A 57,671-nucleotide genomic window follows, 5' to 3' on the forward strand; every position below is an offset into this window, starting at 1 on the left:
TTGCTTTTGTTTATTTTGAGATACTTAAGCGTCGTACTATGTTCGCCAGCGCGCTACCCCACCCTGCGGATAGCTGGGTTTGCCGGTGGGGCTGGCGGGGGGGGATTTGCAGGGGGGCGATGATCGGGTTTTGCAGGCTGGTGCGGATTATTTGCACCGTCTGGGCGGTGGTGTTTTGCAGATTTTGCCAGGGGTATATACGATGCGGAACGCGCTTTATTTGCATCCAAATTTGACTGTGCGCGGGGCGGGTAACGAGACGGTGTTGAAGAAGGCTGCGGGGGTTGTGACGCCTCTGGTGCGGGATTCCGATTGGTATGAGGCGCGAGTCGAGGTGGAGGATGCACATGGGTTTGGCGTGGGATGTGGGGTGATGTTGCGGTCTTATGGCAAGTCCGGTATGACGGTGGTGAAAGATACAGTGATGGCGATAGAGGGACGGGTGATTTCACTTAGTAAGCGCGTGTACAAGAATATGTGGCTGGATGAACGGGCTACGCTGGCGACGATTTTTCCCATTTTGACAGCGGAAGAAGGGGTTTGCGATGTAAATGTTGAGAATATAGTTCTGGATGGCAACAAAGAAAAGAATGAGGAGATCAATGGGAATTATTCGGGGGTGGTGTTTTTGCAGCGCTGCCACCGCTATACTTTTCGGAATGTGACGGCGCGCAATTACAATGGTGATGGGTTCAGTTTTCAGGTTTGCGATGATTTTGTTTTTGAAAATTGTGTGTCGAAGAACAATGCCAATCTGGGGTTTCATCCGGGTAGCGGATCGCAGCGACCGCGATTTCACAACTGTCGGTCAACGGGCAATAGTCAGGGTATTTTCTTTTGCTGGGGTGTGTCGGATGGCATTGCCGAGGATTGCGCGTGTTTGGACAATCGGGATTTTGGCATTTCAATTGGGCACAGAGATACGGATAACCGGATTGTCAATTGCGAGATTGCGGGTAATCACAAGGTGGGCATTTTGTTCCGGACGCCTTTATCCGAGTTTCGAGGGGCGCACAGGAATGCGATTCATGCGTGTGTGATCCGCGATAATGGTTTTGCCGAGAATGGATATGGAATTGAGATTCGCGGTACGACGTACGATGTGGAGATTCGAGATAATCGGATTGAGGATTCGGGAGGAGAGAAGCAGAAGGTGGGGATTGCGATCGAGCGCGAAGCGCGCGGAACGGTGATCGAGGGAAATACTTTTGTCAATATGCAATCGGATGTTGTGCAAGAGTGTGCGGCAGAGTAAGAGAATATGCAGCTTAAAGATAAAATAGCGATTGTCGTTGGGGCAGGGCAGTCGGCGGGCGAGACCATTGGCAATGGGCGGGCGACGGCTATTCGCTTTGCCAGGGCAGGCGCGCATGTGCTTCTGGTGGATAAGGATGTCGCGTCTGCGGAAGAGACTGCGCGGATGATTGCACAGGAGAAGGGGAGCGCGTCGGTGCTCGGCGCAGATATTACGATTGAAGATGATTGTCGGGCTATTGGTGAGACTTGTGTCCAGCGCTATCGGCGTATCGATATTTTGCACAATAATGTCGGTACGCTGAGGGGTGACGGTGGTTCTGTTGACTTGAGTGGTGAAGGCTGGCAGCGACTTATGGATATCAATCTCAAGGGGCTGTTTCTTACCTGTAAATATGTGCTTCCCATTATGCGTGCACAGAGAAGTGGTGTTATCGTCAATATTTCTTCTACGGCGGCTGTGTGTTTTCGCCCCAGGACGCTTGCGTACAAAATTGCCAAGGCGGGGATCAATGCACTTACGCAGAATCTCGCGCTTGAAAACGCGCCTTATGGCGTGCGCGTAAATGCAATTTTGCCCGGTTTGATGGATACGCCTATGGCGATTGAATCTCGCGTTCAAGATCAGGGTGTCAACCGGGATGCGCTTCGCAAAGAACGCGCTGAACAGGTGCCTCTTGAACAAAAGATGGGGTCGGCGTGGGATGTGGCTGCTGCTGCGGTGTTTCTCGCTTCAGAGGAGGCGAGGTACATTACAGGCGTTTTACTCCCGGTTGATGGGGGATTGAGCGCGCGCGTTGGTTAAATAGGAAGGATTATGTATGTATAAGGCTATCGGAGGAGGAATCGGACATGTAGCAACTGGTCTGGTGGTTATAATCGTACTGCGGCTTATTGATATCAATATATCGCCTGCTGTTGTGGCAGGGATTATGGCTGCGATGGTGATACCCGCATCATATCACGCCTATAATATGGGTAAAAAGGACGGGATGTCCGCTGCTCAGAAGGTTGAGGAAGATCGCACAGACAGGGGAGAGGAGAGTTAGAGACAGAATTGAGACGTTTTACGATTAGACGGTCTCTCTATGAGGGACCGTTATTATTTTTTTAGATAGATACGTTCTGCGTTCTTATGGAAGAGTTTTTCCTGGTCCGCTACGTCGGCGTTGGCGACGATTTCGCGCGATATTTGGACCCAGGTTTGGATATCGGACCGCGTGTTGCAAACGGGCCAGTCGCTGCCCCAGACCACGCGATTCCAGCCAAAGCTGGCGATGCAGTGTTCGACATAAGGGCGTACGGCTTCGGTGGTGGCATTTCCTTCGGCGCAATAGGCGAGGACGCCCGAGATTTTGCATGCGACATTGGGGAGGGTGGCTATTTGTGCGATGCGGTCACGCCAGGGATCTGTCTCGCTATTTGCAATATCCGGTACGCCGCAGTGGTCGAGGATGAATTGGACGTCTGGACATTTTTGCGCGAGGTTGCGGGCGATGGGTAGTTGGTCGGCGCGGAAGCAGAGGTCGAAGGTGAGGTCGTATTTTTCGAGCAGTCGGATGTTTGCCGAGAAGTGATCCGATTGGGAGAGGTCGTCGGGCATGGTGTGCAGGATGCGGCGGAAGCCGACGAGTTTGGGGTGCTGAACAGATTCGATATAGGCTTCAAATCCAGAGGGAGATTCAGGACGGCAGTTGGCGATGACGCCTTCGATTATGGCATTGGGTTGTTCGGATAGTTCATAAACAAATTGCGTTTCGTCCAGCCAGTGGGGGTCATCGGGCGAGGCTTCCATGAAAATGGTGCGCGTGATGCCGCTGCCTTTTGTGAGGGTCAAATAGTCTTCGATGTGGAAGGCATTGCCTTTGAGTGGTGGTAGGCTATCAGTCCACGAATAGGGGTATTTGTCCGGGTAGATGAGGTGTTGATGGGTGTCTAAGATGGGGATGCTCATGGGGTTTTCCTTTGTTGTGTTTTATTTTTTGGGGAGTGGGTTTTGTCGATGGGATTCTTCTATTACGGCGATTTGTGTGCGCACTTGCGCGGGTGTGATGAGGAGTTCGCCATTGTTTTTGAGGGCGTCGTAGATGTTGTTGTAGAAGCGTTCAGGACCGCTTTCGAGTGAGACGGAGGGGGTGTTGTTTTTCTTTTCTTCTTCGAGTGTCCACGTTTCTTCGGTCCAGTCGAGTTCTTCGCGGGTGTACTGTCGGTTTACCGACCAGGTCCACATGTCGTGTTTGGGTGCTTTTTCGGGATCAAAATAACGCCATTTGAGTGCTGATGATCCCCCTGTGAGACCGCCGTAAGTGCCGTTAATGGTGTAGGTGTCGTTTTGCGGGTAATGCAGATAGTTGCTCACGACGATGTCGATTTGGGGTGCCTGTCGTTCGGGGTCGTACAATGTGACGGTGCAGTGATCGTCGGCATCGCCATCAAAGGGGTTGTTGCAGTCCATTCGGGCAAAGACGCTGGGGGTGCGGTCAAAGCCGAAGAGGCAGAGGGCTTGATCGACGGGATGGGGACCTGTGTTGAGCAGACCACCGCCCCAGTTTTCCTGACGGGTTTGCCAGTCCCAGCGCCGCGAAAAACCGCCCCAGGAGGATCGGATGTACACGATTTTGCCCAAAACGCCCGAGTTGATGATTTCCTGGATTTTGTCAAAGTAGGGCTGCAACCGGTTGTTCTGAAAGGGGGCAAAGACGCGGTTGTTATCTCTGGCTGTCTGAACGATGTCGTCGAATTGCGCCACGGTTTTGCAAGTGGGTTTTTCGCATACGACATGGCCACCCGCCTGGAGAGCGGCAATGCTGGCGACGGGGTGCAGGGGCTGGTGCAGGGCGTTGACAAAGAGATCAAATCTACCCGCTTTGATCATGTCTTGCCAGTCTTCATAAGCTTCGGCTCCAAATTGTTCGCGGGCATCGCGCCTGCGCTCGGGCAATTGATCGGCTACGGCTACAATTTTGAATTTGTCGGGCATCTGATTCAATTGTTTGGCGTGGATGTTGTATCCACTGCGACCCTGACCACCGATGGCGACGCGAATGATGTTGTCGTTGGACATGTGCGTTCCTTTGTGAGTTGAGTTTTCGGTATTTCTATTTGAGAAAATAAAAAAGGCGATTCCCAATAGGAATCGCTTCTTCTATTTTACCATTGTCATTCAAACATCTACCACACCTTTATCTGCTTCATCTTCTTGTTTAAATACTAATTCATCGAGGACCAGTACTTTCACATCCTCTACTCGTTTAAGAGCTTTATCATTGGTCAGAAAGACCTGGCAGTTCGCCGTTTTAGCAACAGCAACTTGCAGTGCATCAGGTGTACGTAACCCATACTGCGCTCGAAGAACAGCGGCTTGCTCGGCTATCTCTATATTGACAGGTAACATATAAAAGTTGGCACTATGAAGCAACAAATCGCGATATTCTTTTTGTAGATGAATATGTCCTTGTTTCAGAGGCTGAGTTAAAACTTCCGTCAAGGTAATGGCTGAAGTAAATCCTGTAATGATTCCTTGCTCAATCCTCCGAAAAATCTCCGTAACCAATACATCGTATTCGGGATGCATTTCGATTAAATAAATGATAAGCGGCGTATCGCATCCCAACATTGTCACATCTGCCAATGCGTCATCCAGTGTGATCACTGTCGATGATCCCATTCTTCTCGAAGACTGTCAACATACTTTTGAGGATCTACACCTTTCCAAATTTCTTTGCCTAATCCACGCAACTCCAGGATACTCCGTTTTTTGGTGTCCTGAGGGGCGGTAAGTGCCAAATCATGAACCGTCATCTCTAACAAGCGTAAACGCTCTGATGCAGGTAAAGGTTTAACATATTTTTTATAAACTTCTTCCAGATGATCCGCCATGCCATCTCCTTTCACTACATCTAACAGGCTACCGCTTACAGGCAATCCTCCTGATTATACTCACTTTTTATTTTTTAAGCAAGCTGAGATGTAATATTGTACGGATTGACAATCTAAGTTTGGCACTATTGTATATAATCCCCTATCAACCGATTTCTAAAAAAAGAAAGACCGCGAGATATTTCGATTCGTGGTCTTTACTTTATAGGTGATGCGCGGCTAATCCGCGTCTTTTACTATTCATACCGCAAGGCTTCAACCGGATTGGCAGTTGCGGCTTTGAAGGCGTGATAGGCTACAGTTACAGAAGAAATTGTCAAGGTGAGCAGTCCCCCAACTAGAAAAGGACTAACACCCAGATGGATTCGATATGGAAAGCTCTGGAGCCAGACCTCCGCAACATAATAAGATATAGGATAGGCAAGCAAGTTTGCATATATAACCAATTTTGAGAACTCCTTCGAGAGTAATACCACGATGTTGATACCGGAAGCACCGAGGACTTTTCGCACGCCCACTTCCTTTGTTCTTTCTTCTGTGGAAAAAGCTGCAAGGCTGAATAGCCCCAGACAAGCAATAGAAATTGCGATCACGGCAAAAGTACCTATAATGTGTGCCTGTCTTTCTTCAGCGCGATACAGTTGATCAAACCGGTCGTCTAAAAAGAAAAATTCAAATGGGCGATTGGGGTTAAATTCTTTCCATCTGCGTTTTAGGAAACTTAGTACATTCTGAACATCTGACCCTGAAATCCGTACTGACAAAAAAGCATAATAGTAAGACTTTTCAATAGTATCAATGTGAAATAAGATGGGTTCAATAGATCTATGTAAAGAATGGTAGTGAAAATCTTTTACAAGGCCGATGATGCGGCCTTTTTTCCTTACCCATTTATCTCTCCAATATCTAAGCGTTAGTTCCTTTCCAATCGGTTGTAGCCAGCCTAATTTTTCCGCCGCAGCTTCATTCACGAGAAATGCGTGAGCCGCGTCACTGATATGATGTTCAGAAAAGTCACGGCCGTTGAGAATTTCCATATTATAGGTCTCGACAAAATCTTTATCCACAGTTAAAGTAAAAATTTCCAAACTGTCGTCTCGAGCATTATTGGGAAAGATATGAAATTCATAAAGCCCCACTTGGGTCGGCACCCCTGAAGAACCTGTTACGCTTATCACGCCGGCACCTTCACTCCATTTCTGTTTGAGTACTCTGTAATTTTTTTGATCGTCAATCTCGCGTAAAGGGACAATCACCATCTGTTCTTTATCAAATCCCAGACGTGCATGTTGCAGGAAATTGAGCTGGCTATAAATAATGACCGTACCGATGATTAGAATGCTCGATATCGCGAACTGAAAGATCACCAACCCTTTGCGCAGCCAGGCAGAATGGCTATGAGGCGTAAATAAGACGCCTCTTACAGCTCTGGCAGGTGTAAATCTCGAAAGGTAAAATGCCGGATAGCTTCCGGCTATCACACCTACCCCCAATACCAACCCCACTGAGATGAGAAAAACAGTCAGATATTCTAAATCCTGCCAGCCGACTTGCTTTTGTGAAATAGAGTTGAATATTGGCAACAGACATTCTACGAGCCCAAGTGCAAGCACACAAGCCAATGTTGCGACAAGCAGGGATTCGCACAGAAATTGTCTGACAAGCTGGCTGCGATATGCACCAAATACTTTGTGCATGCCGACTTCCAATGCACGTCGAGCCGATTGGGCTGTTGTCATGTTGATGAAATTGATGCAGGCTATGAGCAAAATAAAAAAAGCAATGGTGGAAAAAATATATACATAGACAATATCACTGTTGGGGGTCAGTTCTCTTTCGAGATGAGAATATAGATGTATGCGTTTTAAAGCTTGAACCCTAAAACTCACCTGTCCGCTTATATGCGAAGGCATATTTTGCGCGATAAATTTTGGCATCTGGGTTCGAATTTCAACTATGTCATGATCCTCATGGAGTAGGATATATGTGTACATGGGAGGCCATTCCCAGTTTACAATCCACGGATCCACGGATTCAGCGGTTGCAAAAGACGCCAGAAAATCAAACTGGATATGTGAATTATAAGGTGGATCCTGAACAATGCCCGTTATTTTGCAATCAAATTTCCGGTCTATATTGAGTACTTGGCCAATCGCACTTTCATTTCCGAAGTACCGCTTAGCTGTCGATTCAGTCAGTACTACCGAGAAGGGTGCTTTCAAAACTTCGGCGGGATTACCTTCGAGAATTCGAAATGAAAAAACTTTAAAAAAAGCAGGATCAGTATAAAAGAAGCGTTCCTCTTGAAATTCTGCCTGTACACCCCGCGCAACAAGAGAGTTTTTGGGATATAGACGAACAACTTCCTCAATCTCGGGGTAGGTATCTTGGAGGGTCAGGGCAAGTCGTGCGGGCGTGGTAGCTGACCGAGTGACCCCCATTCCTTTGTGAAGCACTTCGCTGGTAATACGGTAAATCCTGTGGGCTTGCCTATGAAATCCGTCGTAGTTCAATTCGTCTTTAACATAAAGCATAATGAGCAAACAGCAGGCCATACCCAGTGCAAGCCCGATGATGTTAATAAATGTATAAGTCCTGGACTTAATCAGAATCCTCAGGGCTGTCTTAAAGTATATTTTGAACATTTTTTCTCCAGGCTTAGTCTGGCTTGAACAGACTCAAAATGACTTTCTACTTTCTGCTGACATTTTCATATCAAACGTAAAAAACAGATACTCTGTGACCTAATTCTCCTTTTTCATCTTCGGCAACAGATCGTATTTGACCCAGCCATTATCTGGATCAATTTCGAGCGCTTTTTCAAAAGCTGCTCGCGCTGAATCCTTCTCATCGCGGTCCATATACGCGATGCCCAGCCAGGCATAGGTCTCGCTGTGTCCCCAAACGGGATGGATGGGATCGGTTGGTTTTTCTCGTGCAAAGAGTTCTGCAGCGCGCTGGAGCCCTTCCTGTGCTCGTTCTTTGCTCCCACCCCACATTTTGGGTGTGTTAAAAGCACTGATGGCCGTGCTCAGGACTACGCGCGGATTGTCGGGTGCGAGTTGTTCGGCTTTTTTTAGGAGATTGCCGGATTTAGGGCCGAGGAACATGCCTTTGATTCCACTCAGGCTGATTTGCCGTCCGTACACGCTCGAGAGCAGTGCATAGACTTCGGCAGCGATCGTTTTGGCATCTTCCCGAGTGACTTCTTCCCGTGTGACTTTTTCCAGATGCTCAGCCGCTTCTTTGAGGTGTTTAGAGGCCCGGTCTTTGTCCTTTTTGCCTTGAGCTAAGAGATAGTTGGCGATGCGGTAGTCGGTGAGGGCGATGTAGTAATGGCTCCATGCGGAGAGGCTCTTATCGGTGAGGGTGCGTTCGAATGTCGCCCGGGCGGCGTACATGGCGTCGAGATTGTTCTCGTTTATACTCTGTTGAAGGATATTTCTGCCGCTGGTGAGGAGGCTGGCGGCGGATTGTGCGGGTTCGTCAGATTTGGCAGTCGGCGGACCGGAATTTTGCTCATAGGTTGATTGCCGCGCAGCCGCACATCCGAGTTTGGTGAAGATGATGAGGGAGGCGATGAATGCGAGTAAAATGTATTGCATGGCTGTTCTCCTGAATCTATGGGTTTAAAGTGACGGTGGCACCGAAGTAGATGGATCGGCGAAAGGTGGTGGTGCGAGGCTGGCGTTGGCTGTAGTCTATAGAGTAATCGTAGTCGAGCACATTGGCGCGGTTGAGCAAATTGTTGATTGCCATATAGAAGACGATCTGGTGATTTGCGCCAAAGGGTAGTAAATAGCTCAGTTGTCCATCTACTTGCCGAAAGGACGGTAGCCGTTCTGAGCCGATGGGGCCTTCGATGGGCAGGTAGTAGCCCTGGTTTGCTACGGGAATTGCGCCCACGATTGGGGTGATGGGGCGACCCGTGGCATACTTCACGGTCAGGCCGCCGCTGAGGTCGTCAATGAGCCGCATTTTTGCGACGAGTGTCAGGTTGTGTGTGATGTCATAAGGCGATGGGGCTTCTTCGTAGTGCATCTCTGATCCGATGTGGCGCACCTGCAAGCGGCGGGATCTCAGCAGGCTGTAGGCCATCCAACCGCTGAAGCGCGTGCTGAGAAAATCGCCGCGTTTGAGGAAGAGATCTAAGCCAGAGGCGCTGCCTTTGCCATCGTTGGAGAGGTTCAGGTCGGGATGATCCAGTACGAGGTTGCGGTAGGGTTTGTGGTATGCCTCCAGGCGCATCATGAACTGGTCGCGTTCGTGGTGCAGGCCGATGATTCTGTGCTGGGCGCGTTGAGGTCCTATATTGGGATTGCCGCTGGTGGCGTTGTATTTGGACGGGCCGGGAAATTGGTGGTAGATGCCCCAGGCGAGGCGTGCGTCTGTGTGTTCGGTAAACTGGTAGCGCGCAGATACGCGCGGGTCTATGGCAAACCGGTCGCTTAGATTGTGGTGGTCGGCGCGTGTGCCGAGATTGACGACGAGGCGGCGGGCAGGTTCAAAGTCGATTTCAAAGTAGGCACCCGCGCGCCGGGCACCGTAGGATGTATCGAGTTCAAATATCTCTGCCTGGGGGTCGAATATATCGCCTTGAGGAATACTGCCCACGAATTGATTATCCGTGTGTTCGATTTCGCCGCCCAGGCGCAAGAACGCAGATGTGGTGAGGGCGCGTTCTATGTCTGTGCGGAGTTTGAGGGTCAGGTCGCGGGGCGAGAAATCCAGATTGCCCAGTTGTTTCCGCGCTGTGTGGTGGTTGAGCGAGGCGCTGGTCTCCATGATCCAATTGGCGAATACCTCCATCCACTCGAGGTTGTGCAACGCGCTGTTGGAACTGCCTTTGTAAATACCGTCAAAAGAGGGTTCTGTGACGCGCACGCCCAGGCGGTCGCTCGCGTTGAAGCTGAAGAATTTGAGGCGTCCGGTCGGCGAGTACTGGTAGATCAAATTGAGGTTGCCGTCGTGTCCGCGCGGCGTGGTGGTGAACGCTCTGCTGTGGCGGTTGACGCGAAACAAAAGATCGGTAAAGCTGAGGTTGCCGGTGAAGCGTACGCCCAATTTGTCGGATACAAGGGGCAGGTTGAGGCCCAGAGAGCCAGCGGCGAGGCCCAGGTTGAGCGTGTAGCTTTTTTGCGCGGGCATGTTATGGGTTTCCATGGACAGGACTGCGGAAAGCGCGTTGCCATAGCGCGCGGGAAATCCGCCTGTGGAGAAGACGGTGCCCTGTACCATAAAGGGAGAGATGGTGCCGAAGACACCGCCGGTGGGCGACTCGTATTTGTAGGGATGTACGACTGTGGCTTGTCCGAGCAATATGACGGTTTCGCTTACGTCGCCTCCGCGTACAAAGAGGCCGGCGCCGTCATCGACGGTCGCGACGCCGGGGAAGGTTTTGAATGCGCGGAATATATCGGCAGAAGCGCCAGGTGTTGTTACGACATCCAGGGGAGAGAGGGTTACGGTTTCGTCTTCCCCAGTGGTATAGGTGCTTGCCGTGACGGTGGTCTCGTCGAGTTGGATGAGGACGAGGCGCAGGATCAGGCGAACGGTTGTGGTATCGCCGGGCGTTAGATGCAGGGTCTGCTGAGCGGGTTCATAGCCGATGAAGGATGCGTGCAGTTTGCATTTGCCCATGTGCTGTGTGGAGAAGGCGAAGCGTCCTTCGCGATCGGTGATTGCGCCGTCGAGCGTGCCAGTGATTTGCACGTTGACATAGGCTACTGGGCGATCTGTTTCGTCGATTACCTGGCCCTGAATAAAGGCGTGATTCTGTGCAAAGGCGGGCATAGCGAAAGACAGAAGGAGGAGGACTATTGCCCATTGCGTTTTGTATGTGGGGAGATGTTTCATGTTTGTACGCCTGTTAGTCAATGCCGGCACTGCGGATTACGGTTTGCAGGGCTTTTAAGTGTGTGGTTAAAGACGCGCGGCCTTTTTCCGTGAGGCTGTACCAGGTGACTGGTTTTCGGTTTTCGAATCGCTTGTCAATATCGACATAGCCCATGTCTTCCAGTTTTCGCAGGTGCGCGCCCATGTTGCCGTCGGTTTCTTTTAGCAGTTGTTTCAAACTGGTAAAGGTCATGGCGTCGGTGTCGGCGAGGAGTACACAGGCGCCGAGCCGAGACCGGTGTTCCAGTAGTTTGTCCAGTTGGGCAAGACTATCGGAGGTGTTAGACGGTGCTTTTTTCATGAGGTTTCATCCATAAGGCACTGATGATCAGGCTGGCGGCGATGGCCATGCCGGCCATGGTCCAGGGGTAGGGAGCGAGATAGTCAACAGCAGGGGCACTCACGATGCATACGACACCAGGGAGAAGAAAGCGACGGTCCAGGTGCAGACCGCCCAGGTACCAGGTGACACCAGAAATTAGAGTGATGTACTGACCCATTACCCAGCCATCCAGGCCGTGTCGCAGGGCGATGAACACAATAGCGGCAATCGTAAAAAACAAACTGCCCCAATGCAGGCTGTGTTTAGCTCCATCGCTGCGTTTTGCGATGCCTTCCGCCCGCTTTGCCCGCACGCCGATCCAGATGCTGATCAGGAATCCAATGGAGGTCGCAATGGGCCAATAGAGGTGGCTTATTTCGGGACGAAAATCGTTGACCATATAACCGGCGACGAGGATGATGGCCCAGAGCACGACTATGGCAATGGAGTTGTATTGCCTCTGATCGCGTTTTTCAACAGCTTCGCGGACGAAGGCCACGTCTTCTTCAAATTTTTGCGTGGGTTGCATTTGATTTCTCCTTTGATGAATTTTAGAGTTCTCTATTTTTTAGAGTTACTTAAGAAAATAGAGTAAATGATCTCGGATGTCAACTTTTTTTTGGAGGTTCAGCAGGGAGGGTTCGCTAAATTCATCGGGTCAAATAAATTTCTGTCTTCAATGCGCTTTTGTTGTCGCCGCCAATTCCGCCGGCATTTAAGCCACGTGTGTACATCATCCAGTGACCACCGCCAAACCGTTGATCGGGGCGCGTCCAATCCCATTGCTCCAGTGCGGGTAACCAGTTCGCTGCCGCTCTGTCGGTTTCGGTGCGTTGGTCTAAAGAGACTAACGCGCCTTTTTCGTCGAGTATTGCATAAAATAATTCCAGTTCGGGGCTGAACCATTCACACCGCTTTTTGTGCGGATGTGTCGCAAATGCAAAGTGCAATCTGCCTTTGTGATCTCGGGATAGCGATGTCGCGCGTCCGCCTTCCATGTTCAAACCATTGAGGACCGGGGATAGATCCACAGGCTCCCATCTCGCGTCGCTGCGATGCCACAATACGCCACTTTGATACCCGGGATATGAGCAGAAGAACCACGGTTGATTGTTTGCATCTACGACGTGATTGCCCACGCGCACGCTGTGCTGGCCATCTCCGCCCTGCGGATCGTGGCAAATGGCTCGCATGGTTTCCATTGTCAATGGGGCGTCAAAGCGCGCGCCTTCGTTAAACCACGTATCGCCGCCGTCTTCTGAATACACATGTACTGCTGCGCGTCCCCGGCAATCTGCTGCGTGTCCAGATTCTGCAAAGTGAAATTGAAATACCAGATGCAGGGTTCCGTCTGGTCCCGTGGTCAGAGATTGCATGAAATGATTGTATCCCGCGACCGGGCTTACTGCAATTGAACGCGGTGGTTCCCAGTTCTGGTTGGCTTTTTTTCGCCGGTACCACATAGCCCATCTGTCCCCGCTCTCGCGATATGACAGGTGAAGTGTTCCCTCCTGATCCACTGCGAAACTGGGATATGTGCTCAATGCGCCCAATGCCTCTGCTTCACTCCAGGTATTTGGATCTTCTGGGTTGTCCGACCATCGATAAAAAAATGGACCGTGGTGCGCTCCGACGAGGGCGTGCAATCGGCCGTTGTCGTCCAGTATCAGGGCGGGTCCACAGTGGTTGTCAATGCCTTCGCCAATTTGAAATGTCCGGTGCATCTCGCCGGATACTTCGTCACAAACGCCTATCATGATCCTCGCCTGTGTGCCTTTTTCTGATGGGGCATCCAACCATCCGATGAATAATTTGCCATCGCGCCGAATCAGTTTCCCGCTCATGTTATATCCGGTTCCGCGGTCTGATCCCTGCGTTGAAATCAGGTGTCGTGTGTTCAAAATAGTCTTCCTTTCTCTATGCTTTCATCCCACCGCCGGGTCATCAGATATTCCATGACGCCATCCATTGCCGAGGGCGTGCCTATCCGCCGCAATGCTTCTAGGGCAAATGCAGCGACGTGACCGTTGGGGTCGGATAATGTGTCGAGTAGGAGAGCTTCGGCAGATATGGCGTCTTTGCCCAGGCGCGTAAATACCATTGCGGCGTTGACGCGGACCTGGTCATAGGGCGTCCAGTCGCGTCGGTCGGGCATTTGCCATTCAGGGCGTCCCACTTTGAGTAATCTTTCAAGTACGGGTATAAATTCTTCGCTGTTTCGCCGAATGCTGCCCAGTGCATCTGCGGCTGTTCGCACAACGCAGTGAGACGCATCGTCCAGACAGCGCGTGAGTGCAGGTACGGCTTGTGCCGCCAGAGTATCCATTTCACCGAGCGCGAAGGCCGCGTTGATACGTGCCCATTCGCTTGAGTTTTCCAGCAGTCCAATTAGAGGATCCAGTGAAGGTGTGCCTATGGCAACGAGGGCATGGACAGCATCTTCCATCGATATGGCGCCTTCATTCCAGGATGTGGGTACGGGGTTCTCGTCTTTGTGTGTGGCAGTGTCTAAGAGTGTTTCTATCAGGGGCTGTACTGCGGGTTGGCCTATTGCGCCCAGAGTATATATAGCCGCGAGGCGCGTCCACTGGTCGTCGGTATTGAGCTTGCGAATCAGCGCTGGAATGGCATCGGTGTTTTTTGTCGCGGCTATTGAGTGCATGGCTGCGAGTCGTTTGTCCAGGTTGTTGTGATGCAGGTCTTCCAATCCATAAGTTGCGGGGTCTGATGCGCAAAAACTTTCGTATCGATCCTTTTTGCCACAGAGCCAATCCCATATATGCGACCAGATTAGGTGCAGATCATGCGGAGTTTTGTATGTTTCGGGATTTCGCCAGATGTGATCCCGACAATCCCACGAGGGGGCGGTCGGTTCTTCGGCGCGCACGTAAATGAATTTTATCATATGCCGGGGTTGGCGAAGCGCGTTGATGCCTGCGGCGTGTCCTATATCAAAGTGTGTGATTGATACTGTGCCAGCTTTACCGGCTATTGGAATGGCGTTCTGGCGGTCTTGATCGGTCAATCGCCTGTGATACTGTGTGCCGGGAATCGCGTGTGTGGGACCGATTTCAACGGGTGAGTCCTGTGGATAGTACATGATGCGCGCAAAGCGCGGGTAGTGTTGGCGCGGGCGTCCCAGAGGGGTGTAAGAATCTTGATGACAATTTTGGGCGAGTGTTCTTTGTGTTGCGTCGGGCGAGATGTAGTGACAAAACCGATGCGGGTGTTCGATATATCCTGGGCCGAGTACGCTGATGAGCGCGCCCTGTACTTCTGGGCTGTTTAAGATGCGATCCATCTCGGGGACGCGAGGCAGCACGTTGTTGCCGTAATTGAATTCTTCATCGACCATAAATTGCAGTTTTTGCCGAATTGTCTCGTGCAGGTCATCGGGGACATCTGGCTCAAAAACCACGTATCCATCTGCGATATATTGACGCATTTGTTCATCGTTAAACAATTTCGGGTCTTCTCGTCTGCCATATCCCATATCTGTGTTCTCCTGTTCTATGGCGCTAAAATGATTAGCGCGGATTGGGTACTGATATATAGTATATAATCTTATCTAAAGATACCTATAAAAAAATTTCAAATTAGGTCTTGACATCCCGCAATTTATCGGGTTATATTCCAAAATAACAGGCGATATGAATCGTCAGGCGGCATTCCGCTCGAAAAGGTTCTCGCCCGTGTGTTTTTACATCTGGTCTTTTTTTTCGTCGGACTCGTTGCCGCCATTCGGTAACCCGACCTGGATACCGTTCTTTAGGCCTTCGCGCAAACACACAGGGCACAGAGAGTTCATTGGACCGCGAGTGGGCGTGACGGGCCGCGATACTCATAAGAGGAGGTTACTATGCCACCAATCTGTATCCAGCGGTCGGGTGTTAGGACCTCTCCCCCGATCAGCTGACATAGGAGGTTCCATGACTTGTAGTACATAAATGGCCGCGATGAATGATCGCGGCCATTCTTTTTTTGTTTAGCAGTCCCTAATCTTTCACATCAAATACGCAATACCCACTTTTGCCATTCCAGCATTGTTGTGTCCCACGTTGGGTGCTGTGTCCAACTGCCAGCTAAATGGCACATTGAGTGCTTCGGCTTCTCGTTTTGCCGTTTCAAAAAATGTATGACCGCGCTCAAAGCGGTGTGCGCCCTGCATCATCGCCTGCGGCGTGCGTCTCAATTTGGGGTGGTTTACATCTACATCATCAGTTCCCAGGAGTACCACAACCCGCTGGTTCAGTGATCGTTTCAAATCCGCGACAGTCAGCCCCGATTCAGCCAATCCATAGGGATAGGTCTGTTTGAATGTGGGCATGGTGTACCATCCAGCGTTGGCCGCTACAAAGATATGTGCATATGACTGAGGCATGAAGTACAAAAATCGGTGTACAAACTGGCTTCCCGCCGAATGCCCATAAAATCCGTAGGACGATGCTTGGAGTCCCACTCGTTTTTTGACGTGGTCAAAAATGCCTTCAATTATTTGAAAAGACCAATCGGCCATGGCATTTCGCGTTCCATCTTCGGCAAATACATTGCCCAGGTTAAATGTCCTTTCATCGGGGTAATTTACCTGTGAAAACTCCGGGGCCAATAATAAAAATCCGTGCGTTTCGGCATGGCTGGCCCAGGTGTTGCGATAGGTGCTGGCATTGCGCGAGGCACCGTGCAGGGCAAATACCACTGGCAGGTCGGCAAGATGGTCTTGAGGGCAATGATACCATACTTTGACGCGATCAAAATTAAATGCTCCGGAACCCGATTCCATATTTTCCTCTTTATTATTCCACAAACCGTTCGACGGCATTTCGGATCGGCGCGACGGTTTGCAGATAGTCGTAGATGGCGCTGAGGTCTTCGTCTGTCATGCCCGCGTACATCGTCCAGGGCATTACGCTGTTCATGCCATTCTGCAATAGTATGTGTTTTGCGTTTTCCCCGGCAAATTGTCTGAAACGCCCGATGAAGTACTCTTTTTTCCAATGCCCAATTCCCGTTTCTGTGTCGGGTGTAATATTGGCCGATTGCACGGTTTTGCCACTGGGCAATCGAAATTGAAATCCTCCGGCGAATTGCATGTCTTCAACTGGCTGCCTCTGTTGATTATGAGGCGTATGGCAAGTGGCACATCCGGCAATGGTCGCCAAATACTTGCCATAAGCAACGGGATCTGAACGATCAAACGGCTTGGGGAGTTTATAGGGTTCTGGCATTGTGCGTACAAGCAGGTTCATGGGAAAATTCAATTTGGACCGCGGTGGGATATGGTCAATGGGAGATAGGGTACGCACATAAGCGACAATGGCGTCAATATCTGCTGGCATGAGATTTCGATATGCGCGATAGGGCATCAGTGGAAAAAGCGGATCGCCGTTTTTATTTACGCCGCTGGTAAAAGCCCGAATGATTTCGCCATCTGTCCAATCTCCCAGAGCTGCCGGTGTAATATTGGGGGCGATCAAGGTGCCTGGAAATCCCGCTGTTTCCGGAAATACCTCGCCGCCTTTGCCCTCGGTGCCCGGTAGCGGTGGCGCAGAATAATGCGCCCAATCCCGCGTTGAATGGCATTCGAGACATACCGTGACGTGATTGGCTAAATAACGTCCCCGTGCGATTTGTTCGGGCGTTCTCGACACGCGAATATTATAAGGCGGGTCTGCTTTGGGAAAATTGGTTTTCAGATGGTAGACAACGCCCAGCGCACCCACAATTACGAGTGCCACTATAACAGTTACAGTCACGACCACCCACTTCATTGGTATTTCTCTCCGGGTATGATATCCATACAAAGTCTATCGCAAACGATAGATTTATCTGAACAAATTGTCAAGAGTCTCGTATTTTGTCTATTGACTTAATATAAAAAATTAGTATTATTTATATAGACCATATCCGTCCGCACTACTCAAAGGGGGAAAGCCATGCAGACTTTCAACGAATTGCGCGACCGGGAAGAGGATAGAATCAGCTTACAATTCAAAGTCGCTATGGGCATTATAGGCGTAATTTTTGCGGTTACTCTGGTTTATAGTGTTCTCAGTTTCTAATGCATACAATATCACAGACAGCCTCAACGCTGAAAAGCGTTGGGGCTTTTTTTATTTGTTTTTTTCCACGGCATTTCGCATCGCTACCATTTGACCAATGGCATACGCCCAGCCAATGCGCGTATCTGGTGTATCACCCAGAATGCCCGGCGTGTGGTCGGGGTCAATCATGCCGTTGTAACCCACCTCTTGAAATGCCTGAACGCAGGCAAACATATCGCATTCGCCGTCATCGTGAAAGGTCTCGATATACTTAAATCGAGGTATTTCCACTTTCACATTTCGGAAATGCACGGTTCCAATGCGATTCCGCGATCCAAAATAGCGAATCATCTCGACGGCATCCGCGCCTTTTTCCGTCATTACGCCCGTGTCGTAAAAAATGCAATTTGATGGGCTGTCTATCACTTCGATCAACCGTTGCATGCCCGCGATGTCGCCCAGGGGTTGGGCAACGCCGCGATATTCGGGAACCGGTGGATCATTGGGATGTGCGGCCAATTGTACACCCGCTTTTTCTGCCGTTGGGATCGCGTTTTCCAAAAAATAGGTCAGATTGTCCCACATTTCATCCATTCCAATTCGCCCGATTGAATTGAGAGGTGGGAGATTGGCTATCCGCTCGTTGTCAAAGTCCCGCAAATCTGCGCCGCCGCGTCCCGCACCTCGCTGCGCCGCATATCCTTCTGATGCTCTGAGGGCTGTGAAACTGTAGTTCAATGCTCGAAGTCCCAGCCGTCCTGCGATTTCGATATTGGTTTTTATAATTTTCAGATCGTCTTCTCTACCCGGTTGGCCCATTAATATGCGCCCTGAAATACCCAATCCCGCGATTAGAGGTGTCAGATCAAATGATTCGATTCTGGCTTTGATGCGTTGCAATTCCCGTTCGTCCCATATTCCTCCTTGCGCACCTTTTGGCCCCATCTGTGTTGGCGGTACCAGTTTGCGTTCGCCCGTTCCCGGTTCTGTACGCCATCGCGTTGGCATTACTACCGCATCGACCCCAATTTGCCGATAAAAGCGCAATGTTTGCTCTGAAATATCGCCAATACCTTTGCCTATTTTGATTTGTGGCATTGCGGTTGTTCTCCTTTTTTTGTAATGTTGTTGATCGCTGACTGCTGACCACTGACTACTGACTGCTCATGATGGATCAACTCAAAACTGAAATGAATCGCCGGTTTGGTGTTGCGCCTGCCGATGTGCGCGTTGTGCGATCGCCTTATCGGATATGTCCTCTCGGCGCACATATTGATCACCAGCTTGGGCAGGTTACGGCTATGGCTATTGATCAGGCTGTGTACCTGGCTTTCGCGCCATCGGTCGATGGAAATACGCATCTTCAGAGTCTTACTTTTGAGGGCGAGGTCTCGTTTGCACTGAGCGATGTGCCCGACAAAATAGATGGGGATTGGGGCAATTTCCCGCGCGGCGCAGTGCGTGCATTGCAGCAAGAGGGCCATAAACTCACGCGCGGGATTACGGGGCTTACAGCGGGCAGGATGAACGAAGGGGGTTTGAGTTCATCGGCTGCTATTGGTGTGGCGTATTTGCTCGCTTATGAAGAGGCCAATGATTTGTCCCTGTCGCCCGCAGATAATATTCGGCTCGATCAGGCGATTGAAAATGGCTACCTCGGTCTGAAAAATGGCATTTTGGATCAATCGGCTATCCTGTTATCGCAAAAGAGATTTCTCACGGTGATCGATTGCGCGTCTGCCACGCACGAATTGATTCCCCAGTCCAATACTATGCCAGACTTTGATATTCTGATTGCCCAATCGGGCTTGCGCGAGGCGCTGGTTTCGACAGGGTATAACACGCGGGTAGATGAATGCGCCCGTGCAGCGCGAATATTGCTCGATGCCGTGGGGCGTGCCGATCGAGAACCTTTGCTCGGCAATATTGCCTTTGAAGAATACGATATGCATAAAAATCTGTTGAGCGGTGCCCCTGCCAAACGCGCCAGACACTTTTTTACGGAATCTGAGCGCGTGCGTCTGGGGATTGATGCCTGGCGCGCTGGCGACCTCGAGACTTTTGGCAGGCTGATCGCCGAATCGGGGCGCAGTTCTATTGATAATTACGAATGCGGTAGCAACCCCCTCATTGATCTCTATCATATTCTCATTGAGACCGATGGGGTTTACGGCGCCAGGTTTAGCGGCGCTGGTTTTCGGGGGTGTTGTGTTGCGCTGGTTAATCTCCAAAAATCCAGTGCAGCGATTGAACAGATTCAATCGGCTTATCGCGCCAAATATCCCGATTTGTCAAAAAATGCCCCAGTTTTTATTTGTCAACCCGACGATGGAGTCAGGATTCTGTGAAAGCTATTATTCTCGCGGCGGGATACGCCACGCGGCTGTATCCTCTTACAAAAAAATTTCCCAAGCCTCTGCTCAAAGTGGGGGGCAAGACGATTCTCGATTACCTGCTTGAACAGATTAAAGCTATTGCAGATATCGATGGTGTTTATGTGGTGACCAATCGCCGATTTTATGGGCACTTTGCCGACTGGGCGCGTGCAAATAGAGCGATACAGACTGAGATACTCGACGATGGTACGACTTCCAATGACAATCGTTTGGGTGCTGTGGGCGATATCCAGTTTGCTATTGAAGCGCGCAATATTGCCGATGATGTTCTCGTTCTCGCCGCGGATAATATTCTGCTGTTTTCTCTCTCCAAATTGGTCAATATATTTAAATCCAATCCCGTCTCCCATATTGCCGTGCGCCACAATCCCGATTACGATGATCGCAAGCGCAGGGGCAATGTCCGGTTAGACAAAGATAATCGCGTTTTGCAATTTATTGAAAAACCCGATAGACCCATTTCCGAGTGGTCGGCATCACCCGTTTATATTTACCCGGCATCGATACTGTCCCGTTTTAAGGAATATATCGCCAACGGAGGCAATCCCGACGCGCCCGGGCATTTTTTGGAGTGGTTGCATATATGCGAAACCGTTTACGCGTACGATATTGAAGGTGGTGTTCTCGATATTGGCAACCGCGAATCTCTGGCCGAAGCGCGGGCGTTTTTTCAATCCAAAGATCGCTGATCATCCTCGCGCATTGACATTGTGTATTTCAGGCTCTATCTTGTAGAAAATCGAATTTCTGGTAACCTCAATACAAAGGATTTTTCACTATGGCAAGCGTCAATATTATCCGTCATAAGCCCATTCCCATTTTTTGTAGCACAGCCGAAGTCGTTATGACATACAACGACGACCAGGTCGTGCGCCTCGTTGAACCCAGCGGCAATGTGGGTACGCAGTATCCCAATGAACTCGGATCAGAGTGGTTTGGTACCATTGAGAACCTGAGTCTGGGGCTTGCTCGCGGGGGCGCGAACTGGGGCGATGTGTACAAAACCGATGTCCTGTGGACGACGCCATCTGATAGTCGTGACGACTGTGAGGCTTACCGAGATGCGTTCAATGCCGTATATGGACCTGTGATTGATGCTGTGACGGATTGTGAACTCAAATCCAATCGCATGGCGCGTTTTACCCATGGAGAAGGATTTCCAGATCCAGTAGCGCTTTTTGAGGTGGAAATTAAAGCGGTTAAGGGCGAGGATATTTCCTTTGGCGATGGGAAGATCGAATACGGTGCATGGACCGACCACCAGCCCAGTGGCGCGTCGGTGATGCACACCGATGCTGAGGGCAATACGGTTACGACACTCGGCGATGACCTCAAACGAGAGATGGAATTTGTGCTCGTAGAACAGTACGAAAAAAAGCTCGCGGCTGACAATGTGGATTTCAAGACCCAAACCGCGCATCTCGAGGTGCTCGTGGCGATTGACGACGATCCTTCGGCGACCTGGACGCGCATTGAAACTGTGCGCGAAGTGATTGCCGATTATTTTGGTGACCACCGCCCCGCAGGTAGAATTTATGCGGTTTCGCGTATTCCCAATCTCGATGGTATCGTTGAACCCCAACCGCGCTGTGTTACCGGCGATGTCGCTATTGATCGCTCGGGGGAGATTGTAGATGGTTTCAGTACCTGGACGGCCATTCGGCACCAGGGGATATCCGAGGTTCTCGTGAGCGGTGTTGGTGGCGATGATGCAGATGCTATTCTCAATACGATTGACGGGCATATCGTGGCAGCAGGCGGCGCAGGGTTGAAAGAAAATGGGGTTTTTAACAATGCGTACATTGTGGCTGCAGAGAGTAGTGAGGCTTCGCGCGACCGTTTGACTACGTTTAATGAACGATTCTCGGGCTATTATACAGGCGTGGCACCTTCTGGCCGAACTGCCCAATTTGTGCCTGGATTCATGCGCGAAGATTGCATCTGCGGTATTTCAAATCGCTCGATATTTGCGGGGTAAAATATCACCCTTTTATCAATCGCATCACTTCTTCAAATAACGCCCCGTTTGTACTTACGGCTTCGTTGCCCCAGATGGTCGCTTCGCCGCTCCACGTTGTGAATGTGCCGCCCGCTTCTTTCAGGATGGGCGCGAGGGCAGCACAATCCCATACGCTCATAATGGGGTCGAGCATGATTTCTGCCCGGCCGGTTGCGACGAGCATGTGGCCATAACAATCGCCCCAGCCGCGCACGAGTTTGGCGCGTGAGCAAATCCGGTTTATGGCTTCACCTCGCTTATGCCCATTTACGAAATCGGTCAAGATCACGGTCGCGTCCTGAATATCCGATATGTCAGATACTTGTGTGGGGCGACCATTCCATGTGCAGCCCAATCCCCTGGCAGCACAAATCATTTCATTTAGTGCTGGAAAATGAACGACGCCAACGGCGGGTTTGTCCTCGACCTCCACGCCGACCATTACCCCGTAGAGGGGTACGCCGTGTACGAATGATTTTGTGCCGTCAATAGGGTCTAAAATCCATCGCCGCCCACTTGTGCCTTTTTTGTCTTCGTGCTCTTCTCCCACAATGCCGTCGTCGGGAAAGCGCGCTTCTATCAATTCTCTCAATTTTGTTTCGGCTCCTTTGTCTGCAGCCGTTACAGGTGATTCATCCGCCTTTTCCTCTACTTCGACTCCGGTCTGGAAATATCGCAGTGTGATGCGTCCGGCTTGCCAGGCGGCATCTGTTGCAAAATCCAATACTTCTCGCAGTGTATCTGCCATTTTTTTTCCTTGAAAGGTATTCAATATGGAACATCCCGAACACAGCGGTGCGGTTCGCACCTATCTCGACGCTCTTTATGCCGATGAACTGCGCTATGTCGCGTGTCGGGCAACTGATCGCGAATCTTTTTTTTACTGGCAAGAGGAGGCGCGTCCTGTGCTTCAGCATCTGCTGGGTCTTGAAAGTATTGGCGCGTCTCTGGGCGATCACACGATTCAGGTGCAACTCGGTGTAGCGCAAGATATGGGCGATTATACGTTGCAACCCGGTGTTATTACTACCGAGCCGCGTTTTGGTTTGCCTTTCTGGTATCTCCAACCCAGGGGAGATGGTCCTTTTCCGCTCGCTGTTTTGCCACACGGGCACGACAAATACGGCATGGATACGTATATTGGCAAAGCGCGCGATGACGATCATCGCAAGAAGATTGAGGCCGAAGACCGCGATGTTGCTGTTCAGGCGGTCAGGCGCGGGTTTGCCGCCATTGCGCCCGCTGCACGCGGTACGAGTACTACGGCTATTCCCGATATTAACAAGCGCCACGGCGACCGCGATTGCCGCAGTCAATTTATGCACGCTTTGCTCGCTGGACGCACTGCGACGGGTGAGCGCGTGTGGGATGTGATGCGTCTTATTGACTGGGCACAGGATATTCCCGAGATTGATACTTCTACGATTCTGGTTATGGGCAACTCGGGGGGTGGAGTTATCACCTGTTATGCCGCCGCGGTTGATCCCCGCATTACTATTGCTGTGCCGAGTTGCTCTTTTTGTACGCTTGTGGGCACCAGTGGTTTGATTCACCATTGCGATTGCAATGGCGTGCCCGGCATTTTGCGCTTTGGCGAAATCTGGGATGTTACGGGTCTTATTGCTCCGCGCCATCTCTGTATTGTCAATGGGAAACAGGATACGCTATTCCCCGTGCCCGAAGTCGATCGCGCGGTTAAAGGTATCGCGCGTCTCTACGAGACCGCCGGTGTGCCCGACCATGTCGAACATCACTACGGCGCCGCGGGCCACCGCTTCTACAGCGATCTTATGTGGCCGTTTGTTGAAAAAGTGAGGTGACGGATGATGCTCATTTTGCCAATTCTTGGTGGTAAGGGTGTACCTTAACCCGCACGGCCCATTCGGTCCATTCTCGCTCGAGTGATTTTACCAATTCGGGATGTTCTGTTGATAGATCGCTGGTTTCACAGCGGTCTATTTCCATGTCGTAGAGTTCCCAATCTCCGTTGGGGTATCGGGTATTGCCTTTCAGCAATTTCCATTTTTCCCTGCGTATGGCGCTGGCTTCAAAGTGATCGAAGCACAGGCTGCGTTCGGGCAGGTTTTGCGCGTTGAATAGGGGAACAAGGCTCGTTCCTTCTTGCGGGTGAATGCGTTCTCCATTGTGCGTTTCGGGATATTCGGCTCCGGTAATTTCGCATATAGTCGGCATGATGTCAAACAGGTGCATGGGGGTGCGAACCCAGCGGTCGGGTTGTGCAATTCCTTCGGGCCAATAGGCGATGAAGGGGCTGCAATTTCCGCCTTCGTGGTTGTAGTGTTTGTACATGCGCAGCGGTGTGTTGCTCAGGCACGACCACGCGCTGCCCACAGAGTGATACGTGTCCGACCCGCCGATTTTTTTGAGTTCGTCACCCGTGTGGAGATGGGTGACTCCCAATCTGCTGCGTTCGTCAAATCCAAAAGGTCCCCATTCGTAACACGCGCCGTTGTCGCTTGTAAACAGGATGAGTGTGTTGTCCAGCTCTCCTGCTTTTTCCAGGCGGTCAATAATTCTGCCTATGCCGCGATCGATATGTTCGATCATGGCGGCAAAGACCGCCATGCGGTAGGCGAGGTCTTCCTGTCGGTCTTGGGAGAGATCCTCCCACGCGGGATTCTGTTTGCCGCTGTACCCATTTGCGATGGCATCATTTTCTTCGATGGGGACAAGTGAGCGCGGTGTGAATTGCCAGTTTTCCGTTGCCAGGCCAGATTCTTGCTGGCGCACGTAGCGTTCGCGGCGCAATACATCCCAACCTCGGCGGTAAATATCGAGATATGAATCGCGGGTTTCTGCCGGGGCATGTAGGGGGAAATGCGGAGCCGAGTGGGCGAGGTAGAGGAAATAGGGGTTGTCTTTTTGTTGTGCCTGTTCGATAAATTCTACGGCGTAATCGTTGAATGCTTCTGTTGCGTAGTATGCATCGTCGATAAAAGAAAGTTCGGGTGTTCGAGTTTCGGGATAGCGATGATAATAAGACGGATCCCATTGCGGTGCGCTGTGGCCTTTGATGAATCCGTAGTATTCGTCAAATCCCCGGTTTGTTGGATTAACTTGATCGCCAACGTGCCATTTTCCGACGCCGTACGTGCTGTAGCCCTCGGTTTTTAGGACTTCGGCCAATGTCACGCAGTTGTTGTTTAACCGTCCCAAATAGGCCGGTCCCCATTCGGCGGTTCGGTCAGGGCCCGTAAAATTGGCGATGCCAGCCTGATGGGAATACAGGCCTGTGAGCAGCGAAGCCCGAGAGGGACAACAGCGGGCAGAGTTGTAACTTTGCGTGAATCGCAATCCATTTGCCGATAGGCGATCCAGATTGGGCGTTCGGATCTCGCCACCATAAGAACCGAGATCCGAATAGCCCATGTCATCTACGAGAATGACGATGATATTGGGTTTTTTCATTTGACGCGCCGTTCTCGTTTTGGATATCCGAGGGATTTGTCAACTTCGTTAAAGAGCGGCTCGCCAGCCTGGTAGCGTTTCAGGTTTTGGCAGAAGAATCCAATGGTTCGGTTGTGTCGATTGGGAGAGCCACCGGCTGCGTGTGGGGTGATAATGGCATTTTCCATGTCCCAGAGCGGGCTATCGGGAGACAGGGGTTCTTTTTCAAATACGTCCAGGCCAGCACCGGCGATTTCGCCGTTTTTGAGGCCCTCGGCCAAAGCGGCTTCATCGACGATGGGACCGCGTGCGGTGTTGACCAAAAAGGCGGTGTTTTTCATCAGGCTCAGGGTGCGGGCATTGATGAGTTTTTCGGTTTCGGGTGTGTACGGTACGGCGATAAATACGACATCTGCTATTTGCAGACCTTCATCCAGGCGATCCATGTCCCAGATCGCTTCGACGTAATCGGGTTTGTCTCCGCCCTGTATATCCAGCGCAATCAGACGCGCGTCATAGCCCTGAGCGAGTTGTGCATAGTATTGACCAATGCCGCCAAATCCGACGATGAGAATGGTGGCTTCCAATAAGTCGGCGAGTGGTGGACGCGTCCAGGCATGGTCGAGTTGATGGCGAAAAGAAACGTGTAGCCCGCGCGTGAGGGCGGTGGTGAGTGCCCAGGCGTGTTCGGCGACCTGAACGGCATGGACGCCGCTGGCATTGCATAGTGTGATGTCGCTGTTGGCGACTTCGGGGATCAGTGCTTTGTCCATGCCGGCACTCGTGGATTGAATCCATTTGAGATTGGGGGCTGCATTGACAATTTCAGACGAAAAATTTCCAAATATAATTTCGGCATCTGCGACAGCTTCAATGACATTTTTGCCATCTGCCATGACAACTTCGGCGTTGGGAGCCGTGTCTCGCACTTGTTGGCAAAGGTCTTCATCGACAGGGGGGTGTAAAACAATTTTCATCTTTGTTCCTTTCTGTGGTGGATTATGACGGTTGTCGGTGAGAAATAAAGGTGTCTGGAAAATAATTGCAACAATAAAAAAAGCGGGTACAATGTGCCCGCTTTTTTTAGTCCGCTTTGTCAAGCGGGTATTAATAATTATAGCCGCGTTCGTCGTGGAGGGCAATATCGAGTCCTCCGGTTTCTTCTTCTTGCGAGACGCGCAGGCCAACGGCGGCGTCAACGATTTTGAGCAGGATGAAGGATACCACGCCGCAATAGACGATGGTGATAATGACCGCTATCAGTTGCGCGGTGAATTGACTGCCCATGGTCATGCCTTCGGCCAATCCCTGACCACCCAGACTTTTGACGACAAAAATACCACATAGCAGGGTGCCAATAATGCCGCCCACGCCGTGAACGCCGAAGACGTCGAGGGAGTCGTCGTAGCCCAATTTGCGTTTGAGTGTGGTGGATGCCCAAAAGCAAATCGCACCGGCAGCAAGGCCGATGACAATTGCACCTATGGGACCTACGCTGCCCGACGCCGGTGTAATGGCGCCCAATCCGGCAATGGTGCCCGTGACAGCACCTAAAATACTGGGTTTGCCGTTTTTGATCCATTCGATAAACATCCAGGTGGAGGTGGCGACGGCAGCAGATATCTGCGTGACGAGCATGGCCATGCCTGCATCACTATTGGCACCAGCAGCACTTCCGGCATTAAAGCCGAACCAACCGACCCACAGCATGGACGCGCCAACAACTGTAAGGCTGAGGCTGTGTGGCAATATTTGTGCGTCGGGATAGCCCTGGCGTTTGCCGATGACAATACACGCGACGAGTGCTGCGACACCCGCGTTGATGTGTACAACAAGTCCACCTGCAAAGTCGAGTACGCCCATGTCGCCAAAGAAGGAGCCGTCACCACCCCATGTCATGTGGCAGATAGGCGCGTAAACAAGAATGCCCCAGAGTACAGAGAATAAGAGTACGGCTGAAAATTTCATGCGTTCGGCAAAAGCTCCGACAATGAGCGCAGGTGTGATGATGAAGAAGGTCATTTGAAAGGTGATCCAAACAGTTTCTGGAATTGTACCAGATAAGCTATCGGCTGTTACACCGGATAAGAACGCAGTGCCCAGACCACCGATAAAGGAGTTGAAATTGGTAGTACCTGCTGTCATGCCATTGGTGTTGAAGGCGAGGCTATAGCCGATGATGACCCAGACGACGCTCAATATTGCGGTGAGTGCAAAACACTGCATGAGGACGGAGAGTACATTTTTGGCGCGTACGAGGCCGCCGTAAAAGAGGGCGAGGCCGGGGATGGTCATAAATAGCACCAGCGCAGTTGAGGTGAGTAGCCAGGCTGTGTCGCTGCCGTTGAGTTCGTGTCCATCGGCAAGCGCGAGGTCCGGCAGTCCTAAGACGAGCATGAGGCTTGCTAAGATGTAAGTGTGGCGTTTCATATTTGTGTTCCCTCCAGAGTTTTTCATTTTGTGGTTCTAAAGTGCGTCGGGTCCGGTTTCGCCCGTTCGAATGCGAACTGCTTGTCCCAAGTCTGTGACAAAAATTTTCCCATCACCTACATTGCCGGTTTTGGCTGCATGCTCTATCGCATCAATAGCGCGGTCAACTTCATCGTCATTGATGGCGATCTCCAGCTTGGCTTTGGGCAGAAAATCGACGATGTATTCGGCACCGCGATAGACTTCTCGGTGTCCTCTTTGGCGTCCAAAGCCGCGCGCTTCCGTGACGGTCATGCCCTGGATGCCGATGTCGCCGAGTGCTGCGCGCACATCGTCCAGCTTGTGGGGCTGGATGACTGCTGTGATGAGTTTCATACTGTACTCCTTCTTCATAAGGTGTGTAATCGGGATCGTCTTTCGATCCATTTCCGGGATGAGTATTATAAAACCCGATTTTTGAATTACAAAGAAAAAAAAAAGCGCACTTCATAAAAAAGTGCGCCTGGAGAGTTTTGTTTAAAAAATAAAAAAGAGCGGACACAGTGTGCCCGCTCTTTTGATTTGGCTGACAGTTTTTAATAATTGTAGCCACGCTCGTCGTGGAGCGAAATATCGAGTCCTTCTGTTTCTTCGTCTTGCGAGACGCGCAGGCCAATAATGGCATCGACGATTTTGAGCAAGATGAAGGATAAGACACCGCAATACACGATGGTGAAGACGACGCCGATGAGCTGTACGACGAATTGTCCGCCGATAGAATCGGCACTGAGTCCTTGTCCACCGAGGCTTTCAGCAGCAAAGATGCCCGTCAGGAGCGCACCTACAATACCGCCTATGCCGTGAACACCGAAAGCGTCGAGGGAGTCGTCATAACCCAATGCGCGCTTGAGGCTGGTGGCAGCCCAGAAGCAGAGGACGCCAGATGCCAGACCAACGACAATCGCGCCCATCGGTCCTACGCTGCCCGAAGCAGGGGTGATGGCGACGAGACCGGCAACAGCACCCGTGACTGCGCCCAGGATACTGGGTTTGCCGAGTTTGATCCATTCGGCGGCTATCCAGCCCAATGTTGCAGATGCAGTGGCGACCTGCGTGACGAGCATGGCCATGCCTGCGGCTCCGTCGGCTGCGACAGCACTTCCGGCATTAAAGCCGAACCAGCCGACCCACAGCATGGACGCGCCTATAACGGTGATTGTCAGGCTATGAGGGGCCATAAGTGTATCGGGATAGCCCTGGCGTTTGCCGATGACAATACACGCGACAAGTGCTGCGATACCCGCGTTGATGTGTACAACCGTACCACCTGCAAAGTCGAGTACGCCCATGTCGCCAAAGAAGGAACCGTCACCACTCCAGGCCATGTGGCAGATTGGTGCATAGACGATGATGGACCAGAGGATCGAGAACACAATCATGGCCGAGAATTTCATGCGCTCTGCAAAAGCACCGACGATGAGGGCCGGGGTGATAATGGCAAAGGTCATCTGGAAGGTGATGAAAACTGTTTCGGGAATGGTGCCAGACAGGCTGCTGGCAGTCACACCGGATAAGAACATGGTGCCTAAACCGCCGACAAAGGAATTTATGTTGGTCGAACCAGCTTCCATGCCATCGGTGTTAAAGGCGAGACTATAGCCGATGATGACCCAGACCAGAGTCATAATAGAGGTGAGGGCGAAACACTGCATGAGAACAGACAAAACATTTTTGGTGCGTACGAGGCCGCCGTAAAAGAGGGCGAGGCCAGGGATGGTCATAAATAGCACCAGTGCGGTTGAGGTAAGCATCCAGGCTGTGTCGCCTGAGTTGGGTTCGTGTGCGTCGGCAAGCGCGACGTTGGGCAAGGCCAGCAACAATGCCAGACCGATGAGCAGGGTGAAGATGTTATGGCGTTTAATCATTGTATTCTCCTGAGATATGATTGTGTTACAGTGCATCGGGCCCGGTTTCGCCCGTTCGAATGCGAACAGCTTGTCCCAAATCCGCAACGAATATCTTTCCATCGCCTACATTGCCGGTTTTGGCAGCGTTCTCTATCGCATCAATGGCGCGATCAACTTCATCGTCATTGACGGCGATCTCCAGCTTGGCTTTGGGCAGAAAATCGACAATGTATTCAGCACCGCGATAGACTTCTCGGTGTCCTCTTTGGCGTCCAAAGCCGCGCGCTTCTGTGACGGTCATGCCCTGGATGCCGATGTCGCCGAGTGCTGCGCGCACATCGTCCAGCTTGTGGGGCTGGATGACTGCTGTGATGAGTTTCATACTGAATTCCTCCCTGAGATAGTTGGGGTGGCGTAAACTGACGGTTGAATATATTAGGTGTATATTTCTTTACCGTTTCTTATCTGTTAAATGTGTATTACATATCGGTACGTTTATTGAGATTTTCCCATAAATTTTCGTATATTGTCCGGAGTACATTTTACGGGGAGAGTATGTGGATAAGCGTTTGGAATTTAAATACAAATTGCACGAGCGATATGCTGTTCAGGCGTATGATAACGCAGATGTCTGGGCTGGTAATCTGACGGTTGAGTTGGATGGCATTCGATATGATGCAGTGATGGCTCGGGCATTTTTGATGTCCGATAGTGCGGTAGAAGCGCGTGTTCGAGCTGAGTTATTTGTTGCGGATATCGATTTTGCCACCTGTCGCACAGGCGATGTGGAAGCGCGTTTGTGGACCGATGTGAATGATCGCGGCTTTGTAGATGAGCGGGGGGAATTTCGCACAGGTACAGGTTTTTACGTTTCTATGCATATGATTGTGGATGAGAGAGGGCGACCCGTTCTTTCGGGGAATAATCTGATTTTCGAATCGGATGTGATACAGATCGATCAGACGGGTGTTTTTCACTATACGGTCGAGTTTTCGGCTGATGATAAGGCAGTGTCAGATGCTTCAAAGGCGTGGATATCGGTCAATGATATTGCACTGAATCGAGATGGGGTAATCGCGATCAGCCCCGAACAGGTTCGCCGTTGTCTTTCAATTACCGAAGTCTGTGTGCGAAAAGTTGGCGCGCGTCTGGATGAAGATGGACAATTTGTGAGCGGTACATTTTGCGATGTGACATCGCGCCTTGGAGAGATGCAGACAGATGTGGTGTATTTGCTCCCTTTTTTTGAACCTGGATTTGGCGATTTACACACGGGACAGGATGTGCGCAAAGGCGCGCTGGGCAGTGTTTATGCCGTGCGGGATTTTTATCGGATTGATCCCGCTCTGGTCACGCCGCCAGAAGAGGTGGATTTTCTTTCGCTGGTGTCGGATGGGTTGATTACCGACTTGGATTTGCAGACTTTATTGCACGAGCGACAGTTGTCGAGGTTGCGCAAGGTCGATGATTTTAACAATTTTCGCACATTCAAAGAACTGATTGATTGGGTTGGACGCGATACGCTGATGCAGTTGATTGGGCGTGCGGAATTGCGTGCGCTAACGCGGCGGGCACACGCGCTGGGCAAGCAGGTGATTTTCGATCTGGTGTTGATGCAAACCAGTCGCGATTGTCCGTTGATTGAACAATATCCCGATTGGTATGTGATGGATGAGCACGGGCAGCCCAAAATTCATCAGATTGCATGGCTGGTTTATTCGGATGTGGCGTTGCTCGACTTGCCTTTTAACAGGCCCTTGCAAAATTATCTGTCGGGAATCGCGCCTTTTTGGATGCGTACTTGTGATCTGGATGGGGTGCGTATTGACGCGAGCCAAACTGTGGATCGGCCATTTTTGAAGCAGATTAAAAACCGCATCAATGCGGTTAAACCCGATGCGCTCGTTTTGGGCGAAACTCTGTGCGAGTTAGGTGAGGCAGTGGATATTCCGGTGGATATGATTTATGCATTGCTGGTGGATTTTCATCGGGATGCGGAATACGGAAATCAATATGCCGACTTTTTAGAACGCACTTCTGGCACATTTGCACCTCGCACGGTGGCAATGGCCTATTTTGAGAATCACGATAGCCCGCGCGCGACAAAAATTTGGCGAGATTGCTATCATTCCCGGACGCTGGCACTGCTGCGCAATATCCAGTGTTCGCTGATCAATGCGACGGCGGGTACGGCACATTGTGTGAATTTGGCGTATGCTTTAGAGTGGGGTTCAGAATGGGGCGAGGAGGCGCGCACTGATTTTGAAGCATCCACATTGTTGCATCCCGAGTGGGCCGATAGAGAACCCCATTCACAGCTTGTTGCCGCTTATGAGGCTTTGCACAGGTTTGTGAGCCAGCGGCCTGAGTTGCAAACCGGGCATGTTTATTTTCATCGCAATACCGACTCTGAAGACCGCGTTTTTGCCTATACGCGCTATACCCGGCATTCGGGCTTGTTGGTGGTGCACAATCTGGATGCGCGTTTTGTTAGAGAAGTTGTCTGTCCAATTCATCTCTTGCCAGATGTTTTGCTATTGCGTATAGACCGGGTTCCCGCGTACGATACTTATGAATTTTTTCATGGATCGGATTCTGATTGCATCGCGTTGACGGATGAAGGTGTGTCGATGAAATTGCAACCCCTTCAAAGTGTGGTGATAAAGCTGGTGTTTAGATGCGAAGAATAAGATGACGAGTTCAATAATTGGAGGGCATGGCTATGAGTTCAGTAGTGGAGTATCCAGCAGGGGCGGATCAAATTGATCACGAGATGCCTTTGGAGTCGTTTGACCCGGGGCGAATTTTGGAAAAATTAGATCTGACGGGTTTGGAGGGGGCAAAACGGGCTGCAGATGCTGGAGATAGAATTGGCGCACTTACAGCTTTGCGTGATTATTATCGAGCGAAATATCCACTGGATGGGGCGTCTGGAGAAGACGATTTTGTGGGTGCAGTACCTGAAGGTACTTTTGAAACAGCCGACAAAATTTGTCAGCGCATTATTCAGTGGGGACCTTATGAAGAGGCGCGCTATGGCGATGATTTTGACTGGGAATGGGATCCCCGCGGCGATATTGAATGGGTTGCGGCTGTGTACCGTTTTTATTGGGCTGCACCGCTCGCACAGGCTTATGCTGCGACGCGCGATGAAAAATACGCCCAGACATTTGTGGAGATGACGACGGATTGGATTTCAAAACATCCGCTGGAAAATCACACGAAAACCCATTCCGTTTATACGTACTGGAAGGGGTTTGTCTGGCTGGATATTCAGACGGGTATTCGAGCGACGAATATCTGTTCGGCATTTCGCAGTTTGGTTCATGCCGAGGCATTTACGCCCGAGTTCCTCGGTATGTTGCTGGCAAGTCTGTATGATCATCAGGTTAAGACAAAGCAGATTCCGATGGGGTTGATTCACAATAAGGCAGTGTTTGAACAGCGGGGATTTATCAATATTGCCTATACGTTCCGGGAGTTTGTGGAATCGCGTGAATGGATGGAATTGGCACTGGAGCGGGTTGAAGAGAATTTTCTGGCGCAGACAACAACAGATGGCGTTCAGCGAGAGTGGTCTTTTGGGTATCATGTGGGTGTGTTGCGAGATGCTGTGGAGATTTTTGGACGCATGGATACTTTTGGTATTGAGATTTCAGAGGCGTTCCGCGAGCGCGTGCGGTTGATGCACGATTATATTTTTTGGATTGCGTCGCCCGATCTGGGTGCGCCTATGTTTGGCGATGGGTCGCGTTCGTTGCCTGAGACGGATGATCGCTCAAAGTGGGATCTTTATGACTCACTTGTCGAAGCTACAGAATTGCTGGGTGATCCCAAATACGCCGCGCGGGCGACCCTGGATCGGAAATTTTTACCCGAGCAAAAGAGTCGTGCATTTCAAGAGGCCGGTTTGTATGTGATGCGCGATGATTGGGGACCCGATCAGATTCACATGGCGCTGCATTGTTCACCGCCCGCGATTTCGAGTCACGATCAACCGGATAATGGGACGTTTGAATTGTACGCTTATGGGCACTGGTTGATGTCTGATACGGGTTTTTACACTTATGGTCACGATGCAGAAGGCCGCGCGTGGCACCGGCAGACGACAGTGCATCAAACTCTGACATTGGACGGTGGGGATACGTCCGATGATGGGCGGCATTTGTTGTGGGTGTCAGAAGGGGCTGATAGCGATGTGCTGGTCGTGGAGAATGGATCGTATCCGGGATTGATTCACCGCCGTTCGGTGTGGTTTGTCAATCGACAATTTTTCGCGTTTTTGGATGAAGGGATTGGCAATGTCCCTGGGCAACTTGATTTGCATTTCCAATTTGCGCCGGGCGATGTGGTATTTGACGAGGCGGGAAGGCGTGCTTTTACGCAATTTGACGACGCTAATGTGCTGGTGCAGGCTGGTGCAAATTGCGAGACGTGTATGGCAGAAGAAGAGGGATGGTTTGCCTGGACTTATGGTTCGCGTGTGCCGCGCAAAGCATTTCGTTTTGCGCTGAACCAGCAGGCACCGACAGCGTTTTTGACTGTGGTTGTGCCCTATCGCGGGACAGATGTTCCCGGCGTTGTAGCCGAATTGTCCGATGTATTTCGCGCTGGAGATGACCGCGTTGAATTGGCTGTTGAGGCTTTTGAGAAGACCTGGACGCTTGGACGAGATCTATCTTCGGGTGAGGCATGGGTGCGAATAGACGAATAGACGAATAGACGAATAGACGAATGGCGATGCATACTGATTTTGGGAGGATGGGCGGGGTTCGTTGATTCGTTGATTCGTTGATTCGTAGAATGGAGCCTGCTATGGATTTACAACTCCCTGAAGTTGGTATCCCCGATCGCGTCAGTATGACCGGACCTTTGCCGGCCAACCAAAAAGCCGTCTATGCCGAACTCGATGGGCCAGGCTGTATTCAGCACCTTTGGGTCGTACTGTCGCGGCCAGAGCGCATACCCATGACCAGCCGCAAAGTGCTTATCCGCATCTATTTTGATGATGAGCCGACCCCCTATGTTGAGGCGCCCGTCGGTGACTTTTTTGGGGTTATGCATGGCCAGGGCTGGTATCCGATAGATACCCACTTCCTATCGGTCAAGGCCTGGATTGGCTACAACTGCTACTTCCAGATGCCCTTCGCCCGATCCGCACGGGTTGAGTTTGAAGCCGGACCCGAAGAGAACCGCGCCTACCTGCAGGTGGATTGGCACCGTTACCCCAATCAGACGCTGAGTGAACGGCGACGTTTCTGCGCCCGTTGGCGGCGAGAAATGCCGACCCAGCGCTACGGTGAAGACTTTCTGATGCTGGATGCCGACGGGCCAGGAGAGTTGTTGGGCTTTGTGTACGGCGTGCGGTTGCTCGATGATGTCGATCGCTGGAGCCACGGCGGGGCTGAAAATATCTACATCGATGGAGAGGGCGAACACCCGGCCTTTTTGCGCGGTATTGGGGGTGAGGATACCTTTGGGGCTGGCTACGGGGGAGCCTTGCATCCACCCGAAACCCATCACTACGCCGCAATGCCTTACTATGTGCATGAGGATGTGGGACAGGCGCGCCCGGCGCAACGGTTGGTGGGCTACCGCTTCTTCGAAAAGGATTCTCTTCCCTTCCAGCAATCGATTCACATGCGCTTCGGCTGTATGGCAAACGATATCTGCTCTACCGTCTATTGGTACCAGGAGGACGCCGTGCGACCGTTCTTCGCTATGCCCGATTGGTCGCAGCTGCTGCCCGGTGTCGAACTGCCGCGCGGGACCCATGATCTGCCGCTGCCAGCCAGCGGCGAATGGTGGCTATGCGGCCCTTTCGCCAATCACAACGGTCAAGCGATGGAAACGGCCTTGCCTCCGGAGACGGCCTTTCATATAGAAGCGACGTTTGATGGTTTGCACGGTGAAGAGTCGGCCTGGTTGACCGCTGGCTCACGACAACGGGGACGGGACGTAGCGCGTTGGGTCAAACGCGCCGCTCACCACGGCTTTGTCGATTTTAACCATGTGTTTCGGCCCTGGGGTCCGGGTGTGGGCAATACCGATGTGGGCGCAGCGCTTGCCCGCTGCGTCTTACATGCACCTGCAGATATGACGGCAAATCTGCGTGTGGCCTGGGATGACGCTTTGATTCTGCGCGTAAATGATGAGGTTTTCGATCTGGGTCACCACTACGCCTTTCGAGCCCAGAGCATTCCGGTGACGCTTCGGGCAGGTGCCAATTCCATCGTGCTCAAGCTCAGTAACGACCGGGGCTCCAATCACGGCGGCTGGGCGTTTGCTTTCCGGGCCACAACAGCCGATGGAGTCGTTCTGGTTCCCCAGGTAGCGTAAAAAGGAGGTTTTTTTATGATTCACGACAATGTCGAATTTCACAATGTAGCTGAGTTGCGAGAAGTTGAGGGGAGAGATGGACTTCGGGTGCAGCGTGTGCCCGAAGATGTGCGGTTGTGTTTGAATGCGGGTGCCCAGGAACGCATGTTGAGTCCGGCGGGGTCGGAGATCCGTTTTGTGAGCGCGGGCAATAAGGTCAATGTGACGCTGTCCAGCCCGGGCGGATCGGCTGAAGTGATTCCGTTTTTTGGCCCTTTTCAAGAGAAAGAGCGTTTTCAAATTGGGAAAGAGCCAAGGACGCTGGAATTGACTTATCCTGCAAGATTAAAGACGATTGAATCTGAAGCGGTGAGGGATTTGTCTTTTTCGCACAATGTATGGCGGTTGATCCTGAGAAATACCAGTTTGCACTATCACAGTATCGAGGGCGAAGGGCTTCGCCCGCCCACGGCTGACGAATTGCCAAAGCGGCGGTATTTGAGCTATGGCACGTCGATTACACACGGTGCGTCGGCTACGGCTATGCATTTGACCTATGTGAGTCAGGTGGCGTGGCGTTTGGGAGCGGATTTGATCAATTTGGGCGTGGGGGGATCGGCTTATTGCGAACGCGAATTGGCAGATTATATTGCCGCGCGCGACGATTGGGATGTGGCGACGCTGGCTTTGTCGGTCAATATGATGGGTGCGGGATTTTCTCTGTCGGAATTTTCCGAGCGCGTGACGTATATGGTAAATGCGGTTGCAGGTGCAAATCCCGACCGGCCCGTGGGGTGTATTACGATTTATCCGCATTTTAGAGAATTTTGTGGCGATGCCGAAGAACGCGAAAGGACGGCGGCTTTCAGGCAAGCATTGCGAGATGCGGTGGATGGTTGTCCCCATGAAAATGCACGTTTGATTGAGGGGACAGAAATGTTGAGCAATATCGGTGGGTTGACGGTGGATCTGATTCATCCAGGGGATCACGGGATGATCGAGATGGGAGAGCGCGTTGCGGGACGGTTGGAGTCTCTATTAGATCGTGATGAGCAAGGTGGGATCATTAGAAAGGTCAGGAAGGTTAGAAGGATAAAGAAGACAAAATAGAAATTGGTTTTTTGTCGCAAAACAAAAGCTCGGATGAACTTCTTCAGAATCATCCGAGCTTTTGTTTTTTTGTTGAGATGGCTTAGAGCAATACCCACAAGATGTAGAGGACTACCACTGTGCCTACCAATGCGCCGCCATAACAGAGAAAGGGCAGGACTTTGGCGAGGCTGTGCAATCCGATTTCAGCGAGGGTGAAGCGGATTCGGTGAGCCGCGTGGTAGAGGGGGAAGATGAGCAGGACACAGAGATAGAGTTTGACTAACGGATTTTGGAGCAGTCCGGTCAGACGTTCATGTGACATGAGGTCGGCGTCTATAAGTCCCAAATGTACGGCGATGCCGCCCAGGAATATGTGGATGGGTATGAGGAGTGCGGCAATAACACCGCCTTGCGAGAACATGCCCCACCAGAAGGGTTCGCTTTTGTGTTCTTTGTAATTCACGGCGATATCCTCGGTCTATAGAGTTAGGAATAGGTAGGCGATGACGATTGTTGCAACTATCCAGGCGCCGTAAGACCCCAGTGCAATAAAAATGGGTGGCAGGGTCTTTGTGCCAATTTTGACGAGGCCACGTCCAGCTGCTTGCATTTTGGTCGTTAGCCCCAACCAGGTCCAGCTGTGGTACAGGGCGAAGAGCAAGGCGATGACGTGAAATGCGATCCAGGGACCTGAACTCAGGGATTCGCGGAAGGCTGCGTGTGCGTCTGGCCCTTTTGTCAGGAGAAAAATTTCGTAGATAAAGAGCACGACGTACAGGGCGACGAATACGCTTGTGAGTTCGCGAAGCAAGAACATGAAATATCTGCGATTAAAATGTCCGCGGTCGCGTAGCCACCAGGCTTTGGATATGGGGCGCGTATAGGTTTTGGTCGTTTCGGAGTCGAGCATCATGTTTTCTTTCCCCAGGGCATGACAAGCGATTTGACGCGGTTGGTTGTGGTTGCCACTTTGGTCTGTTGAATGGCTTCTGCGGGATCGACGTGTTTGGGACAAACGACGGAGCATTCACCGATATACGTGCATTCCCAGATGCCTTCTTTGCTGGCAATGACGTGTTGACGCTGTTGATTGCCTTCATCTCGAGAATCGAGGTTGTAGCGGTGGCCCAGGGCAATTGCGGCCGGACCGACGAAGTCGTGTTCGAGGCCATAGACCGGACAGGCCGCGTAACAGAGCATGCAGTTGATGCACTGGCTGAATTGCTTGTAATCTTTGAGCTGATCCGGTGTCTGGAGATATTCTCCTTCGGATACGGGTTTTTCTTCTTCTCGAATGATCCAGGGTTTGACCGCTTTGAGTTTGTCCATAAAGTCGGTCATGTCAGTGACGAGATCGCGCACAATGGGGAAGTTGACCAGGGGTTCCACGCGCACTTCGTTGGGATAATAGTCGCGCAACATCGCGGCACAGGTGAGTTTGGGTTCGCCATTGACCATCATGCCGCAACTGCCGCATACGCCCATCCGACAAGACCAGCGGAATGAAAGCGTGCCGTCGATGTGGTCTTTGATGTGGTTGAGCGCGTCGAGAACGACCCAGTCGTCGCGAAATTCAACTTCGTAAGTCTGTTCGGTTGGCTCGTCCTCTTCTTCGGGACGATAGCGCAATACCGTGATTTTTATGGTTCTGAGATCGCTCATAAATTTTCCTTTAATAGGTTCGTTCTTCGGGTTCCCAGCGCGTGAGTGTTACGGGCAGGTACTCGATGCGGGGGTCGCCCTCGGTTTGATAAGCCAGAGAGTGTTTGAGGAAGTTTTCGTCGTCGCGCTCTTCATAGTCTGATCGCGCGTGAGAGCCTCGAGATTCGCGTCGCAAGAGGGCTGAATGTGCGAGCCCTTCGGCGACGTCGAGCATGTAACCCAGTTCGAGGGCGTTGACGAGTTCGGTATTGAAGACGCGCGAGTGGTCGTCTATGCCGATATTTTCATAGCGTTCTTTGAGGGTGCGAATGGTGTCACACGTGGTTTGGAGCGCGTCTTCGGTTCGGAAGATGCCTGCGCCTTCTTCCATGGTTTTGCGGAGGTCATCGCGGATATTGGCCACGCGCTCTTTGCCGTTGTCGCCAAAGAATTGGGTTTCAATGCGTTTTTGTTCGTCTTGCGCCATTTTGGCCATTGAGGCCGAATCTGCAAAGTCGGTATCGGCGGCGTGTTGCGCGGCTACCTGGCCTGCGCGTGCGCCAAAGACGAGGCATTCGCTCAGTGAGTTGGATCCCAGGCGATTGGCTCCATTGAGGCTGACACAAGCCGCTTCGCCTGCGGCATAAAGACCGGGGATGGGTGTTGCGCCATCGATGTCGGTATGCACACCGCCCATGCAGTAGTGGACGACCGGACGCACGGGAATGGGTTCGTGGACCGGATCAATGCCGACGTAATTGCGGGTGAGTTCGCGTACGAAGGGCAGTCTTTCGTCAATGATTTTTTCACCCAAGTGCCGAAGGTCGAGGTGTACATAGCTGCCATCGGGACCTTCAAAGACGTTGCCCTTGTGCTGTTCGTGAATAAAGGAGCGAGATAAGATGTCGCGCGGACCGAGTTCCATTTTGCCGGGTACATATTCACTGAGGTAGCGTTCGCCCTGGCTGTTGACGAGGTGGCCGCCTTCGCCGCGCGAGGCTTCGGTCATTAAGATTCCCGTGCCGGGCAAGCCCGTGGGGTGATATTGTACAAATTCGAGGTCTTTTAGAGGACAGCCAATGCGGTAGGCCAGAGCCATTCCGTCGCCGTTTTTGATGGCGGCATTGGTGGTAAATGGAAAAATTTTGCCCGCGCCACCCGTACATATAATAACGGATTTTGCGCCAATGGCGTGAATGTTGCCGGATCGGATGTTGAGAGCCGTGACGCCACATACCCTGCCATCTTCGACGAGCAAAGAGGTGACAAACCATTCGTCGTATCGGGTAATGGCGTCGTATTTGAGAGATGTTTGAAAGAGAGCGTGCAGCATGTGGAAGCCGGTTTTGTCGGCGGCATAGAGCGTGCGTTTAACACTCATGCCACCAAATGCGCGGACGCTTACGCGACCGTCTTCGTCGCGGCTCCAGGGGCACCCCCAGTGTTCTAATTGGACGACTTCATCAACGGCTTCTTTGACAAAGGCTTCTACCACATCCTGGTCGCCGAGGTAGTCGCTGCCTTTGATGGTGTCATAAGCATGCAAATCCAGATTGTCGTCTTCTCGCAGGACCGCTGCCGTGCCACCTTCGGCAGAGACGGTGTGACTTCGCATGGGATAGACTTTGGAGACTACGCCAATATCTGCGCCTTGATAAGTTTCAGATGCGGCGATTGCAGCGCGCAGGCCTGCACCCCCTCCACCTACTAAGAGCACATCGTGTTTGGGGATGTTCATAAATACCTCGTTTAACTGTGATTGATAATGAATAGGAGTAATTATAACTTGTTCTTCTTGTCTCGTCAATCGGAAAATTGGGATAGATATGCGTTTCAGGCACCGCATATCTGATAAGCACAGACGGGCATTTTGGGGGGTAGTCTAAATCTCTTGTTCAGCGGTACTGAGCAGGAAAATTTCTGCGTTGACTGTTACGGTATCTGGTCCATTGTTGAGAAAAACGATGTAGTAGGTGTCACTGTCATCAATGGAAAAGCTAAAGGTATCTTCAGATACTATGTCCGTGCTATAAATCACGGTGGGCGTGCTCCCTGCTCGCCAGATTTGATACTGGGATTCGGTCACAACAGCCATCTGAACACTGCCATTTTCAACGCTAAATTCGCCTTGAAGAATGACGTTTTGCTGTATATCTGTGTCAACGGTAAAGCCAAAGTCTTCACTTGTTCCACTCGGCAGATTAAATGTTTGATTGACGACGGGTTGGCCCGAATCGGCAGGATTGTCGTCACCGCATGCGGCGATTGCGAATATCAGACACAAAACAGGTATAATTTTGTTCATGATTTTTCCTTTTCCCCGGCAGGTGTAAATGGCTGTGATGTCCCGTGTAAGACGTTTGGGGACAAAGCGAGGTTCCTCAGACAATCGATCAAGTCAATTCGTTTTGAAAAAATTCGATGATTTCGCCATCGGGACCTTTGCAAAAGGCGATGCGTACAGGGGTTTTGTGGGGTTCGCTGGGGATTTCGAGGCTTTTGGGTTCTATGGTGACTTCGGCTCCGGCTGCTCTGGCGCGTTCAATGGCGGCGTCGCAATCGCTGGTGCGCAGAGCAAAGTGGATGATGGACCCTTCCGGTTTGGGTTCATCTGTGCCATTGGCGAAAATTTCGAGGTAATTCCCATCCCCAGTGTCGAGCATGATGGCGCGTCTTTTGCCTTCACCCCAGGAGATTTTTTTTTGAAATCCCATCGCTTCAGTATAAAATTTTACGGATGCTTCAAAGTCGTGGGCGCGAATTGCAACGTGGTGAAAGCCCCCACCCCCAATGGTTTTGTTTTGCGACATGACCTGCTCCTCTTTTGTGTTGATTATTGTTTGATTTATCGCAAAGATAGGTTAAGATAAAAATTCCGCAAGCAGATTGATGTTAGACCATTGGTAGAATGGCGGAAACACCATTTCTATTGGAGGGATGTTATGGATCGTCTCAAAATTGCACTTGTGGGTGCCGGGCGGCGCGGCGCAGGGGCGCATTTGCCTGTGATTGTGCAGTTGGCAGATGTTTTTGACTTTGTCGCCATTTGCGATAAGGATGAGGAAACAGCCCAGAGTCTGGCAGCAGAACACGGGGTAAGGGCTTATACGAGTGTGCGGGACCTGGTCGATAATGAAGATATCGATGTTGCCGATGTGGTAGTGCCAGGTGTGGCACACCATGCGATTTGCTGTTTTTTGGCGCAAGCAGGTGTGCATCAGGTTGTGGAGACCCCCATTGCTATGACTCGACCGGCATCAGATATGATGATTCGAGCTGCGCGAGATGCGGGCGTTTATCTGGAGGTCGCCGAGAATTATTATCGCGCGCCGATTGAGCGGTTAAAGAAGAAGGTGCTCGTATCAGATGTTATTGGGGAGATTGGACGGATCTATCGGATATGCCACGAGGGTGGGTATCACGGGATGAGTTTGTTGCGCGTGTTGGCCGGTGGCAATCCCAGGCAGGTGATTGGGTTGAGCCATACAACGCCTGTGATTCCGCATATAGATCGCATGAAGCGACATCACGAGTTGGAAAGATGGAGTTTGAGTTTTTTGGAATTCGACAATGATGTGGCTGCGTTGATGGTGTATTCCAATGTGATTCACGCGCGTTCACTCGGGCGCAAGCAAGCGGGTATGGATGAGATTGATGGAACAGCGGGTAGCATTGTGGATGGCAATGTGTATGTTGTGCCAAAGGGCGAATTGGAAACCGGCGCACAGGGTGTGGCTTATGAACCCGTGCGCGTGACGGAAACAGTAGATGGGGTAAATGTGTTGCGCGAGATTCGCTATGAGTTGCCCGGCGGTGCGATTGCGTGGGAGAATCCATTTGCAAACTATGCGCTGAGTGAAGGGCAAGTGGCCGTGGCAGATGAGTTGTTGAGTATTGCCAATGCCGTTCGAGAAGATCGCGAGCCGGATTACGGTGCTGCGATGGGTCGGTTGGATCAGGAGATGAGTCTGGCGGTGAATGCGTCAATTGAGGCCGATCGAGAGACGATTGTGTTCCCGCTGCCCGACGAGACAGAGGTTGAGCACAATATTCATCGCGGATTTGAAGAGCGATTTTTGTGTGCATGGGATGATGTGGAGACTCTGGTGGATGTGTTTTATCCGAGGAGTTAGGTTTTTCGCGGAGGCGTGATGGAAAAACCGATTGTTGTATATGACGGCGAATGTCGTTTTTGTATCTGGAGCGTTCGCCGTATGAAAAAGAAAGACAAACGCAGTCAGTTTGATTATTTGCCCAGGCAGACGCAGGGGATTGAAGACCATTTTCCAAAGCTGGCGTCGTCGGATTTCAATACGGGTATGCGTCTGGTGGTGGGAAAAGAGGATATTTACGTGGGTGCGGATGCCGTGTATCAAATCTATCGCAGGCTACCGCCTTTCCATTTGTTTGCCTGGTTGTACCGCGTGCCGGTTTTGCATCTCGTTTTTCGGGCGGGATATGCGCTGATTGCGCGATATCGCCACCTTTCAGGTCGCGTGGCGTGCGATACGGGGACGTGTGAATTGTCTTATGGGGAGCGCGTAGTAGAGAAAAAAGAAGATCAAACGGCTTGACGTGAGTTTTTGGAGTCGCTATTTTTTTGATGATACATTAGAGGGGTGTTCTAACGTCCTTCCGGACCATCTCAAGGAGGATTCCATTGTCGAGTCCGATCCAATCCGGCGAGCCTTTCGGAGAAGAGACCACCCGGGAGATCATCGACCGATTCCACAGAGACGGTTTCGCGCATATCCCCGGCGTGCTCGAAGCAGGTGAAATGCAGGCGCTGCGGGACCGAACGGATGCGCTTCTCGACGATCCTTTACTTGCGGAAGAGGAAGATCTCGGCTTGCACGACCGCCGCTACGTGCAAATGCACGGCGAGGGGGATCAACCGTTTATCCTTCGGAACACGATCGCGCTGGACGGGATCTTCAGGGAGATGCTTCTTCGGGAACCGATCTTGAGCCTTGCTGAGGCGATTGTCGGACCCAACTGCCGCTTCTGTGGACAGAATGTGCTGCGAAACCAGTCCGGCGTGGCGATCGAAAGGTGGCACGTGGATGGTGCGGTCCACTTCCCCGTCTCGGAGAACGTGCCCCGTCACGATCCCCGGATTCGGCCGCCAGTGCTCTGGATTACCGTGCAAATGGCGCTGAGCGATATCGAGCGGATCGAACACGGGCCCACACAGTACGTCCCCGGAAGTCACCTTTCGGGCAAGGATCCGAACAGTCAGGAGAATCCAGAGTTCGAGGGGCAAGGTCCCGTATCCGTTTTCTGCAAGGCAGGAGACATCTATGTGCAGGATCCGCAGTGCTGGCACCGGGGGGCGCCGAACAGGTCCGATCGCACGCGGTACCTGATGCAATCTCAGTACGCGGTTGACTGGGCGTTCCGGCGGTTTGGATGGATGAACCGGGTGCCCATTCCCGAAGATGCGCGGGTGTCTGCCAGCGATCGCCTGCTTCAATTGCTCGGCGGCCGCCATCCAGAAGGAGGGTAGCGCTTCATCCACATTCGTTTTTTCCTCGCTGTTCCTGGTTCATCTTCTTTTCCTGGAGGTTCCCCATGATCAAAGTAGCTGCCTGGTGTCAAGACCCGTCCGACGCGACGTTGCGCCAGCTAACCCAGCTGGGCGTCGATTGCGTTGATGCCCTGCCATTGCCGACCGATGACCGTGGCGTTTTCGATCTGGACGAGGCACTGAAAATGAAGAAACGAGTTCATTCCTGGGGTCTGCAGGTGAATCGCATCAGTTTGCCCGGTCTATCGAAGCGGTTCATGGACGAAGAGGATGGGGCTGAGGAGGAGCTCGACGTCGCGTGCGAGTCCGTCCAGGTCCTTGGCGAAGCAGGCTATCCTCTCGGACGGGTGCACTTCGACTATTCCACAGATCCCTGGATGATTGGACACTATCGGGCATCGCACCGCGGTGGTTACCTGGCTCGAGGGGACAGTCTGTCACTCGCAGAGGGGGATGAGCCGCCGGCCATAGCAGTGCGGGAGCAGCGGTGGGGACGCGTCTGTGCGGCTTACGAACGGCTCGTACCCGTCGCGGAAGCCGCAGGCGTCAGACTGATGATGCATCCCTCCGATCCGCCGACGCAAGATGCGCTCTTCGGCGGGCTGGGATTCCACCGGGTGATCGATGCCTTTCCGAACCCGTGTGTCGGTTACCTCTACTGTTGTGGGACACGCGCGGAGGCTGGAGGACTCCCACTCGTCCTGGACGAGATTCACAACTACGGGCGAAAGGGACGTCTCTTCGAGGTCCACTTTCGAAACGTGCGGGCGAGCTTTGCAACTGCCGGTGCGTTCGAAGAGGTCCTGCTCGACGATGGGGACATGAACATGTTCAAGATCCTGCGCGAACTGAAGCGGGTGGGTTACGACGGCTGTCTGAATCCCGATCACTATCCGACGCTTGAAGGAGATGGGCCTGCTGGCAATACCCATGCGCTCGCCTACTCAGTCGGGTATATCAAAGCTTTGTTGGCCGCTCTTGCGTGTGAGTAGGGATGTACAGGATGGATCAGGCAAACTTTTTGTAGTTGGCATCGACAATAGGAAGGAGTATCTCATGGCCGTCCAGGTTGGGAACCGGAAACAGCTTTTCATTGACGCGCGCTTCTTTGATCGAGTCTCTGGTGTCAATCTCCGTATGAATCCGCCTTTGCAGTCCCCCGAGCCAGTGCTCCGGGCGGACAAGCCGTGGGAGAAGCTCGGGATTGGGGCGTACAACACGGTGATCCGGGAAGGGGAGCGGCACTTCCGGCTCTGGTACGGCGCACAGATGAAATCGGGAGGTCCGCAGGAGGGGGCGGTTCGTCTCTGCTATGCGGAGTCCGAAGACGGGGTCTTCTGGCAGAAGCCGGAGATGCACCTCGTCACGTTCCAGGGTAGCACCGCCAACAACATCGTCGCCCCGCTGGATGAGCGTCAGAGTATGCAGGGCGCGACGGTTTATATAGACGAACGGGCGCCCGCCGATTCGCGCTACCGGCTCTGGTCGAAGTACTATCCCAGGGATGATGAGATCGAGGCCGGTGTTCTGCCGGGGCTTTGGGCCATGCATTCGCCCGACGGGATCCATTGGACGTATGATGAGGGCCAGCCGAATCCGCCCAACCAGATGTGCGACACTCAGAATGTTTTTTTCTGGGATGACAGCCTGGACCTCTACGTCGGCTATACGCGGGTACACGAGACCCAGCGACGGGACGAGGCGGCGGAAATGGAGCTCGGAAAGCGATACCGATCCGTTGGCCGGATCACGTCGCCCGACTTTAAGACCTGGTCGCAGCCCACGCTGATCGTTCTGGAGGGAGATGCGCTGGACCTGGAAGCCCCTCTGCCTCCCCGGTCAATGGACAGGCCGCAGGTTGACTACTACACGAACGCGGTTTACAAACATCCCGAGGCGGATGATGCGTACTTTATGATGCCCGCCGCTTACTACCACTGGGAAGAGTCCGATTTCCCGGCCACAATGGATGTCCGGCTCCTCACGAGCCGTGACGGGGTCATATGGTCGCGTCAGGGAGACCGGGAGCCGTTCATCCGTCGAGGGCTGGATGGGGGACCATCGGGTGGCATGGTGATGGCCAATGTCTGGCCCGTGCTTACCGAGACCGAGATGTGGATCTACTATTCGGGCAGGGGAAGTCGGCACAATGATGAGGTGCGCGACGGTTGGAATACCGGTCTGTTCCGGGCGATCCTGAGGCGGGACGGTTTCGTCTCGGCGGATGCGTCTCTCTCTGGCGGAGAGTTTGTGACACCGCCGCTGGCGTTCGATGGCCAGGCGCTCGAGCTAAATGTAGATTGTGGCGGGGGAGGCTGGCTGCTGGTCGAGCTGCAGGACGAGGAGGGGCGCCCCGTGGAAGGCTACACGTTGAAGGCGTGCGAGACGATTGTCGCCAACGCAATCAAGGTAGGCGTGTCGTGGCAGGGGGTCGGTCGCCAGATCCCCACGGATCGGGGACCGCTGCGGCTTCGCGTCGCGATGCGGTCGGCAAAGCTCTACTCGTTCCGGTTCGTGAGTTAAAGAAAATCAAACGGCTTGACTTGGGGGGGTGAAGTCGTTATTTTCTTCGGCGGTATATCACGGGAGTTTGTTATGACTATGTACGATCACACTTTAACTGATGCGACGCTGGCTCCCCGTGTGTCTGAAACCGTCCGTGGTTGGTGGCGTGCCGCTGTGTGGGTTTGCTGACGGATTGTATTTATTTGAGAATTCTGAATTGACCGCCGTCAGCTTTTTGACGGCGGTTTTTTTTGTAGTAGGTATGCGATGTTTTTGAGTGCGATGACAGAGCTGTTTAATGTTGGCAGACGCTGGTGGTGGACAGGCGCAATGGGAGATGTATGTCCACCACCGGATATCTGGCGATCTTTGTTTGCTTGCACCGCGCGCTACCGGAAGGTGGCGCGCTTTTTTTTTGGAAATTATGGAGATTTTTAATAGTTCAAAGAAAGGAACAGACATGAGTCGCACAATTGTTTTAACAGGTGATCGCCCGACGGGTAAAATGCATTTGGGGCATTATGTCGGGTCGTTGAAGAATCGGTTTGAGATGCAGGATGAGTTTCAGTGTTTTTTTATGATTGCCGATTATCAGGCGCTGACGACGCATAGGGACCGGACAGAAGATCTGGAGCATCACGTCAGAGAAATGGTGCTGGATTATCTGGCGGCGGGATTTGATCCCAAAAAAAGCGTTTGTTTTTTGCAATCACAGGTGCCGCAACTGGCAGAGTTAACCATGATTTTTTCCAATTTGGTGACGTTGCCGCGTTTGTTGCGGAATCCAACGGTTAGGGAAGAGATGGGTAAGATGGGGTTGGGGAATCGGGTGCCTTACGGGTTTGTGGGATATCCGGTGTCTCAGGCGGCGGATATTTTGCTTTTTCGTCCGCGATATGTGCCGGTGGGGCCAGATCAAAGACCCCATATTGAACTGGCGCAGGAAGTGGCTGCGCGATTTAATCGGATTTATGGCGAGGTGTTTCCCATTCCCGATGGCGTTTATGGCACGCGCTTGAAGGGCACAGATGGTCAGAGTAAGATGGGGAAGAGCTACGGCAATGCTATTGATTTGTCGGATAGAGAAACGTCTGTGCGGGCAAAGGTGATGAATATGGTTACCGATCCGGGGCGGGTGCGGGCAACTGATCCGGGAAATCCCGGTGTGTGTTCGGCATTTCACTATCGAGAGGTGTTTGATGAAGAGAATGCCGAGCAGGTGGCAAGGGCCTGCCGCAGTGGTTCGGTTGGCTGTACGACGTGTAAAGGCGCGTTGGCAGATGTGCTGAATGATTTTATGACGCCGTTTCGGATACGTCGCAAGGGTTTTGAAGAACAGTCCGATCTGGTGCGCGATATTTTGAATCTGGGCGGTTCGAGGGCGCGTATTGAAGGGCAACGCACACTGGAACACGTCAAGGAGGTGATGGGGATGGGGTATAATGCGTTGATGGGGTGAGGAGGTTATTTTTTAATTTTTAGCTGGGCGAAGATGGCTTCCCAGCGTTCGGGGTGGCTTTCGTGGGTGTTGAGGGGCTGGAAGCCCGCGTCGAGGTAGGTTTTGATAGCCGGTAGGCGCCAGTCATCGGTTTTGAGATGTGCTTTTTGATAGCCCAGATCTTTTAAGCGATGGAGGACGAGGGCGTTGAGCAAATGCCCGAGTCCTTTGCCGCGGTGGTCTGCGTGCGCGGCGACCATGTGAACTTCACCTGTTTCTGGCGATTGGCCGGGTGTTTTCCAGGCACACGCACTGGCTATAGGGTCGTCGTTGTGGGTGATGAAAAAGAGGTTCTCTGCCTGGAAGCGGGGATCGCGGATCAATTGCGCTCGGCATTTCTCCGTTGTCCAGTTGCTGCCTACATTGCCTTCCATGATGCGACACCAGGCGGCTTCGTCACCCGAACGATAGGTGCGTGTGGCATAACCGGTAATTTGCTGAATTTCGGGCAGGTTATTGAGGTGGTCGCGAAACATTTCGAGTTGCGGCAGGTGTTCGACAGGAGGGGCGAATAGTTTTTTGAGCCAGTTGAACATGTGTTTTCCATCTTTTAATGCGCTTCCAGCCAGGTATTTCCCATGCCCATTTCCACGACAATTGGCACGGACATTGGCAGGGCATTCTTCATCGCGTCTTCGATTAGGGGCATCGCGATATCGGCTTCGTCTTTGTGCATGTCAAAGACGAGTTCGTCGTGTACTTGTAGCAGCATGCGCGTTTTTAAGTCCCGTTCAAACAAGGCATCCTGGACGCGGCGCATCGCAATTTTAATCATGTCGGCCGCTGTGCCCTGAATCCGCGAGTTGATTGCGTTGCGCTCGGCACTTTTGCGCGTGGTGGCATTGCGCGAGTGGATATCCCGCAGATATCGCCTGCGTCCCGTCATGGTTTCCACATATCCGTGTTCTCGCGCAAAGTCAATGGTGTCATCCATGTACTTTTTTGCGCCGGGAAATTGCTCAAAATATTGCTCGATTAAATTACCGGCTTCAAATCTCGGAATATTCAGGCGTTGCGCCAGACCAAAGGCAGAAATTCCATAAATAATGCCAAAGTTTACAGTTTTTGCCTGCCGGCGCATGTCGTCGGTTACATCGCGTTCGTCCAATCCGTAAATTTTCATTGCGGTTGCCGCATGGATATCCAGGCCTTCTCGAAATGCTCTGTGCATCTCTTCATCGCGACTCAGTTCAGCCGCTACGCGCAATTCTATCTGCGAATAGTCTGCTGACAAGAGCGTGTAATTTTCATTGCGAGGTACAAAGGCTTTGCGAATTTCGCGTCCCTTTTCCGTGCGAATGGGAATATTTTGTAGATTTGGTCCATGCGATTGCAACCGCCCGGTGGCTGTGACGGCCTGCTCGTAGTGCGTGTGGATGTGTCCGGTACCCTTAAATACCGCGCCCGGCAACATATCCAGATAGGTGGATTTCAGTTTTGAATATGTTCGATATTCCAAAATTTGTTCTACTATTTCGTGTTTATAAGCCAACCGCTGCAAAATTGATTCCCCTGTTTGATATTGCTTTGTCTTAGCTGTGCGCCGCGCATTGGGATCGAGTTTCAATTTTTCAAATAGGATATCGCCCAATTGCTTGGGGGAGTTTAAATTAAATGTTTCACCAGCCAGGTCGTAAATGCGCTGTCGGATGGCGACTAATTCATCCTGCAGGTCTTCCGAAAGTGCTTCGATTACAGATGCTTCCATGCGAATGCCTTCGTATTCCATTTGCGCCAGTACAGATACCAGCGGGCATTCTATGTCTTCAAATACGCGCGTTTGTCCCATTTCTTTGATTTTGGGGCGCAGAGCTTCGGACAGTTGCAAGGTGATGTCCGCATCTTCGGCTGCGTATTCTGCTACTTTGTCCAGGGGGACTTCGCGCAGGGTTTTTTGTTCTTTGCCCTTTTCTTTTTCGCCGATTAAAGACTCAATTTTAATGGGTTCATATCCCAGTAATGCCAGCGACAGAGAATCCATGCCGCGACGCATTTCGGGTGCGGTCACATAAGCGGCGAGCATGGTATCAAAAGCCAGTCCCTGAACTCTGATGCCTTGCCACAATAATACGGCGAGGTCAAATTTGAGATTGTGTCCGATTTTCTCGGTGTTCGGATTTTCCAAAATTCCGCGGAATTCTTCCAATACGGTCTTATTTTTATCCGGGTCTTCTGGCATTGGTACGTAATATCCCGTGTGTGGTTGAAATGAAAAGGCGATACCGAGCATTTCACACGTTCTCGGGTTTAGTCCCGTTGTTTCTGTATCAAAACAAAACGCCTTTTGCTGTGCCAATTTTTCGATCAATGCTGCGCGCTTTTCCGGGGTATCCACGAGGTGATATGTGTGTTCGACATCCGCAATGGTTTTGTGTGTTGATACGCCCGCTACCGCTGTTTCATCGCCGAAGAGCGAGATTTGTTGCTGATCTATATTAAAATCATTTCCAAATAGCCGTTTGCCCAGTGTGCTGAATTCCAATTCTGCGAACAGGGTTTTCAATTTTTGTTCGTCTCGTGTTTTCACTGCGAGATCATCTAATCCAAAGTCCAACGGTACGTTGAGGTGGATGGTGACCAGTTCCTTTGACAGCAGAGCCTGTTCTCTATATGTCTCTACATTTTCTTTTTGTTTGCCTTTCAATTCATCGACGTGATCGAGCAATCCCTCCACACTGTCGTACTGCGCGATCAATTTTTGTGCGGTTTTTGGCCCTATGCCCGGTACGCCCGGCACATTATCACTCGAATCGCCCATTAGCCCCAGCATGTCGATTACCTGATCTACGCGCTCAATTTCCCATTGTTCCAGTATCTCTGGAACGCCCAGGATCTCAGCACCGTCGCCCGTGCGTCCGGGTTTGCTGATGAATGTTTTATTTGAGACGAGTTGTGCGTAGTCTTTATCAGGGGTTACCATATATGTTGTAAACCCGAATTTTTCAGCTTCTTTTGCCAGTGTGCCGATTACGTCGTCGGCTTCATAACCCGGTTTGCGGATGACGGGCACGTTGAACGCTTCACACATTTGGTCGATGTAGGGCAGCGCGCCACTTATGTCTTCGGGCATTTTTTCTCGTTGTGCCTTGTATTCTTTGTATATCTCGTCCCGAAATGTCGGTTCTGGCGTGTCGAAGACCACGGCCAAATGCGAGGGTTGTGTGTTGCCCAAAATATCCAATAGGGTATTGGCAAAAACGAATAACGACGAGGTGTTCAGTCCTTTTGATGTCATCCTCGGACTGCGTATCAGCGCAAAATGTCCTCGATAGACCAGTGCCATGCCGTCTAATAAATACAGGGTTTTGTCTGCCATTTCTGATCCTTTCAGCGTTTCATTTCCTCTTCAACCCGCAAAAATGCACCGCGATCCCAATACTGCTTTTTTGTTATGACACCCGTCGAGTCCCAATATGTCCAGATTCCGTCGGGTTCTCCTTCTATGTAATTCACTTCTTTTTCTTTTTTTCCGTTTGCATACCACCAGGTCGAGAGACCATGTCGCCCACCGTTTTCCCACGTCCCCATGTTTTTTTGCTGTCCGTTTTTGTACCATTCTGTCACTACGCCTTCGGGCTTGCCATCTACCCAGTCCATTTCTCCCTGTTTTTGTCCGTTTTCATACCAGTGTGTCCAAACGCCCACTTTTATGTCTTGTTCGTATTTGCCAACCGAACGCTGGCGACCACTTTCGTAAAATGACTGGTATAACCCATGTCTGAAATACCTTTTGTGAGCGTCATCCCAATACACATAGTATTCTTCGTGTCCATCTTTTACCAATTGAACATCGGGTCCACACGCAGATAGCGCGATACCAAGCGCGATAAGTCCCAATTGACGCCACATGTTTTTACCTGATTTTTGAAGATAGTTCGAAGGGAGACTCAAAACGTGTCGGTTGCTTTGCTTCTTTAATCACTTGTAAAAGTGATTCGATGTCCTCATGCGTGACATAGGGCGGTTTTTCCATTGCTTTGATAATGCGTTGCGAAGTTGGATTTTTTTTCTTTGCTCCGGCGATGATTTCTTCTCCTTGGCTTTCCATGTTAGAAATTCGAGGTAGTCTTTCAGTTGTTCCATTTCTCGATCAGGAAGCCCATCCACACCCCTACGATTCAGACCGCGAAGCCTCTTTCCAATAAGTGGCACTCAGTCGGTCAAGCGCATCGCATTTAATTCACAGATGTCTCGCTTTTCATTTTTATCGTTTGCTGATGCTTTCGCAGCAACTCGGTACGTTCTCGCCAGAACGCTAGTTGTTCTTTGAGTGTCATGTTTGCTACTTGATTGTAGATTCGTTCTGCGCCACGGCGTTTCATCTCAACGCAATCAAATGTCTTTTTCGTCTTCATAATTAATCGCCTCATGAGGGGAATGGATAGCAATATTTGAGTATCCAGAAAGTGTGTTTACCGCATTGTATAGCGGAATTTTTGAAAAATGTACGATATGTTTGAAATTCCAACTTACAATCATTGAGCAGCCTCCTATGGTGGCTAAGGCGACGTGTAGGGCGTCCGCTGCCCATTTTTCGGTCACAATTTTCGCATTTAAGTAAGCCTGCTGGAGTTGTAAAACCTCCTCAGAAATCCCTACAATTTCTGCAAAGTTAAGCATCTGTTCAAAGTGTGTTACAACTTCCGCAGGGGCAGACCCGATCTCCTCTTGCACCACGACTGATGTCAACAGGTTAAAATATCCATGTCGAACCATATCGAAAAAGGACTCACTGGCCTGACGAAACTCTTCATCGAATACACCACCAAAAACGGATGTATCCGCATATACACTCAAAATCTTTGAATTCAATTTTCATCCTTTCAATCAATCAGCAATTTTCCAGACATCAATCTATAATCACCTTTCTAAAGGTTAGCGATACCCGTCGCCGCCGATCATGCTTGTAGCCATCCAACTTATCCGATTTTCTGGCGGCAATCCCGTGCAACCATTTATATCTCGCTTCATTTTTTAGGACGACAATACTTCTTGGCTCAAGCCAAACCGAAATTTTTTTTGTTTCATCTTTATTTGTGAAATCCATAAAACAGCCCGATCCCAAACTCAAAGAAACAATCGTATCCTCAAAACAAGGTTCACAATCAATATGCCTTGATATCCCTTGCCCCGGTCTGTATTCATTCACAATCACCTGATCAGCGATTTTTGGCATGTGTCTATCTTTCCATAATTTCTCAGACAACTCTTCCAGCCACTCAGGCAATTTACCATTACCAATACGCATATCACGGGCTACCCTCCGCGCTTTGTAGTCGTACTTATACCCGTAATGCTGAACCCGCCGTTTCAGGTCGTTGAGCCACTGTTGTTCATCAATCCGCTTCATCAGCATATTGTGTTTACTCTCATTGATATAGTCTTCTTTGTAATCAAGCTCGGCGATTACATCAATCGCCTCCTGATTGCTTAGAGGGGGCAATCTGGAAAAGAGGCTTAATTGTTCTTGCATGGTTAAGTCCCTAATGGTCTAAAACGGTAATAGATCGTTGGAAAGTATATCACAATAGACCTGTCTCGGGTTAGACCGACGCATTATTAACTGCTGGTCTTCTTTTGAATTTTTTGGTAGTGCGTTCGTACAACTAAACCACAATCTCTAATAATTGAATCGTCATAGTGATTTCTTCACCCGCAAAGGGATGGTTGCCGTCTAATGTCACGGTTTGGGATGTTATGTCTTTTACAGAGACTTCGACGGGTGTACCAGTGGGGTCGGCCTGTACTTCCATACGCATTCCCTTTTCGAGAAGTGCATCGGGAGGAAATTTCGATCGCGCAACTTCGATTACAAAGTCGGGATTATAGGGGCCAAACGCATCTTCTGGAGATAGGATCACCGTGCGGGAATCGCCTTCTTCTAATCCGTTTACAAGACGCGTGAATATGTCTTTTACAGATTCGTCTCCCACTGTAAATTCAAATGGTTCATTCTCTGGTGTGCCTTCGGCTATGGTCCCGTCTTCCAGGATTCCCTTGTAATAAATCAATACGCGGTCGCCTGTTTCTGCTTGTGCCATAATGCCTCCCTTATGAGCGTCTGAACAATGTAAACAGGAGAATGGATATTGTCAATTGCGCGCTTGAGATGGTCTATTTTACTAATGGGCGGTTGACACATTTTGTTCGTTTGCTTAATCTTGTAAAATGCACTGGGTTTTGGAGCATTTGTATGCAGGAGGTTTTTGTGAAGCGCATTGTTTTCGGTATTTTTATTGTGACATGTTGTCTGTTTTCCGCTGAGGCCAGTTCTTCGGCGCGCAAAGCCGGTTTTGTATTGCTGCGCGAAGGGGTTGGTGCGCGTGCTGCTGCGATGGGTGAGGCGCAGACCGCTGTGGTAGGTGAACAGACTGCTGCGTTTTGGAATCCGGCAGGTGTGGCGGCTATGCAGGGCAAACATTTTATTCTGGCGCACCACCGATCGTTTCAGGGTATCAAGCAGGGGTATGGCGGCTGGGCTTATGGCAATGATAGACGCGGTCTTGCACTGAGTTTGGGCGTTTATGGGGTTGGTGGATTGGAAGCGCGGCGGGAACCGACCGCGACGCCTGCGGGTACGTTTAGCGTTTACGATCTCAATGCAGGGCTGTCTTATGCGCAGAAGATAGGACAGCGAATTTATGTGGGATTTTCGATTCGGGCATTGCATGAAAATATCGGGCCAGAGAGTGCGTGGGGGATGAGCGCGGATGGGGGCGTGTTGTATCGCTTGTCTGAGAGCTTGATGCTGGGAGCGGCGTATCGAAATTTGGGACGGATGGCGCAGTTAGACCGAGAGCGCACCCCCTTGCCCCGGGTGTTTCGCCTGGGGGGAGCGTGGTTCTGGCACACGTGGATAGCAACAGCCGATTTTCGCCTGCCAGAGGCGGGCAATAGAGGTGCGAATTTTGGTTTGGAATACGGGGTGATGGGCAGGTTGTTTTTACGCGGTGGAATTCAAACCGGGCACGATACGCGCATGTTGTCGTTTGGAATGGGTATTACACGGCGCAACTGGCGGGTGGATTACGCTTTTGTGCCTGCATCGCAGGGGTTGGGCGATTCTCATCGCATTGCAGTGGGGATAAGGTGAGAGGAAGGAGTGTGAAGTATGAAGTGTGAAGGAAGAGGGAGCGATTGTGTCAGACGATTTGAATGGTAATCGGTATTTTCCCACGCAGACGGCTTTGCCCAGGACGCAGGAGAATTTGAGACTGCATGTTGGATTGTTTTTGGCGACTGCGTACACGACGACGGTGGCGGGGATGATCATGTCGCCACAATTGGCCTCTATGTCCGTGTTCGAAGACTGGCGCATTTTCGATCCGCGTTATCTGGTCTATGGTCTGCCGTTTTCTGCTACGTTGCTGATTATTTTGGGCATACACGAGATGGGGCATTACGTGACTTCGCGCCGCTGGGGCGTACGCGCATCGTTGCCCTATTTTATCCCCTTCCCTTCTTTTATTGGCACCCTGGGCGCAGTGATCAAATTGCGATCTCAAATTCCGAACAGTCGGGCGCTTATCGATATTGGTGCGTCTGGACCTATTGCTGGATTTGTAATGTCGGTGATTGCGTGGAGTGCTGGTCTGCACATGTCGGAAATCATGGAAGCGCGGGATGTGTCCGCAGGGACACTCGCGCTGGGTCATTCCCTGTTGTCGGGCTGGTTGGGCAACTGGGTTGTTGGCGATCTGCCTGAGGGCCACACGATAATGTTGCATCCGGTGGCTTTTGCGGGTTGGTTGGGTTTGTTTGTGACGGTGTTGAATTTGTTGCCGATGGGACAATTTGATGGCGGGCATATTGTATATGCGATTTTTGGTGGGAAACACCGGTTAATTTCTCGGGCGACAATGGTGGGGTTGGCATTGATGTGGTTATTGGCACCGCCTTACCACTGGTGGGATGCAGAATCTATATTTAAGACCTGGTATGATTCCCGCTGGGTCGGTTGGCTGGTGTGGTTGGGATTGGCTGCGCTGGTGGGGCGACATCATCCGCCGCTTGCAAATCCCGATGTTGAACTGGATCCCGCCCGGCGATGGGTTGGGTACGCATCGCTGGCTATTTTTATATTGTGTTTTATTCCCGATCCAATTCAGATTTATTGAGTTTGCAAAATGGCGAAGCGTTTGTCCCAAAAAAGACCATTGGAAATGGCTCGCAAGCGGCGATCTCTTCGGTTATGGGTTGTGCCCTGTGTTATAATAATTCTGATCGCCGGTGGATTGGCTGTATATTTTTGGCTACCTCAGTCGTATTTTTGGCGACTGCGATCATATTTTTGGCGACCACAGTTGGTCGAATATGCACTTCCTGCAGAAGAGGCACCAAGATGGAAAGCCGGTCCAGAAGATATTGACGCATTTACCGATACGATGGTCGTGCGGGCAAAAGAGGTGTTGATCGAGCTGGGGGTTCCTCCTGAAGTGATTAAAGAGGTGCGTTTGTCCAAAGGCGAAGTGCGTTGGGAAGTGCAGTCGAAAGTGCCCGATGCTCTGCCGCTGGCTCTTTGCAATCTGTCTTTGACCCATCTGGCGCATGAATTGGGTGGAGCGGTAATTGAAGGTAGCGAAGACCGACAGGGCAATGTGTTGTGGCTTCGCGTGGGGTTGAATGATAAACAGACCAATTTGTTCCGGCTTGAGAAGAATAAAGAACTCGAACGACTCGCGGGGCGCATTGCCATTGTGATCGATGATTTTGGATATCAGGATCAGAATTTGATTCTGTCTTTTTGTGAGTTGCCACAGCCGATTACGTTTTCCATTTTTCCCGGCGAGAAGCATACGGCCTGGATAGCGCAACAGGCGATTGAGAAAAATCACGGCGTGATGGTTCATTTGCCTATGGAGCCGATAGGCTATCCAGCGCGCGATCCAGGTCCCAATGCGATTTTTTTGGATTATGCGCCGGAAAAGATCGCGGAGTTGACTCAGAATGCTCTCTCATCTGTGCCCCATGCAAAGGGGATGAATAATCACATGGGGTCTCGCGTAACACAAAATTTTGAAGCGATGAAATCGGTGTTGCGGGTCGTAAAACGATGGAATTTCTTTTTTATAGATAGTGTCACGTCACCCGAATCAGTGGCTTATGCAATTGCACGGGATATGGGTATTCCAGGTGGTCGCAATGCGATGTTTTTGGATATCGTCGAAGATGAGGACGCGGTGGTCAAGCGACTATACAGGCTCGCTGCACACGCACGGCATGAAGGCACTGTGATAGGTATTGGGCATGCAAAACCCAATACACTACATGCACTGCAACGCATGTTACCCGAATTGACAGAACAGGGGTTTGTATTTGTGCTGGCTGAAGAAGCAGTGAAACAGGTGGGAAGTGAGGAGTGAGAGGACCACCCATCCTTGACGCATAAGAGACGGGATGTTATATTGACCGCGTTTCTTTTTAGCGATTGTTTCTATCGTTTTTGGAGGTGCGTTATTGATGTCGATGGTTTCCGGTTTGAGGTGGTTGCTACCGATGCCGGAACACAAGCGCGTGCAGGGGTTCTCCACACGCCGCATGGGATTGTGGAAACCCCAGTTTTTATGCCGGTGGGTACACT

At 51.3% G+C, this 57,671-nt stretch carries 56 protein-coding genes (1 of these 56 running past the window's edge); 21 read left to right on the forward strand and 35 right to left on the reverse strand.

Going from position 1 to position 57,671, the window contains the following annotated elements; genetic code table 11:
- Window positions 1–79 precede the first annotated feature (79 nt).
- The 3 genes from F4Y39_09385 to F4Y39_09395 are packed head-to-tail and all read left to right on the forward strand — an operon-like array spanning window position 80 to window position 2,303.
- The gene (locus F4Y39_09385; GenBank protein MYC13922.1) at window positions 80–1,255 is read left to right on the forward strand and encodes a hypothetical protein; all 1,176 of its coding nucleotides are present in this window, start codon (window positions 80–82) and stop codon (window positions 1,253–1,255) included.
- 6 nt (window positions 1,256–1,261) lie between these two features.
- Window positions 1,262–2,059, forward strand: coding sequence for an SDR family oxidoreductase (locus tag F4Y39_09390; GenBank protein ID MYC13923.1), 798 nt, complete (start codon window positions 1,262–1,264; stop codon window positions 2,057–2,059).
- 16 nt (window positions 2,060–2,075) lie between these two features.
- Complete coding sequence (locus tag F4Y39_09395; GenBank protein MYC13924.1) at window positions 2,076–2,303, forward strand: hypothetical protein; 228 nt, start codon at window positions 2,076–2,078, stop codon at window positions 2,301–2,303.
- Window positions 2,304–2,356: 53 nt separating this feature from the next.
- On the opposite strand, the gene F4Y39_09400 is transcribed toward F4Y39_09395, so the two are convergent.
- From F4Y39_09400 to F4Y39_09465, 14 genes are all read right to left on the reverse strand, one after another.
- Complete coding sequence (locus F4Y39_09400; GenBank protein ID MYC13925.1) at window positions 2,357–3,208, reverse strand: amidohydrolase family protein; 852 nt, start codon at window positions 3,206–3,208, stop codon at window positions 2,357–2,359.
- 21 nt (window positions 3,209–3,229) lie between these two features.
- Window positions 3,230–4,318, reverse strand: a complete 1,089-nt coding sequence (locus tag F4Y39_09405; protein ID MYC13926.1) for a Gfo/Idh/MocA family oxidoreductase — start codon at window positions 4,316–4,318, stop codon at window positions 3,230–3,232.
- 99 nt (window positions 4,319–4,417) lie between these two features.
- Window positions 4,418–4,921 (reverse strand): PIN domain-containing protein, encoded by a 504-nt coding sequence (locus F4Y39_09410; protein MYC13927.1) that lies wholly within the window; start codon window positions 4,919–4,921, stop codon window positions 4,418–4,420.
- Window positions 4,903–5,133, reverse strand: coding sequence for a hypothetical protein (locus F4Y39_09415; protein MYC13928.1), 231 nt, complete (start codon window positions 5,131–5,133; stop codon window positions 4,903–4,905). Before F4Y39_09415 ends, F4Y39_09410 begins: the two co-directional genes overlap by 19 nt.
- 236 nt (window positions 5,134–5,369) lie before the next feature.
- On the reverse strand, window positions 5,370–7,778 hold the full coding sequence (locus F4Y39_09420) for an FtsX-like permease family protein (protein ID MYC13929.1): 2,409 nt from the start codon (window positions 7,776–7,778) through the stop codon (window positions 5,370–5,372).
- 99 nt (window positions 7,779–7,877) lie between these two features.
- Complete coding sequence (locus F4Y39_09425; protein MYC13930.1) at window positions 7,878–8,738, reverse strand: tetratricopeptide repeat protein; 861 nt, start codon at window positions 8,736–8,738, stop codon at window positions 7,878–7,880.
- Between the two features lie 16 nt (window positions 8,739–8,754).
- The gene (locus F4Y39_09430; protein ID MYC13931.1) at window positions 8,755–10,989 is read right to left on the reverse strand and encodes a TonB-dependent receptor; all 2,235 of its coding nucleotides are present in this window, start codon (window positions 10,987–10,989) and stop codon (window positions 8,755–8,757) included.
- A gap of 13 nt (window positions 10,990–11,002) precedes the next feature.
- A complete protein-coding gene (locus tag F4Y39_09435) occupies window positions 11,003–11,329 on the reverse strand; it encodes a helix-turn-helix domain-containing protein (GenBank protein MYC13932.1) in 327 nt (108 codons plus the stop codon).
- Window positions 11,310–11,879 (reverse strand): hypothetical protein, encoded by a 570-nt coding sequence (locus F4Y39_09440; protein ID MYC13933.1) that lies wholly within the window; start codon window positions 11,877–11,879, stop codon window positions 11,310–11,312. The genes F4Y39_09435 and F4Y39_09440 overlap by 20 nt, the downstream gene beginning before the upstream one ends.
- Window positions 11,880–12,000: 121 nt before the next feature.
- Window positions 12,001–13,251 carry a hypothetical protein gene (locus F4Y39_09445; protein MYC13934.1) on the reverse strand — a complete coding sequence of 417 codons (1,251 nt, stop codon included), beginning with the start codon at window positions 13,249–13,251 and terminating at the stop codon, window positions 12,001–12,003.
- Entirely contained in the window at window positions 13,248–14,843 is a 1,596-nt protein-coding gene (locus tag F4Y39_09450; protein ID MYC13935.1) for a hypothetical protein, read from the reverse strand. Before F4Y39_09450 ends, F4Y39_09445 begins: the two co-directional genes overlap by 4 nt.
- Before the next feature lie 510 nt (window positions 14,844–15,353).
- The gene (locus F4Y39_09455; protein ID MYC13936.1) at window positions 15,354–16,130 is read right to left on the reverse strand and encodes an alpha/beta hydrolase; all 777 of its coding nucleotides are present in this window, start codon (window positions 16,128–16,130) and stop codon (window positions 15,354–15,356) included.
- 13 nt (window positions 16,131–16,143) lie between these two features.
- The gene (locus tag F4Y39_09460) at window positions 16,144–17,118 is read right to left on the reverse strand and encodes a cytochrome c (GenBank protein MYC13937.1); all 975 of its coding nucleotides are present in this window, start codon (window positions 17,116–17,118) and stop codon (window positions 16,144–16,146) included.
- Between the two features lie 342 nt (window positions 17,119–17,460).
- Window positions 17,461–18,489: a TIM barrel protein gene (locus tag F4Y39_09465; GenBank protein MYC13938.1), complete on the reverse strand. Its 1,029-nt coding sequence runs from the start codon at window positions 18,487–18,489 to the stop codon at window positions 17,461–17,463.
- Between the two features lie 68 nt (window positions 18,490–18,557).
- Between F4Y39_09465 and F4Y39_09470 the strand changes: the two genes are divergently transcribed.
- The 3 genes from F4Y39_09470 (at window position 18,558) to F4Y39_09480 (ending at window position 21,765) form a co-directional block, all read left to right on the forward strand.
- Window positions 18,558–19,739, forward strand: a complete 1,182-nt coding sequence (locus tag F4Y39_09470) for a hypothetical protein (protein MYC13939.1) — start codon at window positions 18,558–18,560, stop codon at window positions 19,737–19,739.
- Window positions 19,652–20,476, forward strand: a complete 825-nt coding sequence (locus F4Y39_09475; protein MYC13940.1) for a nucleotidyltransferase family protein — start codon at window positions 19,652–19,654, stop codon at window positions 20,474–20,476. Before F4Y39_09470 ends, F4Y39_09475 begins: the two co-directional genes overlap by 88 nt.
- A gap of 89 nt (window positions 20,477–20,565) precedes the next feature.
- On the forward strand, window positions 20,566–21,765 hold the full coding sequence (locus tag F4Y39_09480) for a hypothetical protein (protein MYC13941.1): 1,200 nt from the start codon (window positions 20,566–20,568) through the stop codon (window positions 21,763–21,765).
- Window positions 21,766–21,769: 4 nt separating this feature from the next.
- Here the strand turns inward: F4Y39_09480 and F4Y39_09485 are convergent, their stop codons facing one another.
- A complete protein-coding gene (locus F4Y39_09485; protein ID MYC13942.1) occupies window positions 21,770–22,534 on the reverse strand; it encodes an inositol monophosphatase family protein in 765 nt (254 codons plus the stop codon).
- A 25-nt stretch (window positions 22,535–22,559) separates the two neighbouring features.
- Here F4Y39_09485 and F4Y39_09490 point away from each other — a divergent pair, with 25 nt between their 5' ends.
- Window positions 22,560–23,606 (forward strand): hypothetical protein, encoded by a 1,047-nt coding sequence (locus F4Y39_09490; protein MYC13943.1) that lies wholly within the window; start codon window positions 22,560–22,562, stop codon window positions 23,604–23,606.
- Between the two features lie 10 nt (window positions 23,607–23,616).
- Here F4Y39_09490 and F4Y39_09495 read toward each other — a convergent pair whose 3' ends face one another.
- From F4Y39_09495 to F4Y39_09520, 6 genes are all read right to left on the reverse strand, one after another.
- Window positions 23,617–25,215: an arylsulfatase gene (locus F4Y39_09495; protein ID MYC13944.1), complete on the reverse strand. Its 1,599-nt coding sequence runs from the start codon at window positions 25,213–25,215 to the stop codon at window positions 23,617–23,619.
- Complete coding sequence (locus F4Y39_09500; GenBank protein MYC13945.1) at window positions 25,212–26,171, reverse strand: D-2-hydroxyacid dehydrogenase; 960 nt, start codon at window positions 26,169–26,171, stop codon at window positions 25,212–25,214. Before F4Y39_09500 ends, F4Y39_09495 begins: the two co-directional genes overlap by 4 nt.
- 130 nt (window positions 26,172–26,301) lie before the next feature.
- Window positions 26,302–27,624, reverse strand: coding sequence for an ammonium transporter (locus tag F4Y39_09505; protein ID MYC13946.1), 1,323 nt, complete (start codon window positions 27,622–27,624; stop codon window positions 26,302–26,304).
- A gap of 36 nt (window positions 27,625–27,660) precedes the next feature.
- Window positions 27,661–27,999 (reverse strand): P-II family nitrogen regulator, encoded by a 339-nt coding sequence (locus F4Y39_09510; protein ID MYC13947.1) that lies wholly within the window; start codon window positions 27,997–27,999, stop codon window positions 27,661–27,663.
- Between the two features lie 200 nt (window positions 28,000–28,199).
- Entirely contained in the window at window positions 28,200–29,528 is a 1,329-nt protein-coding gene (locus tag F4Y39_09515) for an ammonium transporter (protein MYC13948.1), read from the reverse strand.
- A 25-nt stretch (window positions 29,529–29,553) separates the two neighbouring features.
- Entirely contained in the window at window positions 29,554–29,892 is a 339-nt protein-coding gene (locus F4Y39_09520; GenBank protein MYC13949.1) for a P-II family nitrogen regulator, read from the reverse strand.
- Between the two features lie 175 nt (window positions 29,893–30,067).
- On the opposite strand from F4Y39_09520, the gene F4Y39_09525 reads away from it, so the two are divergent.
- The 4 genes from F4Y39_09525 (at window position 30,068) to F4Y39_09540 (ending at window position 36,938) form a co-directional block, all read left to right on the forward strand.
- Window positions 30,068–32,200 (forward strand): hypothetical protein, encoded by a 2,133-nt coding sequence (locus F4Y39_09525; GenBank protein MYC13950.1) that lies wholly within the window; start codon window positions 30,068–30,070, stop codon window positions 32,198–32,200.
- A gap of 26 nt (window positions 32,201–32,226) precedes the next feature.
- Window positions 32,227–34,224 carry a hypothetical protein gene (locus F4Y39_09530; GenBank protein ID MYC13951.1) on the forward strand — a complete coding sequence of 666 codons (1,998 nt, stop codon included), beginning with the start codon at window positions 32,227–32,229 and terminating at the stop codon, window positions 34,222–34,224.
- Between the two features lie 89 nt (window positions 34,225–34,313).
- Window positions 34,314–35,849, forward strand: a complete 1,536-nt coding sequence (locus F4Y39_09535) for a DUF2961 domain-containing protein (protein ID MYC13952.1) — start codon at window positions 34,314–34,316, stop codon at window positions 35,847–35,849.
- 15 nt (window positions 35,850–35,864) lie between these two features.
- Window positions 35,865–36,938, forward strand: a complete 1,074-nt coding sequence (locus F4Y39_09540) for a hypothetical protein (protein ID MYC13953.1) — start codon at window positions 35,865–35,867, stop codon at window positions 36,936–36,938.
- 82 nt (window positions 36,939–37,020) lie between these two features.
- Here F4Y39_09540 and F4Y39_09545 read toward each other — a convergent pair whose 3' ends face one another.
- The 6 genes from F4Y39_09545 to F4Y39_09570 all read right to left on the reverse strand — a co-directional run bounded on the left by F4Y39_09545 (window position 37,021) and on the right by F4Y39_09570 (window position 41,371).
- Complete coding sequence (locus tag F4Y39_09545; GenBank protein ID MYC13954.1) at window positions 37,021–37,383, reverse strand: fumarate reductase subunit D; 363 nt, start codon at window positions 37,381–37,383, stop codon at window positions 37,021–37,023.
- Between the two features lie 15 nt (window positions 37,384–37,398).
- The gene (locus F4Y39_09550; GenBank protein MYC13955.1) at window positions 37,399–37,947 is read right to left on the reverse strand and encodes a hypothetical protein; all 549 of its coding nucleotides are present in this window, start codon (window positions 37,945–37,947) and stop codon (window positions 37,399–37,401) included.
- Window positions 37,830–38,582: a succinate dehydrogenase/fumarate reductase iron-sulfur subunit gene (locus F4Y39_09555; protein ID MYC13956.1), complete on the reverse strand. Its 753-nt coding sequence runs from the start codon at window positions 38,580–38,582 to the stop codon at window positions 37,830–37,832. The genes F4Y39_09550 and F4Y39_09555 overlap by 118 nt, the downstream gene beginning before the upstream one ends.
- Before the next feature lie 10 nt (window positions 38,583–38,592).
- Complete coding sequence (locus F4Y39_09560) at window positions 38,593–40,299, reverse strand: FAD-binding protein (GenBank protein MYC13957.1); 1,707 nt, start codon at window positions 40,297–40,299, stop codon at window positions 38,593–38,595.
- A 144-nt stretch (window positions 40,300–40,443) separates the two neighbouring features.
- On the reverse strand, window positions 40,444–40,866 hold the full coding sequence (locus F4Y39_09565) for a hypothetical protein (GenBank protein ID MYC13958.1): 423 nt from the start codon (window positions 40,864–40,866) through the stop codon (window positions 40,444–40,446).
- 88 nt (window positions 40,867–40,954) lie between these two features.
- Window positions 40,955–41,371, reverse strand: a complete 417-nt coding sequence (locus F4Y39_09570; protein ID MYC13959.1) for a VOC family protein — start codon at window positions 41,369–41,371, stop codon at window positions 40,955–40,957.
- A 132-nt stretch (window positions 41,372–41,503) separates the two neighbouring features.
- On the opposite strand from F4Y39_09570, the gene F4Y39_09575 reads away from it, so the two are divergent.
- The 6 genes from F4Y39_09575 (at window position 41,504) to trpS (ending at window position 48,052) form a co-directional block, all read left to right on the forward strand.
- Window positions 41,504–42,694 carry a Gfo/Idh/MocA family oxidoreductase gene (locus F4Y39_09575; protein ID MYC13960.1) on the forward strand — a complete coding sequence of 397 codons (1,191 nt, stop codon included), beginning with the start codon at window positions 41,504–41,506 and terminating at the stop codon, window positions 42,692–42,694.
- Between the two features lie 18 nt (window positions 42,695–42,712).
- On the forward strand, window positions 42,713–43,135 hold the full coding sequence (locus F4Y39_09580) for a DUF393 domain-containing protein (GenBank protein ID MYC13961.1): 423 nt from the start codon (window positions 42,713–42,715) through the stop codon (window positions 43,133–43,135).
- Between the two features lie 68 nt (window positions 43,136–43,203).
- A complete protein-coding gene (locus F4Y39_09585) occupies window positions 43,204–44,067 on the forward strand; it encodes a phytanoyl-CoA dioxygenase family protein (GenBank protein MYC13962.1) in 864 nt (287 codons plus the stop codon).
- Window positions 44,068–44,132: 65 nt separating this feature from the next.
- A complete protein-coding gene (locus F4Y39_09590) occupies window positions 44,133–45,080 on the forward strand; it encodes a mannonate dehydratase (protein ID MYC13963.1) in 948 nt (315 codons plus the stop codon).
- A gap of 64 nt (window positions 45,081–45,144) precedes the next feature.
- Complete coding sequence (locus tag F4Y39_09595; GenBank protein MYC13964.1) at window positions 45,145–46,611, forward strand: hypothetical protein; 1,467 nt, start codon at window positions 45,145–45,147, stop codon at window positions 46,609–46,611.
- Between the two features lie 442 nt (window positions 46,612–47,053).
- Complete coding sequence (trpS, locus tag F4Y39_09600; protein ID MYC13965.1) at window positions 47,054–48,052, forward strand: tryptophan--tRNA ligase; 999 nt, start codon at window positions 47,054–47,056, stop codon at window positions 48,050–48,052.
- A 5-nt stretch (window positions 48,053–48,057) separates the two neighbouring features.
- Here trpS and F4Y39_09605 read toward each other — a convergent pair whose 3' ends face one another.
- The 8 genes from F4Y39_09605 to F4Y39_09640 all read right to left on the reverse strand — a co-directional run bounded on the left by F4Y39_09605 (window position 48,058) and on the right by F4Y39_09640 (window position 54,132).
- A complete protein-coding gene (locus F4Y39_09605) occupies window positions 48,058–48,627 on the reverse strand; it encodes a GNAT family N-acetyltransferase (GenBank protein ID MYC13966.1) in 570 nt (189 codons plus the stop codon).
- Between the two features lie 14 nt (window positions 48,628–48,641).
- The gene (gene polA, locus F4Y39_09610) at window positions 48,642–51,407 is read right to left on the reverse strand and encodes a DNA polymerase I (protein ID MYC13967.1); all 2,766 of its coding nucleotides are present in this window, start codon (window positions 51,405–51,407) and stop codon (window positions 48,642–48,644) included.
- A gap of 11 nt (window positions 51,408–51,418) precedes the next feature.
- Window positions 51,419–51,940, reverse strand: coding sequence for a toxin-antitoxin system YwqK family antitoxin (locus F4Y39_09615; protein MYC13968.1), 522 nt, complete (start codon window positions 51,938–51,940; stop codon window positions 51,419–51,421).
- A gap of 4 nt (window positions 51,941–51,944) precedes the next feature.
- Window positions 51,945–52,139, reverse strand: coding sequence for a hypothetical protein (locus F4Y39_09620; GenBank protein MYC13969.1), 195 nt, complete (start codon window positions 52,137–52,139; stop codon window positions 51,945–51,947).
- Window positions 52,140–52,266: 127 nt separating this feature from the next.
- Window positions 52,267–52,446 (reverse strand): hypothetical protein, encoded by a 180-nt coding sequence (locus tag F4Y39_09625; protein MYC13970.1) that lies wholly within the window; start codon window positions 52,444–52,446, stop codon window positions 52,267–52,269.
- On the reverse strand, window positions 52,424–52,891 hold the full coding sequence (locus tag F4Y39_09630; protein ID MYC13971.1) for a type II toxin-antitoxin system VapC family toxin: 468 nt from the start codon (window positions 52,889–52,891) through the stop codon (window positions 52,424–52,426). Before F4Y39_09630 ends, F4Y39_09625 begins: the two co-directional genes overlap by 23 nt.
- Before the next feature lie 49 nt (window positions 52,892–52,940).
- Complete coding sequence (locus F4Y39_09635) at window positions 52,941–53,564, reverse strand: alpha-ketoglutarate-dependent dioxygenase AlkB (GenBank protein MYC13972.1); 624 nt, start codon at window positions 53,562–53,564, stop codon at window positions 52,941–52,943.
- A 133-nt stretch (window positions 53,565–53,697) separates the two neighbouring features.
- Window positions 53,698–54,132, reverse strand: a complete 435-nt coding sequence (locus F4Y39_09640; GenBank protein ID MYC13973.1) for a peptidylprolyl isomerase — start codon at window positions 54,130–54,132, stop codon at window positions 53,698–53,700.
- Window positions 54,133–54,173: 41 nt separating this feature from the next.
- Here F4Y39_09640 and F4Y39_09645 point away from each other — a divergent pair, with 41 nt between their 5' ends.
- The 4 genes from F4Y39_09645 to tgt form a co-directional block, all read left to right on the forward strand.
- The gene (locus F4Y39_09645; protein MYC13974.1) at window positions 54,174–55,184 is read left to right on the forward strand and encodes a PorV/PorQ family protein; all 1,011 of its coding nucleotides are present in this window, start codon (window positions 54,174–54,176) and stop codon (window positions 55,182–55,184) included.
- 46 nt (window positions 55,185–55,230) lie between these two features.
- Complete coding sequence (locus tag F4Y39_09650; GenBank protein ID MYC13975.1) at window positions 55,231–56,208, forward strand: site-2 protease family protein; 978 nt, start codon at window positions 55,231–55,233, stop codon at window positions 56,206–56,208.
- 9 nt (window positions 56,209–56,217) lie between these two features.
- Entirely contained in the window at window positions 56,218–57,453 is a 1,236-nt protein-coding gene (locus F4Y39_09655; protein MYC13976.1) for a divergent polysaccharide deacetylase family protein, read from the forward strand.
- Window positions 57,454–57,573: 120 nt separating this feature from the next.
- Window positions 57,574–57,671 carry the 5' portion of a tRNA guanosine(34) transglycosylase Tgt gene (gene tgt / locus F4Y39_09660; GenBank protein MYC13977.1) on the forward strand. Its footprint extends 1,051 nt past the window's final position, so only the first 98 of its 1,149 coding nucleotides appear in the window; its start codon is at window positions 57,574–57,576; its stop codon lies beyond the right edge, outside the window.

The sequence above is a fragment of the Gemmatimonadota bacterium genome (genome assembly GCA_009838845.1).
In the GTDB taxonomy this organism is placed as follows: domain Bacteria; phylum Latescibacterota; class UBA2968; order UBA2968; family UBA2968; genus VXRD01.

Coding starts and splice junctions, on each gene's coding strand:
- trpS (MYC13965.1), top strand. CDS start 47,054: ATGAGTCGCACAATTGTTTTAACAGGTGATCGCCCGACGGGTAAAATG.
- F4Y39_09605 (MYC13966.1), bottom strand. CDS start 48,627: ATGTTCAACTGGCTCAAAAAACTATTCGCCCCTCCTGTCGAACACCTG.
- polA (MYC13967.1), bottom strand. CDS start 51,407: ATGGCAGACAAAACCCTGTATTTATTAGACGGCATGGCACTGGTCTAT.
- F4Y39_09440 (MYC13933.1), bottom strand. CDS start 11,879: ATGCAACCCACGCAAAAATTTGAAGAAGACGTGGCCTTCGTCCGCGAA.
- F4Y39_09405 (MYC13926.1), bottom strand. CDS start 4,318: ATGTCCAACGACAACATCATTCGCGTCGCCATCGGTGGTCAGGGTCGC.
- F4Y39_09655 (MYC13976.1), top strand. CDS start 56,218: ATGGCGAAGCGTTTGTCCCAAAAAAGACCATTGGAAATGGCTCGCAAG.
- F4Y39_09450 (MYC13935.1), bottom strand. CDS start 14,843: ATGGGATATGGCAGACGAGAAGACCCGAAATTGTTTAACGATGAACAA.
- F4Y39_09465 (MYC13938.1), bottom strand. CDS start 18,489: ATGCCACAAATCAAAATAGGCAAAGGTATTGGCGATATTTCAGAGCAA.
- F4Y39_09570 (MYC13959.1), bottom strand. CDS start 41,371: ATGTCGCAAAACAAAACCATTGGGGGTGGGGGCTTTCACCACGTTGCA.
- F4Y39_09480 (MYC13941.1), top strand. CDS start 20,566: ATGGCAAGCGTCAATATTATCCGTCATAAGCCCATTCCCATTTTTTGT.
- F4Y39_09535 (MYC13952.1), top strand. CDS start 34,314: ATGGAGCCTGCTATGGATTTACAACTCCCTGAAGTTGGTATCCCCGAT.
- F4Y39_09455 (MYC13936.1), bottom strand. CDS start 16,130: ATGGAATCGGGTTCCGGAGCATTTAATTTTGATCGCGTCAAAGTATGG.
- F4Y39_09635 (MYC13972.1), bottom strand. CDS start 53,564: ATGCAAGAACAATTAAGCCTCTTTTCCAGATTGCCCCCTCTAAGCAAT.
- F4Y39_09410 (MYC13927.1), bottom strand. CDS start 4,921: ATGGGATCATCGACAGTGATCACACTGGATGACGCATTGGCAGATGTG.
- F4Y39_09550 (MYC13955.1), bottom strand. CDS start 37,947: ATGCTCCGTCGTTTGTCCCAAACACGTCGATCCCGCAGAAGCCATTCA.
- F4Y39_09495 (MYC13944.1), bottom strand. CDS start 25,215: ATGAAAAAACCCAATATCATCGTCATTCTCGTAGATGACATGGGCTAT.
- F4Y39_09510 (MYC13947.1), bottom strand. CDS start 27,999: ATGAAACTCATCACAGCAGTCATCCAGCCCCACAAGCTGGACGATGTG.
- F4Y39_09580 (MYC13961.1), top strand. CDS start 42,713: ATGGAAAAACCGATTGTTGTATATGACGGCGAATGTCGTTTTTGTATC.
- F4Y39_09430 (MYC13931.1), bottom strand. CDS start 10,989: ATGAAACATCTCCCCACATACAAAACGCAATGGGCAATAGTCCTCCTC.
- F4Y39_09620 (MYC13969.1), bottom strand. CDS start 52,139: ATGGAAAGCCAAGGAGAAGAAATCATCGCCGGAGCAAAGAAAAAAAAT.
- F4Y39_09500 (MYC13945.1), bottom strand. CDS start 26,171: ATGAAAATTGTTTTACACCCCCCTGTCGATGAAGACCTTTGCCAACAA.
- F4Y39_09490 (MYC13943.1), top strand. CDS start 22,560: ATGGAACATCCCGAACACAGCGGTGCGGTTCGCACCTATCTCGACGCT.
- F4Y39_09560 (MYC13957.1), bottom strand. CDS start 40,299: ATGAACATCCCCAAACACGATGTGCTCTTAGTAGGTGGAGGGGGTGCA.
- F4Y39_09640 (MYC13973.1), bottom strand. CDS start 54,132: ATGGCACAAGCAGAAACAGGCGACCGCGTATTGATTTATTACAAGGGA.
- F4Y39_09575 (MYC13960.1), top strand. CDS start 41,504: ATGGATCGTCTCAAAATTGCACTTGTGGGTGCCGGGCGGCGCGGCGCA.
- F4Y39_09645 (MYC13974.1), top strand. CDS start 54,174: ATGGATATTGTCAATTGCGCGCTTGAGATGGTCTATTTTACTAATGGG.
- F4Y39_09420 (MYC13929.1), bottom strand. CDS start 7,778: ATGTTCAAAATATACTTTAAGACAGCCCTGAGGATTCTGATTAAGTCC.
- F4Y39_09520 (MYC13949.1), bottom strand. CDS start 29,892: ATGAAACTCATCACAGCAGTCATCCAGCCCCACAAGCTGGACGATGTG.
- F4Y39_09395 (MYC13924.1), top strand. CDS start 2,076: ATGTATAAGGCTATCGGAGGAGGAATCGGACATGTAGCAACTGGTCTG.
- F4Y39_09625 (MYC13970.1), bottom strand. CDS start 52,446: ATGAAGACGAAAAAGACATTTGATTGCGTTGAGATGAAACGCCGTGGC.
- F4Y39_09460 (MYC13937.1), bottom strand. CDS start 17,118: ATGAAGTGGGTGGTCGTGACTGTAACTGTTATAGTGGCACTCGTAATT.
- F4Y39_09435 (MYC13932.1), bottom strand. CDS start 11,329: ATGAAAAAAGCACCGTCTAACACCTCCGATAGTCTTGCCCAACTGGAC.
- F4Y39_09590 (MYC13963.1), top strand. CDS start 44,133: ATGATCAAAGTAGCTGCCTGGTGTCAAGACCCGTCCGACGCGACGTTG.
- F4Y39_09530 (MYC13951.1), top strand. CDS start 32,227: ATGGCTATGAGTTCAGTAGTGGAGTATCCAGCAGGGGCGGATCAAATT.
- F4Y39_09415 (MYC13928.1), bottom strand. CDS start 5,133: ATGGCGGATCATCTGGAAGAAGTTTATAAAAAATATGTTAAACCTTTA.
- F4Y39_09540 (MYC13953.1), top strand. CDS start 35,865: ATGATTCACGACAATGTCGAATTTCACAATGTAGCTGAGTTGCGAGAA.
- F4Y39_09505 (MYC13946.1), bottom strand. CDS start 27,624: ATGAAACGCCACACTTACATCTTAGCAAGCCTCATGCTCGTCTTAGGA.
- F4Y39_09595 (MYC13964.1), top strand. CDS start 45,145: ATGGCCGTCCAGGTTGGGAACCGGAAACAGCTTTTCATTGACGCGCGC.
- F4Y39_09400 (MYC13925.1), bottom strand. CDS start 3,208: ATGAGCATCCCCATCTTAGACACCCATCAACACCTCATCTACCCGGAC.
- F4Y39_09515 (MYC13948.1), bottom strand. CDS start 29,528: ATGATTAAACGCCATAACATCTTCACCCTGCTCATCGGTCTGGCATTG.
- F4Y39_09565 (MYC13958.1), bottom strand. CDS start 40,866: ATGAACAAAATTATACCTGTTTTGTGTCTGATATTCGCAATCGCCGCA.
- F4Y39_09390 (MYC13923.1), top strand. CDS start 1,262: ATGCAGCTTAAAGATAAAATAGCGATTGTCGTTGGGGCAGGGCAGTCG.
- F4Y39_09485 (MYC13942.1), bottom strand. CDS start 22,534: ATGGCAGATACACTGCGAGAAGTATTGGATTTTGCAACAGATGCCGCC.
- F4Y39_09470 (MYC13939.1), top strand. CDS start 18,558: ATGATGGATCAACTCAAAACTGAAATGAATCGCCGGTTTGGTGTTGCG.
- F4Y39_09425 (MYC13930.1), bottom strand. CDS start 8,738: ATGCAATACATTTTACTCGCATTCATCGCCTCCCTCATCATCTTCACC.
- F4Y39_09555 (MYC13956.1), bottom strand. CDS start 38,582: ATGAGCGATCTCAGAACCATAAAAATCACGGTATTGCGCTATCGTCCC.
- F4Y39_09615 (MYC13968.1), bottom strand. CDS start 51,940: ATGTGGCGTCAATTGGGACTTATCGCGCTTGGTATCGCGCTATCTGCG.